This window comes from Streptomyces sp. NPDC048349 (assembly GCF_040651925.1).
GTDB lineage: Bacteria > Actinomycetota > Actinomycetes > Streptomycetales > Streptomycetaceae > Streptomyces.
In genome coordinates this window covers 1-55,736 of the sequence record NZ_JBEZLA010000037.1, presented here as the reverse complement: position 1 = coordinate 55,736, position 55,736 = coordinate 1, and the positions used below count along the sequence as shown (strand labels likewise).

The 55,736-nt window shown below is 73.9% G+C and carries 50 protein-coding genes (1 of these 50 running past the window's edge); 21 read left to right on the top strand and 29 right to left on the bottom strand.

Annotation, left to right across the window (positions count from 1 at the left end):
• Positions 1-614, top strand: the 3' portion of a protein-coding gene (locus tag AB0D44_RS20915; protein ID WP_362592995.1) for a glutamate ABC transporter substrate-binding protein. It extends 199 nt beyond the left edge of the window; 614 of the gene's 813 nt are visible here — the last part of the coding sequence; its start codon lies beyond the left edge, outside the window; its stop codon occupies positions 612-614.
• 88 nt (positions 615-702) lie between these two features.
• Here the strand turns inward: AB0D44_RS20915 and AB0D44_RS20910 are convergent, their stop codons facing one another.
• Positions 703-1,269, bottom strand: a complete 567-nt coding sequence (locus AB0D44_RS20910) for a DJ-1/PfpI family protein (protein ID WP_362592992.1) — start codon at positions 1,267-1,269, stop codon at positions 703-705.
• A 216-nt stretch (positions 1,270-1,485) separates the two neighbouring features.
• Here AB0D44_RS20910 and AB0D44_RS20905 point away from each other — a divergent pair, with 216 nt between their 5' ends.
• Complete coding sequence (locus AB0D44_RS20905) at positions 1,486-2,328, top strand: endonuclease (protein ID WP_362592989.1); 843 nt, start codon at positions 1,486-1,488, stop codon at positions 2,326-2,328.
• Between the two features lie 27 nt (positions 2,329-2,355).
• Here the strand turns inward: AB0D44_RS20905 and AB0D44_RS20900 are convergent, their stop codons facing one another.
• Positions 2,356-3,420 (bottom strand): alkene reductase, encoded by a 1,065-nt coding sequence (locus tag AB0D44_RS20900; RefSeq protein ID WP_362592987.1) that lies wholly within the window; start codon positions 3,418-3,420, stop codon positions 2,356-2,358.
• A gap of 134 nt (positions 3,421-3,554) precedes the next feature.
• Between AB0D44_RS20900 and AB0D44_RS20895 the strand changes: the two genes are divergently transcribed.
• On the top strand, positions 3,555-4,076 hold the full coding sequence (locus AB0D44_RS20895) for a MarR family winged helix-turn-helix transcriptional regulator (RefSeq protein WP_362592984.1): 522 nt from the start codon (positions 3,555-3,557) through the stop codon (positions 4,074-4,076).
• Here AB0D44_RS20895 and AB0D44_RS20890 read toward each other — a convergent pair.
• Both AB0D44_RS20890 and AB0D44_RS20885 read right to left on the bottom strand, forming a co-directional pair.
• Complete coding sequence (locus tag AB0D44_RS20890) at positions 4,073-5,695, bottom strand: glycoside hydrolase family 20 protein (RefSeq protein WP_362592981.1); 1,623 nt, start codon at positions 5,693-5,695, stop codon at positions 4,073-4,075. The genes AB0D44_RS20895 and AB0D44_RS20890 overlap by 4 nt on opposite strands.
• A gap of 181 nt (positions 5,696-5,876) precedes the next feature.
• Positions 5,877-7,115, bottom strand: coding sequence for an MFS transporter (locus AB0D44_RS20885; protein ID WP_362592978.1), 1,239 nt, complete (start codon positions 7,113-7,115; stop codon positions 5,877-5,879).
• Positions 7,116-7,313: 198 nt separating this feature from the next.
• Between AB0D44_RS20885 and AB0D44_RS20880 the strand changes: the two genes are divergently transcribed.
• Complete coding sequence (locus AB0D44_RS20880) at positions 7,314-7,766, top strand: MarR family transcriptional regulator (protein WP_362592975.1); 453 nt, start codon at positions 7,314-7,316, stop codon at positions 7,764-7,766.
• On the opposite strand, the gene AB0D44_RS20875 is transcribed toward AB0D44_RS20880, so the two are convergent.
• From AB0D44_RS20875 to AB0D44_RS20860, 4 genes are read right to left on the bottom strand one after another with little or no spacing between them, the layout of a single operon-like run.
• Positions 7,767-8,258 (bottom strand): hypothetical protein, encoded by a 492-nt coding sequence (locus tag AB0D44_RS20875; protein ID WP_362592973.1) that lies wholly within the window; start codon positions 8,256-8,258, stop codon positions 7,767-7,769.
• Complete coding sequence (locus AB0D44_RS20870; RefSeq protein ID WP_362592971.1) at positions 8,255-8,923, bottom strand: SigE family RNA polymerase sigma factor; 669 nt, start codon at positions 8,921-8,923, stop codon at positions 8,255-8,257. The genes AB0D44_RS20875 and AB0D44_RS20870 overlap by 4 nt, the downstream gene beginning before the upstream one ends.
• A gap of 8 nt (positions 8,924-8,931) precedes the next feature.
• The gene (locus tag AB0D44_RS20865; RefSeq protein WP_362592968.1) at positions 8,932-9,369 is read right to left on the bottom strand and encodes an LAETG motif-containing sortase-dependent surface protein; all 438 of its coding nucleotides are present in this window, start codon (positions 9,367-9,369) and stop codon (positions 8,932-8,934) included.
• 46 nt (positions 9,370-9,415) lie between these two features.
• Positions 9,416-10,906 carry a PLP-dependent aminotransferase family protein gene (locus AB0D44_RS20860; protein ID WP_362592965.1) on the bottom strand — a complete coding sequence of 497 codons (1,491 nt, stop codon included), beginning with the start codon at positions 10,904-10,906 and terminating at the stop codon, positions 9,416-9,418.
• A gap of 29 nt (positions 10,907-10,935) precedes the next feature.
• Here AB0D44_RS20860 and AB0D44_RS20855 point away from each other — a divergent pair, with 29 nt between their 5' ends.
• Positions 10,936-11,934: a DMT family transporter gene (locus AB0D44_RS20855; protein ID WP_362592963.1), complete on the top strand. Its 999-nt coding sequence runs from the start codon at positions 10,936-10,938 to the stop codon at positions 11,932-11,934.
• Between the two features lie 47 nt (positions 11,935-11,981).
• Positions 11,982-12,857, top strand: coding sequence for an AraC family transcriptional regulator (locus AB0D44_RS20850; RefSeq protein WP_362592960.1), 876 nt, complete (start codon positions 11,982-11,984; stop codon positions 12,855-12,857).
• On the opposite strand, the gene AB0D44_RS20845 is transcribed toward AB0D44_RS20850, so the two are convergent.
• The 6 genes from AB0D44_RS20845 to AB0D44_RS20820 all read right to left on the bottom strand — a co-directional run bounded on the left by AB0D44_RS20845 (position 12,835) and on the right by AB0D44_RS20820 (position 22,058).
• On the bottom strand, positions 12,835-16,299 hold the full coding sequence (locus tag AB0D44_RS20845; RefSeq protein WP_362592957.1) for an endo-alpha-N-acetylgalactosaminidase family protein: 3,465 nt from the start codon (positions 16,297-16,299) through the stop codon (positions 12,835-12,837). The genes AB0D44_RS20850 and AB0D44_RS20845 overlap by 23 nt on opposite strands.
• Before the next feature lie 160 nt (positions 16,300-16,459).
• Positions 16,460-16,834, bottom strand: a complete 375-nt coding sequence (locus tag AB0D44_RS20840) for a YbjQ family protein (protein ID WP_362592954.1) — start codon at positions 16,832-16,834, stop codon at positions 16,460-16,462.
• 51 nt (positions 16,835-16,885) lie between these two features.
• Complete coding sequence (locus tag AB0D44_RS20835; protein WP_362592951.1) at positions 16,886-17,623, bottom strand: response regulator transcription factor; 738 nt, start codon at positions 17,621-17,623, stop codon at positions 16,886-16,888.
• The gene (locus tag AB0D44_RS20830; protein ID WP_362592948.1) at positions 17,598-18,824 is read right to left on the bottom strand and encodes a sensor histidine kinase; all 1,227 of its coding nucleotides are present in this window, start codon (positions 18,822-18,824) and stop codon (positions 17,598-17,600) included. The genes AB0D44_RS20835 and AB0D44_RS20830 overlap by 26 nt, the downstream gene beginning before the upstream one ends.
• Positions 18,825-19,044: 220 nt before the next feature.
• Complete coding sequence (locus tag AB0D44_RS20825; protein WP_362592945.1) at positions 19,045-21,240, bottom strand: bifunctional serine/threonine-protein kinase/ABC transporter substrate-binding protein; 2,196 nt, start codon at positions 21,238-21,240, stop codon at positions 19,045-19,047.
• On the bottom strand, positions 21,240-22,058 hold the full coding sequence (locus tag AB0D44_RS20820; RefSeq protein ID WP_362592942.1) for a hypothetical protein: 819 nt from the start codon (positions 22,056-22,058) through the stop codon (positions 21,240-21,242). The genes AB0D44_RS20825 and AB0D44_RS20820 overlap by 1 nt, the downstream gene beginning before the upstream one ends.
• Positions 22,059-22,339: 281 nt before the next feature.
• Here AB0D44_RS20820 and AB0D44_RS20815 point away from each other — a divergent pair, with 281 nt between their 5' ends.
• The gene (locus AB0D44_RS20815; protein WP_362592939.1) at positions 22,340-22,792 is read left to right on the top strand and encodes an SH3 domain-containing protein; all 453 of its coding nucleotides are present in this window, start codon (positions 22,340-22,342) and stop codon (positions 22,790-22,792) included.
• Positions 22,793-22,806: 14 nt separating this feature from the next.
• Here AB0D44_RS20815 and AB0D44_RS20810 read toward each other — a convergent pair whose 3' ends face one another.
• The 4 genes from AB0D44_RS20810 to AB0D44_RS20795 form a co-directional block, all read right to left on the bottom strand.
• Entirely contained in the window at positions 22,807-23,175 is a 369-nt protein-coding gene (locus AB0D44_RS20810; protein WP_362593050.1) for an NTP pyrophosphohydrolase, read from the bottom strand.
• Positions 23,168-25,474: an AAA family ATPase gene (locus tag AB0D44_RS20805; protein ID WP_362592936.1), complete on the bottom strand. Its 2,307-nt coding sequence runs from the start codon at positions 25,472-25,474 to the stop codon at positions 23,168-23,170. Before AB0D44_RS20805 ends, AB0D44_RS20810 begins: the two co-directional genes overlap by 8 nt.
• 394 nt (positions 25,475-25,868) lie before the next feature.
• A complete protein-coding gene (locus AB0D44_RS20800) occupies positions 25,869-26,303 on the bottom strand; it encodes a VOC family protein (protein ID WP_362592933.1) in 435 nt (144 codons plus the stop codon).
• Positions 26,304-26,352: 49 nt separating this feature from the next.
• Complete coding sequence (locus AB0D44_RS20795) at positions 26,353-27,306, bottom strand: hypothetical protein (RefSeq protein WP_362592930.1); 954 nt, start codon at positions 27,304-27,306, stop codon at positions 26,353-26,355.
• A gap of 322 nt (positions 27,307-27,628) precedes the next feature.
• Here AB0D44_RS20795 and AB0D44_RS20790 point away from each other — a divergent pair, with 322 nt between their 5' ends.
• Both AB0D44_RS20790 and AB0D44_RS20785 read left to right on the top strand, forming a co-directional pair.
• Positions 27,629-28,081: a DoxX family protein gene (locus AB0D44_RS20790; protein WP_362592927.1), complete on the top strand. Its 453-nt coding sequence runs from the start codon at positions 27,629-27,631 to the stop codon at positions 28,079-28,081.
• A gap of 43 nt (positions 28,082-28,124) precedes the next feature.
• Positions 28,125-28,700 carry a YdeI/OmpD-associated family protein gene (locus tag AB0D44_RS20785; protein WP_362592924.1) on the top strand — a complete coding sequence of 192 codons (576 nt, stop codon included), beginning with the start codon at positions 28,125-28,127 and terminating at the stop codon, positions 28,698-28,700.
• A gap of 206 nt (positions 28,701-28,906) precedes the next feature.
• On the opposite strand, the gene AB0D44_RS20780 is transcribed toward AB0D44_RS20785, so the two are convergent.
• On the bottom strand, positions 28,907-29,305 hold the full coding sequence (locus AB0D44_RS20780) for a DUF5997 family protein (protein ID WP_362592921.1): 399 nt from the start codon (positions 29,303-29,305) through the stop codon (positions 28,907-28,909).
• Between the two features lie 58 nt (positions 29,306-29,363).
• On the opposite strand from AB0D44_RS20780, the gene AB0D44_RS20775 reads away from it, so the two are divergent.
• The 4 genes from AB0D44_RS20775 to AB0D44_RS20760 all read left to right on the top strand — a co-directional run bounded on the left by AB0D44_RS20775 (position 29,364) and on the right by AB0D44_RS20760 (position 33,370).
• A complete protein-coding gene (locus tag AB0D44_RS20775; protein WP_362592918.1) occupies positions 29,364-30,149 on the top strand; it encodes a LysR substrate-binding domain-containing protein in 786 nt (261 codons plus the stop codon).
• Positions 30,150-30,241: 92 nt separating this feature from the next.
• The gene (locus AB0D44_RS20770) at positions 30,242-31,342 is read left to right on the top strand and encodes a PP2C family protein-serine/threonine phosphatase (protein ID WP_362592916.1); all 1,101 of its coding nucleotides are present in this window, start codon (positions 30,242-30,244) and stop codon (positions 31,340-31,342) included.
• Positions 31,343-31,366: 24 nt separating this feature from the next.
• A complete protein-coding gene (locus AB0D44_RS20765) occupies positions 31,367-31,738 on the top strand; it encodes a VOC family protein (RefSeq protein WP_362592913.1) in 372 nt (123 codons plus the stop codon).
• A gap of 138 nt (positions 31,739-31,876) precedes the next feature.
• Positions 31,877-33,370, top strand: a complete 1,494-nt coding sequence (locus AB0D44_RS20760) for a cellulose binding domain-containing protein (protein ID WP_362592910.1) — start codon at positions 31,877-31,879, stop codon at positions 33,368-33,370.
• 60 nt (positions 33,371-33,430) lie between these two features.
• Here the strand turns inward: AB0D44_RS20760 and AB0D44_RS20755 are convergent, their stop codons facing one another.
• Together AB0D44_RS20755 and AB0D44_RS20750 are read right to left on the bottom strand one after the other, a co-directional pair.
• Positions 33,431-34,084 carry a hypothetical protein gene (locus AB0D44_RS20755; RefSeq protein ID WP_362592906.1) on the bottom strand — a complete coding sequence of 218 codons (654 nt, stop codon included), beginning with the start codon at positions 34,082-34,084 and terminating at the stop codon, positions 33,431-33,433.
• A 102-nt stretch (positions 34,085-34,186) separates the two neighbouring features.
• Complete coding sequence (locus tag AB0D44_RS20750; RefSeq protein ID WP_362592903.1) at positions 34,187-36,265, bottom strand: SpoIIE family protein phosphatase; 2,079 nt, start codon at positions 36,263-36,265, stop codon at positions 34,187-34,189.
• Positions 36,266-36,456: 191 nt separating this feature from the next.
• Here AB0D44_RS20750 and AB0D44_RS20745 point away from each other — a divergent pair, with 191 nt between their 5' ends.
• Together AB0D44_RS20745 and AB0D44_RS20740 are read left to right on the top strand one after the other, a co-directional pair.
• Positions 36,457-37,665 carry a serine hydrolase domain-containing protein gene (locus AB0D44_RS20745; RefSeq protein WP_362592900.1) on the top strand — a complete coding sequence of 403 codons (1,209 nt, stop codon included), beginning with the start codon at positions 36,457-36,459 and terminating at the stop codon, positions 37,663-37,665.
• 114 nt (positions 37,666-37,779) lie between these two features.
• Positions 37,780-39,417, top strand: coding sequence for an AMP-binding protein (locus AB0D44_RS20740; protein WP_362592897.1), 1,638 nt, complete (start codon positions 37,780-37,782; stop codon positions 39,415-39,417).
• 24 nt (positions 39,418-39,441) lie between these two features.
• On the opposite strand, the gene AB0D44_RS20735 is transcribed toward AB0D44_RS20740, so the two are convergent.
• Positions 39,442-40,077 (bottom strand): DUF305 domain-containing protein, encoded by a 636-nt coding sequence (locus AB0D44_RS20735; RefSeq protein WP_362592894.1) that lies wholly within the window; start codon positions 40,075-40,077, stop codon positions 39,442-39,444.
• A gap of 72 nt (positions 40,078-40,149) precedes the next feature.
• Positions 40,150-40,554: a DUF6153 family protein gene (locus AB0D44_RS20730; RefSeq protein WP_362592891.1), complete on the bottom strand. Its 405-nt coding sequence runs from the start codon at positions 40,552-40,554 to the stop codon at positions 40,150-40,152.
• 172 nt (positions 40,555-40,726) lie between these two features.
• On the opposite strand from AB0D44_RS20730, the gene AB0D44_RS20725 reads away from it, so the two are divergent.
• The 4 genes from AB0D44_RS20725 to AB0D44_RS20710 all read left to right on the top strand — a co-directional run bounded on the left by AB0D44_RS20725 (position 40,727) and on the right by AB0D44_RS20710 (position 44,540).
• Positions 40,727-41,134, top strand: a complete 408-nt coding sequence (locus AB0D44_RS20725) for a hypothetical protein (protein ID WP_362592889.1) — start codon at positions 40,727-40,729, stop codon at positions 41,132-41,134.
• Positions 41,135-41,191: 57 nt separating this feature from the next.
• Positions 41,192-42,295 (top strand): PLP-dependent cysteine synthase family protein, encoded by a 1,104-nt coding sequence (locus tag AB0D44_RS20720; protein ID WP_362592886.1) that lies wholly within the window; start codon positions 41,192-41,194, stop codon positions 42,293-42,295.
• Positions 42,292-43,596 carry an MFS transporter gene (locus AB0D44_RS20715; RefSeq protein WP_362592883.1) on the top strand — a complete coding sequence of 435 codons (1,305 nt, stop codon included), beginning with the start codon at positions 42,292-42,294 and terminating at the stop codon, positions 43,594-43,596. The genes AB0D44_RS20720 and AB0D44_RS20715 overlap by 4 nt, the downstream gene beginning before the upstream one ends.
• Positions 43,597-43,796: 200 nt before the next feature.
• Positions 43,797-44,540, top strand: coding sequence for a carbonic anhydrase (locus tag AB0D44_RS20710; protein ID WP_362592880.1), 744 nt, complete (start codon positions 43,797-43,799; stop codon positions 44,538-44,540).
• A 5-nt stretch (positions 44,541-44,545) separates the two neighbouring features.
• Here the strand turns inward: AB0D44_RS20710 and AB0D44_RS20705 are convergent, their stop codons facing one another.
• On the bottom strand, positions 44,546-45,670 hold the full coding sequence (locus AB0D44_RS20705) for a glutamate--cysteine ligase (protein ID WP_362592878.1): 1,125 nt from the start codon (positions 45,668-45,670) through the stop codon (positions 44,546-44,548).
• Between the two features lie 243 nt (positions 45,671-45,913).
• On the opposite strand from AB0D44_RS20705, the gene AB0D44_RS20700 reads away from it, so the two are divergent.
• Positions 45,914-46,711 (top strand): hypothetical protein, encoded by a 798-nt coding sequence (locus AB0D44_RS20700; protein ID WP_362592875.1) that lies wholly within the window; start codon positions 45,914-45,916, stop codon positions 46,709-46,711.
• A gap of 70 nt (positions 46,712-46,781) precedes the next feature.
• Here AB0D44_RS20700 and AB0D44_RS20695 read toward each other — a convergent pair whose 3' ends face one another.
• Genes AB0D44_RS20695 through AB0D44_RS20675 form a run of 5 tightly spaced genes read right to left on the bottom strand, consistent with a single transcriptional unit; the run spans position 46,782 to position 53,948 of the window.
• A complete protein-coding gene (locus AB0D44_RS20695; protein WP_362592872.1) occupies positions 46,782-48,167 on the bottom strand; it encodes a SidA/IucD/PvdA family monooxygenase in 1,386 nt (461 codons plus the stop codon).
• Complete coding sequence (locus tag AB0D44_RS20690) at positions 48,164-48,781, bottom strand: GNAT family N-acetyltransferase (protein WP_362592869.1); 618 nt, start codon at positions 48,779-48,781, stop codon at positions 48,164-48,166. Before AB0D44_RS20690 ends, AB0D44_RS20695 begins: the two co-directional genes overlap by 4 nt.
• Complete coding sequence (locus AB0D44_RS20685; RefSeq protein ID WP_362592866.1) at positions 48,778-50,586, bottom strand: IucA/IucC family protein; 1,809 nt, start codon at positions 50,584-50,586, stop codon at positions 48,778-48,780. Before AB0D44_RS20685 ends, AB0D44_RS20690 begins: the two co-directional genes overlap by 4 nt.
• Positions 50,583-52,124 (bottom strand): pyridoxal-dependent decarboxylase, encoded by a 1,542-nt coding sequence (locus AB0D44_RS20680; RefSeq protein WP_362592863.1) that lies wholly within the window; start codon positions 52,122-52,124, stop codon positions 50,583-50,585. The genes AB0D44_RS20685 and AB0D44_RS20680 overlap by 4 nt, the downstream gene beginning before the upstream one ends.
• Positions 52,125-52,136: 12 nt before the next feature.
• Positions 52,137-53,948, bottom strand: a complete 1,812-nt coding sequence (locus tag AB0D44_RS20675; RefSeq protein WP_362592861.1) for an IucA/IucC family siderophore biosynthesis protein — start codon at positions 53,946-53,948, stop codon at positions 52,137-52,139.
• 195 nt (positions 53,949-54,143) lie between these two features.
• Here AB0D44_RS20675 and AB0D44_RS20670 point away from each other — a divergent pair.
• Positions 54,144-55,736: MFS transporter (locus AB0D44_RS20670; protein WP_362592858.1), on the top strand; the 1,593-nt coding region annotated here is incomplete at its 3' end.

Here is a 55,736-nt window from a genome sequence, read left to right as displayed (position 1 = left end):
TCGGCTACGGCCCGGACCGGATCGAGTTCAAGCAGGTCTACAGCAACGACCGCGAGCTGCTGCTCCAGTACAACGAGGTGGAGTTCGTCGCCGCGAGCTACTCCATCAACGAGAAGCGCAAGGAGAAGGTCGACTTCGCCGGGCCCTACTTCGTGGCCCACCAGGACATCCTGGTCCGCGCCTCCGACACCTCCATCACCAAGCCGGAGGACCTCAACAACAAGCGGCTCTGCTCGGTCTCCGGCTCCACCTCGGCGCAGAACATCCGGCAGGGACTCGCCCCCAAGGCGAGCGTGCTGGAGCTGCCCGGGTACTCCGAGTGCCTCGTCGCCCTCCAGGACAACATCGTCGACGCCATGACCACGGACAACTCCATCCTGGCCGGGTACGCGGCCAGGAAGGGCAACGAGGGCAAGTTCCGGCTGACGGGGCAGAGCCTCAGCACCGAGAACTACGGCATCGGCGTCAAGAAGGGCGACAAGGAACTCCAGAGCAAGATCAACGCCGCACTGAGGAAGATGATCGAGGACGGCTCCTGGGAAGCGGCCGTGAAGAAGAACTTCGGTCCGGACTACAAGTACGAGCCGGCCCCGCCGGTCACCGCGGGCAGCTGAGGTTCGTCGAGGCGGTGGCCGGGTCCGACCGGCCGGCGCCGAAGCGGGCGCAGACGACGCAGGGCCGGACCGGAGACCGATGTCCCGGTCAGACCACCGGGGCCTTGCCGCGCAGCACCGTCAGGAACTCCCGCATCCAGCGGGAGTGGTCGGGCCAGGCGCGGGCCGACACCAGGGTGCCGTCGACCACGGTCTCGGAGTCCTCGAACGCGGCCCCCGCCGCTTTCATGTCCAGTTCCAGGGCCGGGTACGCCGTCACCCGGCGGCCCGCCAGACCCCCGGCCGCGGCCGTGATCAGCGGGCCGTGGCAGATCTGGGCGATCGGCTTGTCCGCCTCGGCAAAGGCGGCCAGGATCCGCCGCACCTCGGGGTCGTTGCGCAGGTACTCCGGCGCCCGGCCGCCCGGGACGACCAGCGCCTCGTAGTCCTCGGTGACCACGTCGGCGAAGGCCAGGTCGGCCGGCCAGGTGTAACCGGGCTTCTCGGTGTAGGTGTCGAAGCCGTCCTCGAAGTCGTGGACCACGAAGCGCAGCTTCTTCACCGAAGGCGCCGCGATGTGGACCTCGTACCCCTCCTCGCGCAGGCGCTGGTAGGGGTAGAGGACCTCCAGCGACTCCGCCGCGTCGCCGGTCACGATGAGGATCTTCACTGCCATGGGCTGCTCCCGGAAGGGCTGTTCACGGTCGGACGGCCCCCGCGGGGCCACCGCTTACCCTGCCCGCGGCGCACGGACCGCACACACCGTGGTGCACGCTCCCGACACATGGTTTTTACCTGTTGGGCACATGACAATGTGAGCCTCGCTCTGCCACCTGACACCCCGCCAATTCCCCGGGCGGGGACGGTGCGTGTGGAGAGGTACCCCCACGTGATGAGAATCTCGCGCCTGACTCCCTGGGCTGCCTGCCTTGCGGCGGCCGCCCTGTTCGCCGTACCGGCCGCCGCCTCCGCCGGTCAGCAGCGGACGGCGGAAGCCGCGTCCGCCTCGGCCTCGGCCTCGGCCTCGGTCTCGGTCTCGGCCTCGGTCTCGGCCGACGACTACTACGCCGCAGCCGCGGGCAAGACCGGAGCGGCCCTGAAGTCCGCCTTGCACGACATCGTCAAGAACCAGTCTAAGGTCACCTACGACGGCGTGTGGAACGCCCTGAAGGTGACCGACCAGGACCCGGCGAACCCGAACAACGTCATCCTCGTCTACTCCGGCCGCTCACAGTCGAAGTCCACCAACGGCGGCGGGGCCAACGACTGGAACCGCGAGCACGTCTGGGCCAAGAGCCACGGCGACTTCGGCACCGCCACCGGCCCCGGCACCGACCTGCACCACCTGCGCCCCGAGGACGTCACCGTCAACAGCACCCGGGGCAACAAGGACTTCGACAACGGCGGCAGCCCGGTCGGCGAGGCCCCCGGCAGCCTCACCGACGCCGACTCCTTCGAGCCGCGCGACGCGGTCAAGGGCGACGTCGCCCGGATGCTGCTCTACATGGCCGTGCGCTACGACGGCGGCGACGGCTTCGCGGACCTGGAGATGAACGACCGGGTGAACAACGGCACCGCGCCCGCCCACGGCCGGATCAGCGTGCTCAAGCAGTGGCACCAGATGGACCCGCCGGACGCCTTCGAACAGCGCCGCAACCAGGTCATATTCGATGTCTACCAGCACAACCGCAACCCGTTCATCGACCACCCGGAGTGGGTCGCCTCCATCTGGTGACCCACGCCCCGGCCTCGGGCCCGGCCCTTACAGGGCCGGGTAGTCCGTGTACCCCCGGGCGTCTCCGCCGAAGAAGGTGGAGGGGTCCGGGGTGTTGTACGGGCCCTCGGTGCGCAGCCGCGCCGGGAGGTCGGGGTTGGCCAGGAAGAGGGCGCCGAAGGCGAGCAGGTCGGCGGTGCCGTCCTCGACGAGCGCGAGGGCCCGGTGGTCGGTGGGGCCCTCGGTCGCCGGGTTCAGGACGAGCGGGCCCGAGAACTGCTTGCGCAGGGCCACAGTGGTCTCCCGGGCCTCGGGGCCGTGCTCCAGGACGTGCAGGTAGGCCAGCCCGAGCCCGTCGATCTCCTTGACCAGCGCTTCGTAGACGGGCTGCGGGTCGGGCTCGGAGATGCTGTTGTACGGGTTTCCGGGCGAGATGCGCAGCCCGGTGCGCTCGGCGCCGATGGCGGCGGCGACCGCCTTGACCACCTCGACGGCGAAGCGGATGCGGTTCTCCACGGAGCCGCCCCACTCGTCGGTGCGCAGGTTCGAGCCCGGGGCCAGGAACTGGTGGATCAGGTAGCCGTTGGCCCCGTGCAGTTCCACCCCGTCGAAGCCGGCCTCCACGGCGTTGCGGGCGGCCTCGGCGTAGTCGGCGATGGTGGCCCGCACCTCGGCGCCGGTCAGCTCGCGCGGGGTGACGAAGTCCTTGGGGCCCTCGGCGGTGAAGACCTGCCCCTCGGGGGTGACCGCGGAGGGCGCCACGGGAACCAGGCCCTCGGGCAGCAGCGTCGGGTGGCCGATCCGGCCGGAGTGCATGATCTGCGCGAAGATCCTGCCGCCCGCGGAGTGCACCGAGTCCGTGACCTCGCGCCAGGCCTCGACCTGCTCGGCGGTGTGCAGGCCGGGGGTGAAGGGGTAGCCCTGCCCGACGGCGGAGGGCTGGATCCCCTCGCTGATGATCAGACCGGCGGAGGCGCGCTGGGTGTAGTACTCGGCGACCAGGCTGGTCGCGGTCCCGCCCTCCCCGGCCCGGCTCCGGGTCATGGGCGCCAGGGCGATCCGGTTCGGGAGGACGGTGCCGGCGATGCGGACGGGGTCGAATGCGCTGGTCATGCTCTACCTCACAGGATTAATTGGTCGGCCAACGATTGGCTGCGAGATGCAGCGTACCCCATTACTTGGCCGACCAAGGTAAAATCTGTACGGCGGGTAGGATTCCAGCCCGAGACGAAAAGAGGACCGCCGCCATGACCGCGCAAGCAGCCGGGGAACCGCGTACCGAACCCGCCTGTCCGGCGGCACCGGGCGCCGTGCTGGACGGGCCGGTCAGTCACGCCATCAGCCGCGTGGCCCGGCTCCACCGGATCGCCGCGGGCCGAGCCCTACGGGATCTGGGACTGCATCCGGGACAGGAGTTCCTGATGATGCACTTGTGGGACAACGGGGCCGTGCGCCAGTCCGAGCTGATCAAAACGGTGGGCCTGGACCCGTCCACCGTGACCAAGATGCTCCAGCGCCTCGAACAGTCCGGCCACGTCCGGCGCCGCCCCGACCCGGCCGACCGCCGCGCCTCCCTGGTCGAGGCCACGGACACCAGCTGCGGACTGCTCGTCGAGGTGCGCCGGGCCTGGGGCGACCTGGAGCGCCAGACCCTGGGCGGCCTGGACGAAACCGAGTGCGCCGAACTGACCCGCCTGCTGGGCAAGGTGGAGGCCGCCCTCTGCGCGGAGCTCACCCGCAGCGGTGGGGACTGCGACACCGCCTGTTAGGACGGCGGGTCCAGGCGGTCGGCGAGGCTCTGGAACCCGGTCCACGGCAGGGCGGGGGTGCGGGCGTCCCAGACCTTCTGGGAGAGCGCGGCCAGCGGCAGCCGGATGCCCGCCGCCACCTGGGCCTGGGTCTGGGCTCCGGACAGGTCGCACCAGACGGCGAGCCGGGCGCCCAGGATCTGGTCCGCGTACCGGGCGGGGACGGCCGCCGTGCCGCGCAGGACCAGGGGGGTCCACTGCTCGTATATGCGCCGGCCGGTCGGATAGGTGAACTGGTTCGGCTCGCCCAGCACGTAGTACAGGTACTCGTCGTTGAGGTTGACCACCTTGCGGCCCTCGCGCAGGTACTCGAGCGGCGGCCGGGCGCCGATCTCCTTGCCGGTCCAGTACTCGACCTGCAGGTCGTCGGCCGCCTTCGCGATCCCGCCGGTGAAGAACCCGTCGTTCCACGCCTTCAGCGCCTTGCCCGACGGGCGCACGGTGTCCGCACGGTCGTCGAGCCAGCCCGTTGCCAGGTCCTGCACCCGGGCCGTCGGCCCGTACCGCTGCCGTGCCGCCGTCGCGAGCTGCGGGAAGGAGGCCTCGGGGTCGCGGACCACCAGCGCCTGGTACTCGTCGGCGCCCAGGTGCCAGGCCCCGCCGGGGAACAGCGGCAGGTATTCGCGGAGCAGTTCGTCGATGAGCTTCGCGGCCGCCGGATCGGATATGTCCACCGCGCCCTGGACCGCCCTGCCCTGTGTGTCGCGCAGTTGCAGGCCGGGGTGGGCGCGCAGCACCGCGCCGAGGTGTCCGGGCGAATCGATCTCCGGGACGACGGTGATGTGCAGGCGGGCGGCCAGCGCCGTGATGCCGCGTACCTGCGCCTTGGTGAGGTGCGGGGTGGAGACGATCTCGGGATGGGTGTCGGACTCGATGCGGAAGGCCTGGTCGTCGGAGAAGTGCAGGCCGAGCTGGTTGAGTTTGAGGTCGGCCATCTCGCGCAGCCGGTCCTCGATCCAGTCGGGGGTGAAGTGCTTGCGCGCTATGTCGAGGTTGAGGCCGCGCTGCGGCTCTGCCGGGCCGTCGCGCACGGTTCCCTCGGGGGCCGAACCGGCGGCGCGCACGGACTGCTTGAGGGTACGGGTGCCGTAGAAGACGCCGGCCTCGTCGGGGCCGGTGATGCGCACCCGGCCGTCCTTCACCTCGAGGGTGTACGACTCGGGGCTGCCCGAGCCCTTGGCGCCGAGGGACAGGTGCACGTCTCCGGGGCCCGGATCCGCCGATTCGGCGTATCCCATGCGCAGTTCGCCGGCGAGCAGCCTCCCCTCGTCGGACAGGGCGGCCCGGTCGCCCGGCGCGACGACCACGCGGGCCCCGGCGGCGGGCTTCCAGCCGGGCCCGCGGGCGGGCACGTGCTCCCGTACGGCCGGGATGGTGCGCGGGGCGGTCGACAGGGCGTAGGAGGGGGTCGGCGACGGGGCGGCCGCGGGGGGCTGCGGGGAGGGGGCCGCCGGCCCGGCCGGGGTGCTCGCGCCGGAGGTCGGTGCGGCCGGGGCGTCCGGGGCCCGGGGCCCGCCGGAGGCGGCCGTGCAGCCCGGGACGGCCAGGGTGACCAGTGCGGCGACCGTGGCCGTCGCCATGACGTGGCCTCTCACGTGGAACCTCGGATCTCGCATCGTGCGCCCGTATCCCCGTACCCCACCAACCTGGCACGGGGGACACGGGCGCGCGACCCGGCGCCCTCGGACCAGGGCGCCGAGCACGGCGTCGGCGGTGCGGGTGGTGCTGGACCTGGGGATTCCTCCTGGCTGGGGACGGGGATCAGCGGGTGGCGGGCACGGCGGCGGCCGCCTCGCCGGTCGCCCCGGTGGCCGCGGTGGCGACCACCCGGCCGCCCCGGGCCGCGCGTCCCGCCGCACGGCGCTCGAGGGCCCCGGAGACGAGGGCGAGCACCAGGGCGGAGGCGGCGAGCGCCGCACCGACCCAGTTCGGGGCGGTCCAGCCGAGGCCGGCGGCGATCACGAGGCCGCCGAGCCAGGCGGCGAGCGCGTTGCCCAGGTTGAAAGCGCCGATGTTGACGGCGGAGGCGAGGGTCGGGGCGCCCGCGGCCTGGTCGAGGACCCGCTTCTGGAGCGGCGGCACCGTCGCGAAGCCGAGGGCGCCGATGAGCACGACGGTGACGGCGGCGCCCGCCTTGGAGTGGGCGGTGAGGGTGAAGACGGCCAGGGTGACGGCGAGCGCGCCCAGGGAGACGTACAGCATGGGCATGAGTGCACGGTCGGCGTAGCGGCCGCCGACGAGGTTGCCCGCGACCATGCCGAGGCCGAAGAGGACGAGGAGCCAGGTCACGGAGGAGTCGGCGAAGCCCGCGACGTTCGTCATCATCGGGGTGATGTAGGTGATCGCGGCGAAGACGCCGCCGAAGCCGAGCACGGTCATCGCCATCGCGAGCAGTACCTGGACGTTGCGGAAGGCGGCCAGCTCGCTGCGGATCCGTACGCCGCCTTCGGGGCGGGGCAGGTCGGGTACCAGGCGGGCGATGCCGAGCAGGCCGAGGACGCCGAGTCCGGCCACGACGAGGAAGGTGACGCGCCAGCCGAGGGTCTGGCCGACGAGGGTGCCGAGCGGGACGCCCACCACGTTGGCCACCGTGAGGCCGGTGAACATCATCGCGATCGCTCCCGCCTTCTTCTCGGGGGCGACGAGTCCGGCGGCGACGACGGCTCCGATGCCGAAGAAGGCGCCGTGGGCGAGCGAGGCGACGACGCGGCCGGCGAGCATGACCCCGAAGGCGGGGGCGAGTGCCGAGAGGACGTTCCCCGCGATGAACAGGCCCATCAGCAGCATCAGCATCCGCTTGCGGGGGACGCGCGTGCCGAGGACGGTCATCAGCGGCGCGCCGAGGACCACGCCGAGGGCGTAGCCGGTCACCAGGAAGCCGGCGGTGGGGATCGAGACGCCGTAGTCGCCGGCGACCTCGGGCAGGAGGCCCATGATCACGAACTCGGTGGTGCCGATCCCGAAGGCCCCGATGGCGAGGGCGAGGAGGGCGAGAGGCATGAGGGAGGTGTCCTTCAGCGGGAGAGGGGGGTGCTGCGGCGGCGGGCGACTGCCCGGGGGCGAATACGTTGCTGTCGCCGCTTACATGCGTCCACATTAATTGCATACGCGGGATACTTGCAAGCGCGGGCTTTGCACGCGTGGCCTATCCTGAGGGGTGACGCGCAACGCGCGGTATCCGCTTCGAAGGAGGGGCCCATGACGGCCACGGACGGCGCGCTCACCGCCCTCTCCCAGGGCTGGTGCGCCCTCTCCCTGCTGCACGGGCGGATCGAGTCGCACATCGAGCGCGCGCTGCAGGCCGGACACGGCCTGAGCGTGCGCGAGTTCTCCCTGCTCGACGTCCTCAGCCGCCAGCACAACGGCCCGGGCGGGCACCTGCGCATGCACCAGGTCGCCGACTCCGTGCTGCTGAGCCAGAGCGCCACGACCCGCCTGGTGAGCCGGCTGGAGGACCGCGGGCTGCTGAGCCGCTACCTCTGCGACACCGACCGGCGCGGCATCTACACCGACGTCAGCGAGGCGGGCCTGGCCCTGCTGGCCGCCGCCCGGCCGACGAACGACACCGCACTGCGCGAGGCGCTGGACGAGGCCGCGCGCAACCCGCAGCTGGCCCCGCTCGTCGCGGTCGTGGAGAACACGCAGGGCTGACTAGGGCCGGGAAGGGCTCGGTGAGACCGAGGCCGGGGCCGAGCGGGGGCTCGTGGGCACGGTCGCCGACGGGGTGGCGGACTTCGAAGGCGCGAGCGGGGCCCCCGTCCGGGTCGGCGCCGCGGAGGGCGAGGCGCTCGGGTCCGGGCCCGGCACGGAACCCGGCCGCGGGGTGTCGGACGGCGTCGGTGTCGGTGTCGGGGAAGGCGTCGGCGAAGGCGTCGGCGTGCCGATCTCGGGCGGTGCGGCGGGCGGCGCCGGGCGGACGGGGGCGGAGTCCGGGGCCAGTACGACGTAGCCCAGCACGGCCGCGGCCGCTGCGGCCAGACCGGCCAGGGGCAGCCGGAGCCCGCGCAGCCGCAGCACGGAGAAGCCGCGTACGCGCGGTCGCGGCGGGTCGGCGGGCCGCAGCTCACGGACGGTGACCGCGGCCGCACGGGCCTCCAGCGCCGCCCGCAGCCTGCCCTCGACGGGGCGTTCTCCGTACGTCATACCCGTCCCTCCAAAATCCGTTCCAGTGCGTCCAGGGCCCTGCTGGCGTTCGACTTCACCGCTCCCCGGCTGATCCCGAGCGTGCTCGCGATCTCCGCCTCGCTGAGGTCTGCCCAGTACCGCAGCACCAGCACCTGGCGGCGGCGCGGGGTCAGCCGGCCGAGCGCGGCGAGCACTTCGCGGTGCGCCTCGTCCAGGACCACGTGCGCCTCCGCCGACGGTACGTCGGCCGGTGCCGGCGGGGTCCAGGCCCGGGCGGTCCGCCGTCGGCGCAGCACCGAGCGCGAGGTGTTGACCACGGCGGTGCGCAGGTATCCGAGGGCGTTGTCCACCTCGCCGATGTGCTCGCCGTGGCGCCGGTAGAGCGCCGTGAAGGCGTCCTGCACCACGTCCTCGGCGGTGGCCAGGTCGTCGACGAGGAGCACCGCGAGCCGGACCATGCGCAGCCGGTGCGCGTGGTAGAGCGCGGTGACCGTGGGCGGGGCCTCTCCCGGGCCGCCGCCCGGGACGGTGCCGTGGCCGTACGGTCCCGCGTACGAGCCCCCGTACGGCCGGGGCTCCGCCGCCGGGGCGGAGCGGTCGCGGCGCAGCAACGGCCACAGGCCCCGCCACGCCCGGGCGGAGCCGGGCGTGAAGGGGCCGACGGGTGGTGCGAGGTGGAGCACGGGGATCCTCAGCCGTTGGCGCGGCGCCGCACGCTGTACAGGGTCCCGGCGCCGGCGGCGATGAGGACGGCGGCTCCGGCCCCCAGTGCGGCGGTGGTCGCGGAAGAGCCAGTATCGGCGAGTTCGGACCCCGCGGGCGAAACCGAGGGCTGCGGGGCGCCGCTCGGGGCCGCACTCGGTACCGCGCTCGGAGCGGTGGCCGGGGCGGCGCTGGGGGCGGCGCTCGGCCGGGCGCTGCCGGGCACGCTGACGGACGGGCTCGGCGGCACACTGGGGGCGGCCGTCTTCGGCGCGGCACTCGGCGACGCGCTCGACGCGGGGGCGGGAGCGGACGAGGCGGAGCTCCCCGCTGCGGACGCCGGCCCGGCGAGGGCGAGGACCGCCCCGGCTGCGGCCGCGGTGACGGCCGCCCGGCGGAGGGTGCGGGGGACGCGCTTCAGGTTCATCACGGTGGTTCTCCACGGTCGGGTCGAGGGCGCGGAACCGCACCCTTCACCCCCGCACGACGCGCGACTCCCGGCGAGGTTGCCGCCGGTCCGGAAGAATTTTCCGCAGGGCCGCGCCCAGCGCGGCGATCCCCTCCTCGATCTCGCCGGCCGAGCCCGCGGCGTAGCCCAGGATCAGGCCCGGCGGGCCGGGGGCGAGCCGGTGCCACGACAGCGGGTGGGTCTTGACGCCGAGCTCCAGGGCGGCGGAGGCGAGGGCGGTGTCCTCGAAGCCGGCGCCGTCGAAGGTGACCATCAGGTGCAGGCCCGCGGCCGCGCCGTGCACCCGGGCTCCGGGCAGCCGGTCGGCCACGGCACGGAGCATGGCGTCGCGGCGGCGGCGGTGGCGGCGCCGGACGAAGCGCAGGTGCCGTTCCAGCTCGCCCGAGTCCATCAGCCGGGCGAGGACCAGCTGGGCGAGGACGGGATTGCCGAGGTCGGCGTACCGCTTGGCGGTGGTCACGGCCCCGCTCAGGCGCGGCGGGACCAGCAGCCAGCCGAGGCGCAGGGCCGGGGCCAGCAGCTTGGAGACGCTGCCGGCGTAGCAGACGCCTTCCGGCAGCAGGGCGCGCAGGGCGGGGACGGGGGCGCGGTCGTAGCGGTGCTCGGCGTCGTAGTCGTCCTCGATGACCAGTCCCCCGGCGGCCGCCCAGCCGAGCAGGTCCCGGCGGCGCTCTCCGTCGAGCACGACCCCGGTCGGGAACTGGTGCGCCGGGGTGAGCAGGACGGCCCCGGCGCCGCTCGCCCGGAGCGCGGCCACGTCCAGCCCGAGCCCGTCCACCGGTACGGGAACCGTCTCCAGCCGCCCGTACTCCAGTTGCTGCCGGGCCCCGAGCGAGCCGGGGTCCTCCACTGCCACGCGGCGCACCCCGTCCTCCCGCAGGACCTGTGCCAGCAGCCCCAGGGCCTGGGCGACTCCCGCGACAACGACCACCTCGTCGGGGTCGGCGCGGATCCCCCGGTTGCGGGCCAGCCAGCCGACGACCGCCGCGCGCAGGGCGGGTGCGCCCTGCGGGTCGCCGTAGCCGAAGTCGGCCGGGGTGAGGTCGGCGAGCACGCGGCGCTCGGCCTGGAGCCAGGCGGTGCGGGGAAAGGCGGTCAGGTCGGGGACGCCCGGCGAGAGGTCGATGCGGCAGGGCACGGCCCGCAGGGCGTCGACGAGGCCGCCGCGGGCGGGCGCGGCGGCCGGTCCGCCCGCCGGGGGCGGGGCGGCGACGACGACCGTGCCGCCCCGGCCGCGGCCGGACACCTGGCCGCTCTCCGCGAGCCGCTGGTACGCCTCGGTGACCAGCCCCCGGGAGACGTGGAGTTCGGCGGCGAGCACGCGGCTGGCCGGGAGCCGGCTGCCGACGGGCAGGGTGCCGTCGGCGATGGCGGCGCGCAGCCGGCTCGCCAGCCAGTCGGTGCGGCCGCCGGGCGGGGCTTGGCCGATGTCGAGCTGGAGGAAGTCCGATCCGCTTATGGACCCCTGGTTCGCGTCGTCATTGGACCTGCTCACCGGACCATTGTGCCGCGAGGCTGGACGGCATGAAGAGCATGAAAGACATCCGGGCCGTGGAGCCCGGGACGGGGGCCGGAGCCGTGCGGCGGGCGGCAGCGGGGAGCCCGGGGGGCTCCCCCTCCGTCGCCTTCCGGGACCTGGCGCCCGGTGTCGTCGGGATGGCGCTGGTGGGCAGCAGCGTCACCGTGTCCCGCACCCTCGTCGACGTTCCGCTGTTCGCCGTGCAGGCCGTCCGCTACGCGGCCGCGGCCCTGCTGCTGCTCGCCCTGGCCCGGGTCGCCCGGGTGCCGCTGCTGCGACCGCGCGGCCGTGAGTGGCTGTGGCTGGCCGGGGTCGCCGCGACCGGGCTGGTGCTGTTCAACGTGGCCGTCGTGCGCGGGGTCGCGCACGCCGAACCGGCCGTGATCGCCGTCGCGGTGGCCTCCGTACCGATACTGCTGGGGCTGATCGGGCCGTTCCTGGAGGGCAGGCGGCCCAGTCGCCAGGTGCTGCTGGCGGCGCCCGTCGTGGTGGCCGGGGCCGTCCTGGTGGAGGGCACGGGCCGGACGGACGCCGCCGGGGTGGCCTGGGCGGCGCTCGCGCTGGGCTGCGAGGCCGGGTTCACGCTGCTCGCCGTGCCGGTTCTGCGCAGGCACGGCCCGTGGGGGGTGTCCGTGCACGCGGTGTGGATGGGTGCGGTGATGCTGGCGGGGCTCGCGCTGTGCTTCGAGCACCCCGCCCGCCTGCTGGAGCTGGGCCCGGGCCCGTGGGCGGCCGCCGCGTACCTCGCCGTCCTGGTGACGGCGGTGGCCTTCGTGCTCTGGTACCGGACGGTCGCCGCCGTGGGCTCCGGCCGGGCCGGACTGCTGACGGGGATCGCGCCGCTCGCCGCGGCGGGCACCGGGGTCCTCACGGGCGGCGGGGTGCCGGGCCCGGCGGTGTGGCTGGGGCTGGTGGTGGTCATCGCGGGGCTGGCGGCAGGTCTTCGGCCGCCGCGCCGCCCGGCCGCGGCACCGCTCCCGCCCCGTCGGGCCGCGTCCCCTTGAGCCGCGTCCCCTTGAGGGCGCCGGGCCTTGTGGATCACAATCCGCAGATGGCGACGGCCCCGTACAGCAGTACCCCGTACAGCAGTTGGATGCGGTACTTCTCCCCCACCGCCAACCACCGCAGACTCGGCCTGGTCTGTCTGGGGGTGGGAGTGCAGCAGGGCGAACTGCCGGTCGTGGGACCGCGGTTCCTCGACCACCACGTCGCCGTGGTGGTCACGCGCGGCCGGGGCTGGTTCAGCCACGGGGGCCGCCCGCCGCAGCCGGTCACCGCGCCCGCGCTGCTGTGGCTGGTCCCAGGGGTGCAGCACCACTACGGGCCCGATCCGCGGACCGGCTGGGACGAGTGCTTCGTCGACTTCACGGGCAGCAGCGTCGAGGCGTACACCGACCTCGGCTACGTGACGCCGGACCGGCCGCTGGTGCCGCTGAGCGCGACGGCCGGGGTGCAGCACGTGGTCGACTCGATCGTGCGGGCCGCCCGGCGCGGCGGCCCGCTGCTGGAGGTGGAGGCGGCGGCCGCGGTCCACGGGCTGCTGGTGGCGCTGCGCTACGCCCGCGCCGAGGTGTCCCGGCACGGGGACGCCGTGATGGACACCCTGGCGCGGGACGCCCTGCTGCCGATATCGGTGGCCGAGCACGCCGCCCGGCTCGGGATGCCGCTGCCCCAGCTGCGCCGGGCGGTTCGGCGCAGTACCGGGGAGGGGGTCAAGGAGTACCTCCTGGGGATCAGGCTGAGCCGGGCCAAGGAGTTGCTCGCCGGCACCGACCTGCCGGTCGCCGGGGTCGCCCGGCGGGTCGGTTACGAGGACCCGTCCTACTTCAGCCGGCTGTTCAGCCGCCGGGTGGGCATGGCGCCCGTGCGGTTCCGGGCGCAGCAGTCGACCGGCAGGACGCCCCTTACGGCACGTAGCCGACGGTGAGTTCCGCGACCGAGGTCCAGGGGTTGTCCGCCACCTCCCTCGTCGCCCGCAGCTTCACGTAGCGCGCGGTGCGGGGTGTGAGCGCGACGTCCTGTTGCGAGGCCGTGTCGGCGAAGGTGCCGGAGGCCGCCACCGTGCCCCAGGTGACGCCGTCGGTGGAGGTGAACACCTGGTAGTCGGCGATCCGTCCGTTGCTCTGTGTCTGCCGGGGCAGGTAGTGCAGGGCGCAGACGTCGTAGGAGGCGCCGAGGTCGAGGGTGATCTCGTGCGGCAGGGGCGCGGTGGCGGCGTACCACTGGGTGTGCCAGATGGTGGCGGCGTCGCCGTCCAGGACGTTGCGGGCGCTGCCGTTCTCGCCGGCGGTCTCCTCGCTGTCGACGGACTTCACGCTCATCTGGCTCTGTGGTACGAGGAGTTCGCCTCCGCCGACCGGGCCGAGGTCGTCGACGGCCAGGTCGTCGAGGATCAGGTCGGCCTCGTTGTGGGAGTTCTCGGGGGTGACCTTGCGTACGCCGATCCAGGCGTCGGCCCCGGCGGTGAAGGTCTTGGTGAAGGTGGTGGGGGTACGGGCCTGGTTCAGGGCGGTGGCGGTCTCGGTGGCGCCCGATCCGGTGAGGAACTGGTAGTCGCCGCTGAAGCCGCTCTCGTAGGCGAAGCTCACCTTGTAGGAGCGGCCCGGAGTGAAGCGCAGGGTTTGCGGGAGGGTGCGGTAGACGAGACCGGTCCGCTCCTCGTGCGACTTGAGGGAGTTCTGGCCGTTGATCACGTCGTCGACCAGCTTCCCGCTCCACCCGGCCTGGGTGTACGGGGCGTTGCGCTGGGCGATGTGGGTGCGCGGGTCGGTGGCCGAGCCGCCCGCGCCGCCGAAGGCGAAGGGGCCCCAGCCGGCGTCGGCGTTCTCGAAGTCCTCGGTGAACCAGTGGCCGGCGAGGGGGGTGCGGGCGGAGCGGACCACGCGGACGTCGTCCAGGTGGACGGTGCCCGCTCCGGCGGCGGCGGACAGGGTGAGGGTGGCGGCGGACTGGCCGGCGGGGACGTCGAAGAGCACCTTCATGCGCTGCATCCGGGTGCCGTTCTTCTCGCTGCCGCCGAGGTTGTTCGTCAGGGGCGAGGAGTCGGCGTACACGGAGGCGGCGGCGCCGCCGGCGGGGGCCGCGGTGAGCGTGGCGGCCCGGCCGGTGGGGGTCGAGACCCAGACCGAGGCGGCGTAGGTGCCGGGGGCGAGGCCGGTGAGCTGCTGGGAGACGGCCGGGGCGGTGCCCGGGGCGAAGGTGAGCTCGCTCTGGCCCTGGGCGTTGCGGGTGACGGCGGCGCCGGTCCCGGTGACGGTCCAGGCGTTCAGGTTGCCCGAGTAGAACGAGGGGTCCTTGACCGGGGTGCCCTCGCCCCACGTGGGGTCGGCCTGGGCGGGCGGCGCGCCGTTGGTGACCACGTAGGCGGTGCGGGCGGCGGCGCCGATGGTGACCTGGCCGCCCGCGCCCACCGCAAGGCTGCCCACCAACTGCCGCCCCGTGTCGGTGAGCTTGTACAGCTCGGGGGCGCTCCATCCGGCGGGCAGGGTCCAGGTGGTGGATCCCGCCTTGTCGTTCCAGTGGTAGAGCTTGCCGTCACGGGGCAGCAAGTAGGCGTCCCCGGACAGGACGGTGCGGCCGGCCGTGGTGATCCGGCGCTTGTTGCCCGCGGTGGAGACGGTGGTGCCGTTCGCCAGGGTGACCGTGTCGGCGGTCCACTTCACGATCGGTGATTCCTGGAGGTACTTGGTCGGCAGGTTGACGGCGAAGGTGGTGTTCAGGAAGGAGGTGAAGTCCTTCTTGCCCTGCCAGCCCTCGTACGCGGTGACCTCGGCGCCGCCGAGCAGCGGGTTGCGGGCGATCCAGTCGTCCTTGGCGTGGTTGGCGATGAACCGGGCGATGGTGGAATTGATGCCCTTCAGGTCGCTGCCGCCGTAGTTGACGTCGGTGGCCCAGTGGTGCCAGAGGGACTGTTCGGTGAGGGTGTGGGGGAACTCGGTGGTCAGCTGGAGGCCCAGTGAGGCGATCTCGCGCTGGAGCCTGCGCGAGACGTAGCCGTCGCCGTACCAGACGTCCACGTAGAGGAAGTCGAGGCCCGGCGCGGCTGTCTTGAGGTCCTGGAGCCGCTTCAGCCGCTGCCCGGACTGGCCGTCCTTGCGGGTGTCCACGTAGTACGACTGGTCGAGCCAGTCCCAGCCGAGCCCGCCGCTCTGGTGGGCCGGGTCGAAGGTGGCCGAGACCGGGTACTCCTCGGTGGCGTTGACGTGCACGCCGAAGTCCGCGTTGTATGCCTGGCCCGCGGTGGTGAGGGTGTTCAGGTCGACGGCGCCGCCGAGTTTGGAGCCGATGTTCTTGTAGTCCATGTGTGCGGAGTCGTGGCCCTCGGAGGCATAGCCCTTGAGGAGGACGAACTGGCCGAGCCCGTCGGTGGCGAGGCCGACCCGCTTGGTCTCGTCGAGGGTCTGGGTGAAGGGGTGGGTGGCCTGGGAGGCGAAGTTGAACGGGATCCGCTGCACGACGCGGTCGGCGGTGTCCTGCCAGCCGGTGGGCGGAGTCCAGATGTCGCGGTACGCGACGGCGGCGTCCTGCCAGTCGACGGCGGCGTCCGCGTTGCGGTCCGCCGTGATCGCGACGCGCACGTACGGCAGGGGCTCGGTGTCGGTGTCGGCGGCGCCCGCGGCCCGGTGCAGCCAGGCTCCGCTCCACAGGCCCGCGCGGCGGTAGCCGCCCTTGTCGGTGACCCGCTTGGATATCCGGCCGTTCTCCCGTGCGGTGCCGCCCGAGGGCGTGTCGTAGAGGGAGTTCGAGTCGAGGGCGGCCGCCAGCTTCCCGGTGTGGGCCAGGCCGTACATCACGGTGGTCGCGGCGGGGTCGACGGGGGTGGTGGCGGTGACGGCGGTGAAGGTGTCGCCGGTGCCCGTGGTGGCGGTGTGCATGTTCGCGGTGGCCAGGGCGGCGCCCGGCTGGTCGCTGCGGACACTGACGAGGGTGTGGTCGGGGATCGCGAGGGTGCGCACGCGCAGGGCGGCGGTGTCCTCGATCGCGGTGACCTTGAACTCCACGACCGAACCGGCCACCGAGAGACGGGATCTGACGGTCACCCCGGAGAAGACGAGTGCGTAGTCCACGCCCGCGGCGGAGGGGGTCGAGGTCACGGTGGGGGTGTAGCTCGTCCCGTTGACGAGGAGGGTGCTCAGCACGTCCTCGTTGCCGTGCAGGACGTCGCCGGTGGCCCGGCGGGTGTAGCTGATGACGCGGGGGAAACCGCTGTCCACGCTGACGGACAGCTCGGGCGAGGTGATGGTCACGGGTGCGCCCGCCGCGGCCCGCGCGGCAGCGGCGGGTGCGGCGGGTGCGGCGGGTGCGGCCGCGACCAGGGTGGCGACCAGGCCGGCCAGCGCGGCTGCGGCCGGCCAGAGGGGGGTGCGCATCGGACCTCCGGGAGTCGGCGCTTCCTTGGCGGAAGACCGCTCGCTCGGGTCCGAGCGGTCCGCTCACTGACCTGACAGCTTGCGGACCGCGAACGGGCAGGCCCATGGACAAAGCGGAGCGCTGCCTTGGACTTACCTGCCCGGGGAGGTGGGGGCGGGGTTACGCGGAGGCCGGGACCAGGATGACGGCGGTGCCGTAGGCGCACACCTCGGTCCCGGTGGTGGCGGCGTCCGTCACGTCGAAGCGCATCATGAGGATGGCGTTCGCGCCCCGGGCCTTGGCCTGCTCGATGAGCCGGTCCATGGCCTGGTTGCGCGTCTCCACCAGGGTCTTGGTCAGCCCCCTCAGCTCTCCGCCGACCATCGACTTCAGGCCCGCCCCGATCTGGCTGCCCAGGTGGCGGGAGCGCACGGTGAGACCGAAGACCTCCCCGATGACCCGCTCCACCCGGTAGCCGGGGACGTCGTTGGTGGTCACGACGAGCACACCGGTCTGCTCGGCCCCGGGGCCTCCGCCGTAGTCTTCGATACCCATGGCACCCACTGTCGCCCGGCCCGCGGCCGCCCGCATCCGGAGCGGCCGCGATCAGGGCATTCGGGCAGCCAGGCCGAACTCGTGGGCCACGACCACCGCCTGGGCCCTGCTGGACAGCCCCAGCTTGCTCATGCACCGGTGTACGTGGGTCTTGACGGTGGCGGCGCTCAGGACCAGCCGCTCGGCGATGTCGGCGTTGGGCAGGCCGGCACCGACCAGGCCGAGCACCTCGCGCTCGCGCGGGGTCAGCGCGTCCAGCCCCGGGTGCGGGGGCCGGACGACCGGGGCGGCGTACGTGTCGATCAGTCCGCGCAGGGCCCGGGGGCTGAACAGCATCTCCCCGGCGTGCACGGTGGCGATGGCGGCGAGCAGCCGGTCGGGCGGGGTGTCCTTGAGGAGGAACCCGGACGCGCCGACCCGCAGGGCGCGGAAGACGTACTCGTCGGAATCGAAGGTGGTGAGCACGAGCACCTTGGGCCCGCCGCCCGGACCGTCCGGGCCTACCGCACCGTCCGGGCCGCCCTGGCTGTCCGGGCCGCCCTGGCCGTCGGCGCCGCCCCGGCCGTCCCCGCGCGCGGCCACGATCCGCTCGGTGGCGGCGATCCCGTCCGTGCCGGGCATCCGGATGTCCATGAGGACGACGTCGGGCCGGGTCTCGGCGGCGAGCCGGACCGCCTCCTCGCCGTCCGCCGCCTCGCCCACCACCTCGAAGCCGGGAGCGGCGGTGAGCAGCGCGGTCAGCCCGGACCGGATCAGGAACTGGTCATCGACGACGAGTACGGACGGCATCGGCGTCTTCCCCTCCCGGTCGGGGCACGGGGATCCGGAGGCTGACCTCGAAGCCGCCCTCGGGGGTAGGTCCCGCGGTCACCGTGCCGTGGTAGATCGTCGCCCGCTCGCGCATACCGATCAACCCCTGACCGGCTGTTCTTCCCGCGGCGGCCGCTACGTGGACCGGCAGGCGCCCCCGGCCGTCGTCGCCGACGCGTACCCGGACCTCGTCCGCACCGTAGTCGACCCGGACGGTGGTACGGGCCCCGGGCGCGTGCTTGATCACGTTGGTCAGGGCCTCCTGGACCACGCGGTAGGCGCACAGGTCGATCCCGGGCGGCAGGTCGTACGCCGTCCCCGTGACCCGTACGCGGACGGGCACCCCGGCCTCGCCGACCCGTGCGACCAGCTCGTCGAGCCGCCCGAGCCCCGCCACCCGGCCGTGGCGCTCCTCCGGCGCCTGTCCCGGTCCTTCCTCGCGGAGCACCAGCAGCATCCGGCGCATCTCGGCCAGGGCCTCGCGGGCGCTGTCCCCCACCGTGTCCAGGGCCTTGCGGGCGGTCGGGAGGTCGGAGGAGAGCACGTAGGAGGCGAGCCCGTTCTGGACGGAGATCACCGAGACGTGGTGCGCGATCACGTCGTGGAGTTCGCGGGCGATCCGGATGCGCTCCTCCACGACGGCGCGGCGCGCCTTCTCCTCCTGCTCCAGGCGCAGTTGTCGGGTGAGCGCGCGCAGCCTGCGGGATCCGTCCCCGGCGACCCAGCAGACGACGGTGGCCACGGTGACGAAGGCCATGCTCATCGGTACGACGCCCGGTTCGGCGAGCCGGGTGCCCCACAGGAGCACGGCGAGCGACCCGACGGCGGCCTTGGCGGACACCCTGCGGGGGCACCAGGAGGCCGCCGTGTAGAGGGCGGTGAGCACCCCGCACGCGGCGACCACGTGGTAGTAGCCGAGGGTGAAGTAGACGCCGACCCAGAGCCCGGTGTTCAGCAGGATCGCCACCGGGTAGCGGCGGCGCAGGACCAGCGGCAGGTAGATCACGGCGAGCAGGGCGTAGGCGAGCGCGTCGGTGTCGCGCCAGTAGCCGTGCGGGTCGGGCCAGTTGTGGAGCAGTGTGGACGACATCCACATCGAGCCGGCGGCCCATACGATCTCGCCGACGGCCGGAAGCACGGCGCGGATCCGTGCCCACGCCGGATGTGCGGACAGCTGCACGTCATCCCCCTTGTGTACACCCATGGTTGTACAGGGTCACCACCCCCGGGGGTAGGCGGGATTCAACCCGTGGACGGTCGCCGCGGGCGGCTGCCCTCCGTAGATTCACCAGGGCCGGTTCACCGGCCGGCACGGCCTCTCCCCCCGGGGCCTCCGCAGCTCGGCCGTGCCCGTTCGGGGGCGGGCACGGCCGCGCCTGCCTGCGCGGGCCTCGCTGGGGTCAGGCGGGCCAGGCGGTGGAGCGGGTCCCGAGGAGGCGGAAGCGGCCCGAGGCGACCTCGTAGAAGAACAGGCCGTCGCCCGTGTAGGTGCCGTTGGCCCGCTCGAAGGCGTAGGCCTTGGAGACGCCCTGGTGGGTGGTGCCGCGCAGGGTGGGCAGCAGGTCGCCGCGGCCCACCTGGGGGCGGGCCAGGTCCTTCGCACACCGGGCCAGGAGGTGCACCGCGTCGTAGGCCTCGGCCGCGTAGAGCGGGGCGGGGGCGCCGTGGCGGGCACGGAAGGCGGTGTCGAAGGCGCGGGCCGCCGGGGGCGCCGGGGCGGCGGCGGGGTCGACGGCGGTGGAGACCAGCAGCCAGCCCTCGGCGCCCGCGCCCGCTTCCTGCAGGAAGCGGGGGTCGTGGACGGCCTGGGTGGCGAGGACCCGGCCGCGGTATCCGGCGGCCGCCAGGGCCACCGCGAGGCGGGCCGCGCCGGTGGGACCGCCGCCGTAGAGCACGGCGCCGGCGGCAGTGCGAACGGCCTCGCGCGCGAGGTCCGTGTGGTCGGCGTCGGCGGCCACCGTCGCCGGGGTCATCGGCCGCTTCCCCGCGCGCAGGGCTTCGCTGAGGAAGCGGGTGGTCTGCCAGCCGTACGGAGTGCCGTCGTCCACGACCACGGTGGTGCCGCGCTCGCGCGCGGTCAGGTACTCGACGACCGGCCTCATCTGGTAGGCGTCGTTGGGCCGCAGGCAGGTGTAGACGCGGTTCAGGTGGGTGGTGTCGCCGTCGTTGACGGTCAGGACGGGCAGGCCCGCCTGGTCGTAGCGGGTGAGGACGGCCGTGACGGCCGCCGTGGCGGTGGCGGCGAGGACGGCGACGACGGAGGTGTCGGCGGCGAACCGGGCCGCGGCGGCCGCGGCCGGGCCGGCCGCGCCCCGGTCGTCGGCCTCGGTGAGGCGGAGGGCGAAGGGCTGGTCCTTGCGGGACGAGAGCTCCTCGACGGCCAGCAGGGCTCCGTCCCGCTGGGCCCTGCCCACGGCCTGGCCGGGGCCGCTCAGGTCGGCCTGGAGACCGATGGACAGCGTGGGGCGGACCGGGCCGGGCCCCTCGTCCCTGCTCCAGGTCTTCTCCCGCAGCAGCCAGGCGGTGGTGCCGCCGCCCGTGAGGAGGGTGGCGGCCGTCGCGGCGAGCAGGGTCCGGCGGCGCGGCCGCGGTGCCCGGGGGGCGGGAGGGGCGCCTGCGGGCGCGTCCGGCCCCCCGGGCGGGGCGGCCGGGGCCGGCGGGGCTGCGGCGGCGGGCGGGACGGCGGGGGCGGGCGGCGCCGTGGCCCGGGTCGGCTCGATGTCGGGCAACCGGAGCATCTGCGCGGAGCGTTCGGCGATCAGCTGGAGCAGCCCGCCGGGCAGCCAGGGCCCCGGAGCGTCCTGGGCCAGCGCGTCCCGCAGCTGCGCGGCCGTGGGCCGGTCGCCCGGCGCCTTGGCCAGGCACGCCGTGACGGCGGGCAGCAGCCCCGGCGGGACGCCCGCGGTGTCGGCGGTGTCGTGCACGGTCCTGAACAGCATGGCCTCGACCGGCCCGGAGCCGAAGGGCCGCCGCCCGGTGGCCGCGTACGCGAGCACGCACCCCAGCGAGAAGACGTCGCTCGGCGGTCCGACACGGCCGCCCTGGGCCTGCTCGGGCGAGAGGAAGCCCGGCGAGCCGATCACCACGTCGGTGGCGGTGAGCACGGTGTCGTCCAGGGCCCGCGCGATCCCGAAGTCGATCAGCCGGGGTCCGTCGGTGGCGAGCAGTACGTTCGCGGGCTTCACGTCGCGGTGGACCAGTCCGGCCCCGTGCACGGCGACCAGCGCCTCGGCCAGCCGCGCCCCGAGGAAGCGGACGCTGTCCGGCGGGAGTCCGCCGGCCCGGGCGACGGCGTCGCCGAGCGGCGGCCCCGGGACGAACTCGGTCGCCAGCCAGGGCGCGGCGGCCTCCGTGTCGGCGTCCACGACCGGAACGGCCCAGCGGCTGTGGACCCGGCGGGCGACGGCCACCTCTCGGCGGAACCGCACCCGGAAGGCGGGGTCGTCGGCGTACTCGGCCCGGACGAGCTTGACCGCGGCCAGCGCCCCGCCGGCGGAGCGGCCGAGCAGGACCACCCCCATCCCGCCCGCGCCGAGCCGGCCGAGGATGCGGTAGCCGCCGACCCGGGCGGGGTCGGTGGGGTGCAGCGGCCGCATCAGGGGGCCAGCTCCAGCTCGATGCGGTACAGGGCCTTGGCCGCACCCTCGGCGGCCACCGGCAGCAGGTCCCTGATCTCGTACCCCTGGGCGCCCTTGACGGAGAGCGCCATCACCACCGGGCCGATGCGGGACTTGGTCCACACGTAGGGTTGGCGGCCCCCCGACTCCGGCGAGCTGAACCCCCCGGCCTCGAACAGCGAGGCGTCGGCGTTCAGCACGGACTCCTTCGGCTGGTGCATGGACATCAGGCCGTGCAGTGCCTGCCCGTCGCCCAGGTCCTGGTCGGGGCAGCGGAAGCTCTGCTGGACCGTGTCCTGCATGTCGCGGTCCGCGGCCGCCGCGTCCCGGTGCACGGTGAGGGTGAGCGAGCCCAGCACCCGGCCCCTGCCCTCCTTGGCCGGTACGTCGATCTTCCGCGTGTAGCTGTCCAGTACGTCGGCCGGCAGCTCGGAGCGCGACCAGGAGCACGCGGCGGACAGCACCGGCCAACTGCCGCCGCTCTCGTACGGATCGTGCGCCACCATGCCCGCCGACCAGGACTCCGGGTCCAGGGCGGCGGCCCGCGTCAGGCGCCGTGCCTGCTCGGGGGTGTGCGGGACGCGGGCCGGGGCGGGGGTGAAGGTGTACGCCGTCGGCAGCGTGCCGGGAGCGGTTGAGCCCGAGGGCGAGGGCGCCGCGGCCGAGGCAGCCGGTGATCCCGTCGGTCCGGGCCGCCCCGCGTCCGCGCCCTTCCCGTCCGGCCAGCATCCGGTCAGGGCCAGCAGCCCCGCCAGAGTCCCGCCCCATGCCCCTGCCATCGCCCGCCTACGCCACATGACGCCCCCCTGCTTTCGCGCTGGATCCAACAGCCTGAGTATGAACGGCAGTTGAACCGGCCGCCGCGTCAATGCGCCGCTCGCGGCCCGTCCGGAAGCGCAGGGGCTTACTCCGTCCGGCGGCCCGGCGGGGGCGCAGATTGGGCATATCGGGCTAAAGCGCGGTGAGCCACTCCTGCGAACCTCTCCGCCGTCGCCATAGTCGTCCCTGGCGACCGCCAGGTTGCCCCCTCGCGCCGCGCGCCGCGGCCGGGCGGACGTCTTCGTAGAGGAGCCGGCTCATGCTGAAGCCCACCAGGACCATCCTCGCTCTCGCCGCCGGAAGCCTGGTGCTCGGCCTGGTCGGGGCCGGGGCGGCGGTCGCGGACGAGCAACCGAGCGCCAGCAAGGCGTCGCAGCAGGGCACGGCCGAAGCCCGGCGGTACGCGATCGGCAAGGTCGTCTCGAAGGGCCCGCTGAAGGTCCGCAGCAAGCCGAACACCGACGCGCGGATCGTCGGCCAGGTGTACCCGCACCGCACGGTCGAGATCGAGTGCAAGAAGTACGGCGAGTCGGTCGACGGCAACGCCCTGTGGTACCGCCTGCACCACGAGGACGACGACCACGGCTCCGACGAGAACGGCTCCGAGGAGAACGGCGGCTGGCCGGGCAGCGACAGGGCCGCCTACGGCCACAACCACTGGGTCGCCGCCCGCTACGTCCAGAACCTCACCTCGGTGCGCTACTGCCACTGACCCGCACGGGCCGGTCAGCGGTCCGGGCGTACGGTGCGCGGCCCCACGCAGCCCACCCCGTACGCCCGGACCCGCTCGCGCAGTTCGCGGTCGGCCGTGACCACCACACAGCCGCGGTCCGCATGGGCCGCGGCCAGTTCCACGATCAGGTCGTCACCGCTCCCCGGCGCCGGGGCCACCCGAACGCCGGGAACGGACTCAACGCCCCGGGCGGCGCCCTCGACGACGAGGATGATCTCCTCGTCGCCGCCCCGCGCCGCCAGCCGGTCCCGCAGCCGCTCGGCCGCGCCCCGGCGGTCCCGCCACCAGCCGTCCGGTACCGAGCCGACGACGTTCGCGCCGTCCACGATCAGCACGCGCCCCATCGCAGACGCCTCAGAAATCGCCGTAGTTGACCTGCCAGGTGGGCAGGCCCATCCGGCGCCAGACCGCGACCACCCGGTCCCGGTCGTCGAGCGAGACCCGTACCGCGTACCGGTCCCGGACGTGCGCGTCGAAGAGCTCCGCCTTCACCACGTCGTCGCGGCGCGTGTCGCCGGCCGCGCGCATCCACAGCTCGTCGTACGGGACCCGGTGCCGCCGCAGCCAGGACTCGGTCTGCGGGCGGTGCTCCTCGCTGCGCCCCGACAGCAGCACGATCACGTCGCCGTCGGCCCGCCGGAAGGCGTCCAGGGCGCGGCGCACCGGCTCGTTGAGCAGGTCGAGCTCGCAGCGCGTGAAGTCGTACGGGCCGCGGTCGCCGGTCAGCGCGAGCGTTCCGTCGATGTCGCACATCACCGCGGCGGGCAGGGCCGGGTCGGCGACGTACTCCCGGACCGGCGGTACCGCCACGTCCGCGGACGTGCCGTTCAGCCACTCCGCCGTCAGCCGCCAGCCGCCCTTGCGGGCCTTGCGGTGCTTGTCGGCGAGGATGCGGATGATCTCCTCACCGACCGGGTTCTCCCGGGCCGCGTCACGGCGCAGGCACTCCTCCAGCGGGACGTCGGTGAAGTCGTGCACGACGAAGGTGGCGAGGCCGCCGACCGCCGCCTTGAGCCGCTTGGGGATGTGCTTGGTCAGGTGGGTGTTGTCGACGACCACGTCGAAACCGCCGTCGACGGCCGCGCGGACCGCCGCGTCCTGCACGGCCAGTGCGGTCTGCTCGTGCGCGTGCGACCGGCCCCGCCCGGGGTCCGGCAGGTCGAGCATGCGCCGCAGGTCGTCCAGGTTGACCCGGCGCATCCGGCCGTCGGACTGCGCCTGGAGGGCGCGGGCCGCCGTGGTCTTGCCGGAGGCCGGCAGACCCGTCATGAGGTGCACGACGGGCAGCGGGGGCTCCTGCGCCGCGGCGGGTGCCGGGACGCCCGGGGCCGCCTTCGGCGCCGGTACGGAAGCGGGTGCGGGCACCGAAGCGGGCGCGGGCGCGGGCGCGGGCACGGAAGCGGGCGCGGGCACCGAAGCGGGCGCGGGCGCGCGCTTCTGCTCGGACACGGTGTGGTTCTCCTCGTCGGTGATGTAGGGGTCGGCGGTCTCCGGCCGGACCTGGCGCCACGTGGTGAGTTCGGTCGGCCGGCCGTCGAGCCGCATGAACATCGCGGGGCGCACGGTACGGTCGTCCAGCTCCTGGACGGCGCGGGCGAAGGCTCCCCGGTCGCCCGCCAGGTGCGCGAGTCCGGCGTAGGCCTCGTCGATGGCCCGCTCGTGGCGCGCGGCCTCGGCCTCCAGGCGGTCGATCACCTCGCGGACCCAGGTGTCGAACTCGTCGGGCACCTGCTCCAGCAGCGCGTCGAGCGGCTTGCCGCCGGAGGCCTCGATGTCGGCGACCGTGCAGTTGAGGCCCTGGGCGAGCTGCTTGGCGGGCAGGCCGGTGAACCGCTGGATGCCGTGGCTGCGCCAGATGTCCCGCTCGGTGACGCCGGTGAGCACCTTGTGCAGCCGTACGTACTCGGACAGCTTGGCCTTGGCGCGCACGCCCGAGGCGAAGCGCAGCACGAAGCCCTCCGCGTCCATGCCGGTCGCCGCTGCGCCGCCGGGCAGGGTGCTGGACTCGGTCAGCGCGATCAGCTGGTCGAGGGGCATCGCGGGCCAGAGCGTGACGACGGAGCCGATCCCCTCCCAGTGGGGCGCGGCCTCGGCGAGCGGGACCTCGGTGCCGTCCGCGCCGAACGCGGCGAGGAGGACGAGGTCGCGCCGGCCGCCGTAGTCGACGACGATGCGGTTCTGCGGGTACAGGATCTCGGCGAGGTAGGTGGTTCCGGGGCGCAGCGCCGAGGTGTCCCGGGAGTCGAGGAGGCGCTGGGCCCAGGTGGCCTGGGCGCTGGTGAAGGAACCCTTGGAGGCGACCCGCCAGCGGTCCGCGTAGTGGAAGACCACGGCGAGGCTGCCGTCGACCTTCTCGTACACCTCGAACGGCTCGTCCGGCAGGGCGGGCGCGTAGGGCCGGCCCGCCTCGTGCTCGCCGACGTTGAAGAACTTCGGCAGCGGCAGGGCGACGATCGCGCCGGTGGTGTCGTCGGCGACGAGCCCCCGGCAGCGCGTGGTCACCTCGTTCCAGACGCGCTCGTACTGGGCCGTCCGCGTGTAGGTGTAGATGGACAGCGGCAGCTCGGGGTGCGCCTTGCGGGTGACGTACCCGGCGTCGATCGAGTCCGCCAGCGCCTGTGCGGGCAGCAGGTCATGGAGAGTCAGGCGGTCCTGGCTCATGGGTTCCTCCCGGTTTGAGATGGCTGATTCTCGCCTGCGGGAGGGTCTGCCCGGTAGTCAATTATGCCTGGTCGCGGAGGGCGCCGAGGCGGTTGATGTCCTTCGGGCGCAGGATGCGGCCGGTGACTTCGGTGCCGCGCCGTCGCAGGCGGCGCGGCGCCGGGCGAGGCGACGGCGATCACGGCGCTGCCCGTCGCCCCGCCGGTGATGGCGAGGTCCGGCGCGATCCGGCGGACGAGCGGGACGAGGGAGCGGCGACCGCGTACAGCGTGCGGTGGAGCCGGGTCTTGGAGGGCACGGCGCGCACCGGCTGGACGATGACCGGGCGGAACGTGTGGGCGCGGAAGGGCAGTTCGGCAGGCCGTTCTCCGTCTCGCCCTCCCGGTGGCCTGCGTCAGTGGCTGATGCAGAGCTCGTTGCCCTGCGGGTCGGCGAGCGTGGTCCACGTGGAGGGGCCTTCGTGTCCTTCGTGGAGGAAGGTCGCGCCCTTGGCGAGCAGCCGTTCGACCACGGCCTTCGGGTCGTCGGACCCGGTGCGGACGTCGAGGTGGACGCGGTTCTTGACGGTCTTGGGCTCGGGGACCAGCTGGAAGAGGATCCGGGGGGCGCGCTCCAGGCCTTCGGGGTGGCGGATCCCGGCGCCCGTCTTCCACACGAGGGTGCCCCGGTGGGTGGTGGTGTCGTCCTCGGTCGCCTGGCCCGCGGCGATCACGCCGCGGATGAAGGCCTCGTCGCTCGGTTCCACGTCCCAGCCGAGGGCGTCGGCCCACCAGTCCGCGAGCGGGTGCGGGTCTGGGGAGTCGATGGTCACCTGGAACGTGTAGGCCATGCCGGGACCCTACTGAGTGCGGAACGCCGGCGCCACGGCAACGGCCGCGTCAGGGACGGCGGCGGTGGGCGGTCCAGCGGGTGGCGAGGAACGCGGCGCAGGTCAGCAGACACGCTCCCACGGCGATCCAGAGCAGGACCTCGCCCAGCGGACGCAGCCACGGCAGTCCGGCCGGTTGCGCCGCGGAGAGGCAGGCGGTGGCCGTCATGCCGAGCGGAAAGACGGTGGCCCAGCGCCGGATGTCGTAGTGCGGGCGGGGGTGGCGCAGTTCGGCGCCGAGGAGGACGGCGTACCAGAGCAGGGAGAGGGCGAGCGCGGTCAGCGTGGCGGTCCGCAGGGCCGTGTGCGCGGCACCGGTCCATACGGGTGATGCCGTGAGCTTGGAGCCGGCGAGGGCACAGATCGAGAGCGCGCCGCCCGCCACCCAGTGGTCGCCCGCGCCGCCGATGACCTCGCGGAGGTCGAAGCGGACCAGGGCCGCCCCGTAGAGGAGCAGTCCGAGGCAGAAGGCGGCCAGTGCCGCCCGGGCCAGCCAGTCGTGGTGGCCCACGTCGGCCAGCACCGCCGCGAGGACGGCGAGCCCTTCGGTGGCGACGCAGCCGAGGAACGCGACCCCCGGCATGCGCCGCCGCCAGTGCCTTAGGACACCCACGAGCAGCCCGGGCCACAGCGCAGCGGCCAGGGCCAGCAGGGCGGCGGCCGCGCTCTGCCATCCCAGCGCGCAGAGGCGGGTGCCGAGCACGGTGGTGGCGGCGACCGCCGTGAGCGCGGCGGGGGTGTCGGCCTCGGCCCGGAACCGTCCGCGGTCCCCCAGCAGGCGGGCCGTGAAGTCGGCGGCGAGAACCAGCCAGAGCGCGCCGGCCAGGGCCAGCGCCACGAGCGAGAGCACCTCGTGGCCGGTCAGGTGCAGGGCGACGGAGAGGATTCCGGCGGCCATGACGGCGGCTCCCGCCGCCGGCGGGAGACCCGCCCACCAGGCGCTACCGGGAAGGGGACTCACCACTCCAGCGGACCCCAGCGCTCCGCGGGCCGCCAGCGGGCGGACTCCCACGGGACCACCACGGGACTGCCACAGGACTCCGGCTGGACCCGGCGGACTGCTGCGGAACTCCTGCGGGACGGCGGTGAGCCGCCTGCGCGCGCCGTCGGCGTCGTGCCGCGGCCGCGCGGTAGCGTCGCCACCGCTCGGCCGGTGGCCGGAACTCGATCTTGCCAGGCCTGTTTAGGCATACCTAACCTATGCCACGCCCGGTGTGCATCCCCCCTCGCGCACACCACACCGGCCACCACTTCGGCACCCGTCCCCACCGAAGGAGCCCCCCACCATGACCTCCCTTCTCGACAGAGGCCGCCCGTACGCCGTCGCCCTGTTCCGGATCGTCACGGGACTGCTGTTCGCCTCGCACGGCGCCGCTTCCCTCTTCGGCGTCCTCGGCGGCGCCCACGGCGGCGGCACCGTCCCGGTCGGCGCCTGGCCCGGCTGGTACGCCGCGGTCATCCAGCTCGTCGGCGGCGTCCTGGTCCTCGTGGGCCTCGGCACCAGGGCGGCCGCGTTCGTCGCCTCCGGCTCGATGGCGTACGCGTACTTCAGCGTCCACCAGCCCGGCGCCCTGTGGCCGTTGCAGAACGGCGGAGAGCCTTCCGTCCTGTTCTGCTGGGCCTTCCTGCTGCTGGTGTTCACCGGTCCGGGCGCACTCGCGGTGGACGGGCTGTTCGCCTCCCGGCCCACGGCGGTGCGCAGCCGCGACGGGCGCAGCCCCGAGGCCGCGACCGCCTGAGGAAGCCCTGTGCGAGATCACCGGCGGCCTATAGCGTGGGCCCATGGACGAGCTCGACGGAGTGCAGATCATCGCCTTCCCGGACGCCCGTGCGTTCGAGGACTGGCTGGCCGCCCACCACACGCGCCACGAGGGCGTGTGGATCAAGGTGGCGAAGAAGAAGTCCGGCATCCCGTCGGTGACCGATGACGAGCTCGTCGACATCGGCCTGTGCTACGGCTGGATCTCCGGGCAGCGGCGGGCCCTCGACGCGACCCACTACCTGCAGAAGTACGTGCCGCGCCGGCCCCGGAGCCTGTGGTCGCAGGTGAACGTGGACAAGGTCGCCGTGCTGACCGCCACCGGGCGGATGCGCGAACCGGGACTGGCCGAGGTGCGCAGGGCCCAGGCGGACGGACGGTGGGCCGGGGCCTACGCGTCGCAGAAGACCGCGGCGGTCCCCGACGACCTGGCGGCCGCGCTCGACGCGAACCCCGCGGCCCGCACCGCGTTCGAGGCCCTCGACAGGACGGGCCGCTACCTGGTGGCGCTGCCGCTGCTCCAGGCACTGACCCCGGAGATCCGGCAGGTCCGGCTCGACCGGGCGGTGCACATGCTGGCGACCGGCGAGAGCGCGTAGAAGAAGCGCCTGGACGAAGCGCCCGGAAGAGACGCGAAGAAGCGCGGAGAAGAAGCGCGGAGAAGAAGCGCGGAGAAGTAGCGCGGAGCAGACGGGCGCACCGCAGAGGCAAGGCAGAACAGCAAGGCAGAACAGAAGTCGGTCGGAAGGCATCGGGCCCGGCTCCTCCAGGGGAGCCGGGCCCGGTGAGCGGGATCGGACGCGGGTCAGGAACCGGCGTTCTTCGCCGCCTTCTCGGCCTGCTTCTCCTTGATCCGCACCGCTTCCTTGCGGACCTCGGCCTGGGTGGCGCGCTCGCGCTGGAGCCACTCGGGAGATTCCTGCTTCAGGGCTTCGATCTGCTCCGTGGTGAGCGGCTCGGTGACCCCGCCGCGGGCGAGACCGGCGATGGAGACGCCCAGCTTCGCCGCCACCACGGGGCGGGGGTGCGGGCCGTTGCGCCGCAGCTCCACCAGCCATGCGGGCGGGTCGGACTGGAGGGCGTTCAGCTCGGTGCGCGAGACGGCACCCTCCCGGAACTCTGCGGGGGTGGCCTCGAGGTACACACCCAGCTTCTTGGCCGCGGTCGCGGGCTTCATCGTCTGGGCGCTCTGGTGGGACGTCATGGTGTCAAGAGTATCGAGCGTGTGCGCTACCTCCGACCACGACCGGTAACCTTGCGGGGTGACAGGCTCGGAAGTACCCCATGTGTTCCGGCTCGCTTATGTCCCCGGGGTGACACCCACCAAGTGGATCCGGATCTGGAACGAGCGACTGCCCGACGTCCCGCTGACCCTGGTCCCGGTGTCCCCCGCCGAGGCGTTCGGCGCGCTGCGCGACGGAGCCGCGGACGCCGGTTTCGTACGGCTTCCGGTGGACCGGGACGACCTCAGCGCCATCCCGCTCTACACCGAGACCACGGTCGTCGTGATCCCCAAGGACCACCTGGTGGCGGCGGTCGAGGAGGTCTCCACGGCGGACCTGGCCGAGGAGATCGTGCTGCACCCCCTCGACGACACCCTCGACTGGGAGCGGCTGCCGGGGCAGCCCGCGATCGAGCGCCCCGCGACGACCGGTGACGCGATCGAGCTGGTGGCCGCGGGGGTCGGCGTCCTCGTCGTGCCGCAGTCGCTCGCGCGCCTGCACCACCGCAAGGACCTCACCTACCGGCCGGTCACGGACGCCCCCGAGTCGCGGGTGGCCCTGTCGTGGCCGCAGGAGGAGACCACCGACCTGGTCGAGCAGTTCATCGGGATCGTCCGAGGGCGGACCGTGAACAGCACCCGGGGCCGCCCGGCCGTCGCCGCGCAGCCGAAGGCCACCGCGAAGGCGAAGGCCAAGGCCAAGCGTCCGGAATCGGGCGGCGGCACCCCGCGCAAGGCCGCACCCGGCAAGTCGGCCGGCCGCGGTCCCCAGGGCGGCAAGGGCGCGAAGGGCGGCAAGGGGGGAAAGCCCCGCCGGCGCTCGTAGCCGGACGGAGTCGGGCCCCAGGAGCGCAGAAGCGGAGCCCGCGACGGCCGGGGCTGAGGGACTGCGATCCCTTCGCGGTGTATGCAGGGACGATGGATCTCCGGCCGCCGCTCGCGTCCCGCCCCCGGTCCCGGCAGGTGCGCCACGCACAGCTGGCGGTTCCGTTCGCGCTGATCGCCCTGGTCACGGTGGTGGACGTACTCGCGCCGCCCGATGTCCACCTCGGCCCCTTCCTCGTCGCCGCACCGGCCCTGACCGCCTCGTTCGCCGGGCCCAGGATGACGGGGTTCGTCGGCGTGCTGGCCGTCCTGGCCCAGGCGGTGGTGGCGGCGGTGCGCACCACGCTCACCGATCTGAACCACACCTTCCAGATCTGCGCACTGATCATGATCTCGGTGTTCGTGACCCTCTTCGCCCACCTGCGCGAGGTCCGCGAGCGGGAGCTGGTCCAGCTGAGGTCGGTGGCCGAGACCGCCCAGCAGGTGGTGCTGCGGCCGCTGCGCGACCGGATGGGGCCGCTGGGCGTGGCCTCGCTGTATCTGGCCGCCGCGGCCGAGGCCCGGATCGGCGGCGACCTGTACGCGGCCGCCCGCACCGCCACGGCGACCCGGCTGATCATCGGGGACGTCCGCGGCAAGGGGCTGGAGGCGGTCGGGGACGCCGCGCTCGTCCTCGGCGCCTTCCGGGCCGCCGCTCACCAGGAGGCCGCTCTGCCCGGGCTGGTGGCCTACCTGGAGGCTGCGGTCTCCCCCGACCTCGACGAGTCCGGGGACCGGGGCGAGAGCTTCGTCACCGCGGCCGTCCTGGAGATCCCCGACGACGAACCGGTCCTGCACCTCGTCAGCTGCGGCCACCCGCCGCCGCTCCTGCTGCGCAGCGGCCGGGCGATCGCCCTGGACGTGGACCATTCCTCGCCGCCCCTGGGGCTGGCCGCTCTGGCGGAATCGTCCGTCACCGCACAGACGTTCGCCTTCGAGGCGGGCGACGTCCTGCTCCTCTACACGGACGGGGTCCTGGAGGCGCGCGACGCGGCGGGGACGTTCTACCCCCTCGCGCAGCGCGCCGCCGCCTGGTCGGGCACCCGCCCACGGGCCCTGCTGGACCGGCTGTGCGCCGACCTGCTGTCCCACGCGGCCGGCAGCACGCTCGGGGACGACGCCGCGATGGTGGCGATCGAAAGGCTCCCGCGCTGAGGACGTGTTTGCCAGAATCCGATCATGCTGAGCATCGGAACGATCGTGATGGGCGCCGCGGACGTACGCAGGGCGGCGGACTTCTGGGGCCGGGCGCTGGGGTACGTCCCGCGCGACGGCGAGGTGGCGGACGGCTGGACCGTCCTGGTCCCGGCCGACGGCACCGGGCCGGGCCTGGCCCTCGGCCGCAGCGTGTCGCCCGTACAGGAACACCCGCGGGTCCACCTCGACCTGTACGCCGCCGACGCGGCGGAACAGGAGGCGGAGGTGGCCCGCCTGGTGTCCCTGGGGGCCCGGCACGTCGCCTGGGACTCCTACCCCGAGGACCCCGATTTCGTGGTCCTGGCCGACCCGGAGGGCAACCGCTTCTGCGTCATCGACACCAGCCACGGCTGAGACTTAACACCTGCCGATCGCTCCCTTAAGCGGAGCCTAAGGCTCTACAGCGCCGCCCCCAAACGAACGAATGTCCGTTTCGAGGCGGCTAGCGTGCTGCCGCACCCAACTCCCCAGTAACACGAAGGCAGGCACGCGATGAGCAGGACAGTCGGTCACCGGCGCAGGGCGAGTCGTACGGCGAAGGTCACGGGCGCGGTCGTTGCCGCGGCGGTGATCGGGGGCGCGGCCTTCGCGTTCACCGGAACCGCGCAGGCCGGCTCCGTGGGAGCCGTCTACACGAAGTCCAGTTCCTGGAGCGGCGGTTACACGGGCCAGTACGTCATCACGAACGCCACCGGGCAGAGCCGGTCGGACTGGACGCTCCAGTTCGACCTGCCGGCCGGTGTGCGGATCGACTCTCTGTGGAACGCAGTCCACACGGTCGACGGGCAGCGCGTGACGGTGAAGCCCGCGAGCTGGAACCGCCGGATGGCGGCGGGGGCCTCCGTCACCGTCGGGTTCGTGACGAGCGGACCGGGCACGCCCGGCGACCCCACCGGCTGCCGCATCAACGGGCTCAAGTGCTCGGTGGACCAGGGCGCCACGGCCGGCCCGAGCGGCCGCCCCACCGCCCGTCCCACCTCCGCGACGCCGACGGCGGCGCCCACCTCGACGGCCACCGCCGCCCCGACCGCGAGCTCCGGCCGGCCGACCCGGACCACGTCGCCCGCCCCCACCGGGACCGTCCCGGCCACCCCGGGCGCGCGGTTCGCCCCGTACGTGGACACGTCCCTGTACCCCGCGTACGACCTGGTCGACACCGCGTCCAGGACCGGGGTGAAGGAGTTCCACCTCGCCTTCATCACCTCCGGCGGCGGCTGCGCGCCGCTGTGGGGCGGGGTGACGGACCTCGCGAGCGACAAGGTCGCCGCGCAGATAGGCGCCCTGCGGTCCAGAGGCGGTGACGTCCGGGTGTCGTTCGGCGGGGCGGCCGGGCACGAACTGGCGCTGAACTGCGCCACCGTGGACGAGCTGGCCGCCGCCTACGGGAAGGTCGTCGACCAGTACCGGCTCACCAAGGTCGACTTCGACATCGAGGGCGCGGCCCTGCCGGACACTGCGGCCAACACGCGCCGGGCCCAGGCGATCGCCCGGCTGCAGGCGTCGCACCCGGGCCTGGACGTGGCGTTCACCCTGCCCGTGATGCCCGAGGGGCTGACCCAGCCGGGCGTGGCGCTGCTGGCCGACGCGAAGAAGAACGGCGTGCGGATCGGCGCCGTCAACATCATGGCGATGGACTACGGGCCCGCGTACAGCGGGGACATGGGGCAGTACGCCATCCAGGCCGCGACGGCCACGCAGGCCCAGCTCAAGGGCGTGCTCGGGCTCTCCGACGCGGCGGCCTGGAAGGCGGTCGCCGTCACGCCGATGATCGGCGTCAACGACGTCGTCAGCGAGGTCTTCACCGTCGCGGACGCCTCCCAGCTGGTGGACTTCGCGGCGTCGAAGGGGATCGGCCGGCTGGCGATGTGGTCCTCGGCGCGCGACCGGCAGTGCGCGGCCGGAGCCGTCAACCACGCGGACGCCACGTGCAGTTCCATCCTCCAGGAGCCGCTGGCCTTCACCAAGGCGTTCGCCGCGTTCAAGTAGCCCGCCGCCCCCGGCGTCCGGGCGTGCGGGACACGTCCGGACGGCGGGGCCGCGCAGGCGCTACGCGAGGATGCCGGCGCGCGCGGCGAGGGCGAGCGCCACCTCGAGCCGCGGCGCCGGCGCGCCCACGCCGCGGGCCGGGGCCAGCAGCGCCGCCACGGCGGCCTCGTCGGCCTTGCGTTCCCGCGCCGCCCGGGCGAACCGCTCGACCGCTTCGGCCAGGGTCCGCCGCTGCTGCCCGTACGGGACGTCCCGCGCGTCCACGGCCAGTTCGAGGAACTCCTCGTGCGAGCCGGCCCACGGCGCGGCGCCGTCCAGGCCGTCCTCGGGCAGGCCGTCCGGGTACGCGATGCGGTGCCAGGCGCCGTCCTGCCACCAGTAGACGAAGCCGAGGAGGTTGCCGGCGGCGTCCTCGCGCAGCAGGTCCCACGGCAGCCAGTCGGGGCCGCCCGCGAGGAAGTCGACCTGCCGGTCGTCGACGTGGGTGTGGCTGCCGTCCGGGTCCTGGCCGCAGAACACCGCGCGCGCCCCGTCGTCCAGCACGGTCAGGCGCCACCAGCCGCCCGCGCCGGTGGAGTGGCACCACACGCCGTCGTCGTCGACGGCGAACTCGGTGCGGTCGCTGCAGGCGGCGTCGAGCACGGCCAGGGTCACCGCCCTGGCCCAGAGCAGCTCGGGGCGGTCCAGGTCTTCGGGCCGGCTCGGCGTGTGCATCGTGTGGGTCCCCTCCCGTACGGCCCGGCTGTGCGCCGGTCCCGCGCTCCGTCCTGCGCTCCGTCCTGCGTGCCGGACAAGATTCGCACAGCTGCCACGCCCTCAGCAGCCCGGTGCCCGGCTGACCTGGGCCAGGACCAGGACCGTGTCGTCGGCCGGGGGGCCGGGGAGCAGGTTCGCCAGGATGCGGTCGGCCGCCTCCTCCATCGTGCCCCGCGCCTGCCGCAGCTGGTCGCGCAGCGCCTCCATGCCGGCGTCGATGTCCCGGCCCCTGGCCTCGATGAGGCCGTCGGTGTAGAGGGCCAGCGTGGCACCTTGCGGAAGGTCCAGTTCCGTCGTGGCGAACGGGAACCCGCCCACGCCCAGCGGCACCCCGGGCGCGTCCGTCACCGCCTCGACCGTGCCGTCCGGGAGGCGGACCAGGAGCGGCGGGTGGCCCGCGTTGGCCAGGCGGGCGCGCCCGGTCGCGGGGTCGTAGAGCAGGTAGAGGCAGGTGGCGAGTTCGATCCCGGCCTCCCGCGCGCAGGCGTCGAGTTCGGCGAGCAGCGCACCGGGGTCCGCGTGGTGCCGGGCCAGTGCCTTGGCCGTGATGCGCAGCCTGCCCATCGACGCCGCCGCCCGCACCCCGTGCCCCATCACGTCGCCGACGACGAGGGCCACCCGGTCGGCGGGCAGGCTGATCACGTCGTACCAGTCGCCGCCCACCTCGGTGACGGGTCCGGCGGGCAGGTACCGGTGGGCGACGCGCACGTACGGGCCGGCGCCGGTGGCGCCGGGGAGCAGGGCCCGCTGAAGGGTGAGCGCGATGTCCCGCACCCGGCCGTAGAGGCGTGCGTTGTCCAGGCAGAGCGCCGCGCGGGAGGCCAGCTCACCGGCCAGCCCCAGGTCCTCCTCGGTGAAGGCCGGGCGGGCCGCCGCCCTGCCGAACATGGTGATGCCCTGGACCGTTCCCCTGGCGATGAGCGGGGCGATGAGGATGTCCGACAGCCCGCTGGCGAGCAGCAGCCGGGCGCGCTCCTGGTGGACGACGGTGCGGGTCGTGAACTCCTCGTTGACGGGGACGGACAGGGGGCGTCCCGTACGGAGCATGGCGTGGATGCTGGAGCCCGGCGGGTAGGTGACGTGCTCCAGCCCGCCGACGAGTTCGTCCGCGGGCGGGGGCAGGACGGTCCCGGCGGCGATGCGGCGGGTGACCAGCGGGAGGTCCGGGTCGAACACCTCGGGGTCCTCGGGCGCCCGGTCGACGAGTTCCACGACGGCGCCGTCGCAGAACTCGGGGACCACGGTCTCGACCAGTTCCCGCGCGGTGACGCGCAGGTCGAGGGTGGTGCCGATGCGGGCCCCGGCCCGGTCCAGCAGGGCGAGCCGCCTGCGGGCCGCCGTGGCCTCCAGGATGGCGTGTTCGCGGTCGGTCACGTCCACCAGCAGCCCGCCCACACCCGGGCGGGTGTCACCGGCGCCGCTGAGCGCGAACAGGCTCACGGACCGGACCTGGTCGCGGTCGGGGCGGCCCGGTGTGCGCAGGCCCACCAGGGCGCCGACCACGGGGCGCCCTCCCCGGGCCACGCCCCGCAGCCTGCGCTCGTACTCGCCCCCGTCGGAGGTGAGCATGACCTCGGTCATGCGGCGTCCGAGGTGGTCCGCGATGGACATGCCGTCCATGTCGGCCAGTGCCTGGTTGAGGTGGACGTACCGCAGGTGCGCGTCGAGCATGACCAGGCCGATGGGGCAGGTCTCGAAGAGGGCGTCGAGGAAGGCCAGGTTCGTCTTGACCCGGTCGAGGTCCTCGCCCCTGCTGGCCAGACCCATGATCACCGAGCTGCCGCCGGGGCCGGTGACGGGGAAGACCCGGAAACCGCAGTCGAAGACCGTCCCGTCGCGGTGTGCGGCGGGCATGCGGACCCGCCAGTAGCCGAGCGTGCGGCCGCGCTCGACCAGCTGCGCGGCGGCCGTGGGGCGGCCCGGCGGCGGGGCGGGGAACAGGATGTCGGCCGGTCCGCGGAGCACGGCTGCGGCGGGGTGTCCGAAGAGGTCCTCGGCGCCGGGACCCCAGTAGCGGATGCCGCCCTCGTCGTCGAGGCCGAAGACCGCCACGGTCACGTGCTCCAGCAGCGTGCCGGGCTCCGACCTCAGGAGGCCAGGGGACTGCTCGCGCTCGCCCCCCGGCGGATCCGTCGGCACCAGACGCCCCCTTTCGGGCTTCCCGGCCTCCCGGCCTCACGGCCTCCCGTCAATTCTGCCCCCACCCCGTCCCCCGGACCCACTCGCGCCCGTTGATCGCTCGGGCGCGTACGTCCGCCGCCGGCCGCACCTGCGCCGCCGGCCGCGCGTCCGCTGTCCGCTGTCCGCTGTCCACCGAGTCGAGGAACGACATGCTCCTGTCCCTGAACCGACGGCTGGCCGTCGGTGCCGCCCTGCTGGCCGTGCTGGCCGGCGCGGCGCCGGCCACTGCCGCCCACGCCGCCGAGGCGCCCGCCGACCTCCAGGCCCTGGTCCGGGCCCTGCGCCAGACGACCGATGCCGGAGCGCCCGGCGCCCTGGCGCGGATCACCGGCCCCGGCGGGGTCCAGTCCCGGGCGGTGGGGGTGCGCGACCGGGCCACGGGCGCGGCCATGGACACCCGCTCCCGCTTCCGCATCGGCAGCGTCACCAAGACGTTCTCCGCCGTGGTGCTGCTGCAGCTCGTGGCCGAGGGCAGGCTCCGGCTGGACGCCCCGGTCAACCACTACCTGCCGGGACTGCTGCCCGACGACCGGATCACCGTGCGCCACCTGCTGAGCCACCGCAGCGGGCTGGCCGACTACACGGACGCCATGTTCGCGCGGACCGTGCCCGGTTTCGAGGCCGTGCGCACGAAGGTGTTCGGCTACCGGGAGCTGGTGGGCCTCTCCCTGAAGGAACCGAGGACGACCCGACCGGGCGCGGCGTACTCGTACTCGAACACCAACTTCGTGGTCGTCGGCATGCTCGTCGAGAAGGTCACCGGGCATGCGGTGGGCGAGGAGTACGAGCGCCGGATCATCAGGCCGCTGGGCCTGCGCAACACCTCGTACGTGCACCCCCGGACCCGGATCGACGGGCGGCACGCACGCGGCTACCTCCACCCCGACGAGGAGGGCGCGCCGCTGGTCGACTCCACCGAGCAGACCGTGTCCTGGGCGCAGTCCGCCGGGGCGGTGATCTCCGACCCGGCCGATCTGAACGCCTTCACCTCCGCACTGCTCGGCGGCAGGCTGCTGGCGCCGCGGATGCTGGACGCCATGCTGGAGATGACCCCGACGGACGCCGCCCGCACCCGCTTCTACGGGCTGGGCCTGCGCCGCTACGACCTGTCGTGCGGCACGTCGGTGTACGGCCACACGGGCACCGTGCAGGGCTACTACACGTACGCGTTCGCGACCCGTGACGGCCGCCGCAGTCTCACCGCCATGGCGAACACCTCGAACCGGGGCGCCGCGAACACGGCGCTGGGCGGGACGCTGGAAGCCGCCTTCTGCGGCAAGCAGTCCAGGTCGGCCACCGCGCGCGGCTTCGCCGTCGCTCCGGCCGAGGTGGATCTGCCGGAGCACCACGCGCGCTGAGCCGCGCCCGCCGTGCCCCGTCCGGGGGGTAGCCCCCGGACGGGGCGCCGTGGATCATGACAGGACGCCGGCCCGCCGGCCGCGCGCCCCTGCCCCCGAGCCCAGGAGATACGTGTGTCCTCCGCGTCGAGTTATGCGTCCGGTGCCTGCGACGTGCCGCTGCTGGGCGACACCATCGGAGAGAACCTGGACCGCACCGTGCGGCGGTTCCCGGGGCACGACGCCCTCATCGACCGGGCCTCCGGGCGCCGTTGGACGTACGCCGAGCTGGCGGCCGACGTCGACGCCCTCGCGCTCGGGCTGCTCGGCCTCGGCATCGCCAAGGGCGACCGGGTCGGGATCTGGGCACCGAACCGTGCCGAGTGGACGCTGGTGCAGTACGCCACCGCCAGGATCGGTGCGGTCCTCGTCACCGTGAACCCGGCCTACCGCTCGCACGAACTCGAGTACGTGCTGCGGCAGTCCGGGATCCGGCTGCTGGTCGCGGCGGAGCGCTTCAAGACCTCCGACTACGCGGCCATGATCGCGCAGGTGCGGCCGCGCTGCCCGGAGCTGGAGTTCACGATCCTGCTGGAAGGACCCGAGTGGGCCGCCCTGCTGGAGCGCGGCCGGCAGGGCGACCCGGCCGACCTGGCCCGGGCTCAGGCGGCGCTCAGTGCGGACGACCCGATCAACATCCAGTACACCTCGGGCACGACGGGCTTCCCCAAAGGGGCGACCCTTTCGCACCACAACATCCTCAACAACGCCTTCTTCGTCGGCGAGTTGTGCCACTACACCGAACGGGACCGGGTCTGCATCCCGGTGCCGTTCTACCACTGTTTCGGCATGGTGATGGGCAACCTGGCGTGCACCAGCCACGGTGCGGCCATGGTGATCCCCGCGCCGTCGTTCGACCCCGCGGCCACGCTCGCCGCGGTCGAGGCGGAGTCGTGCACCTCGCTCTACGGGGTCCCCACCATGTTCATCGCCGAACTGGCCGACCCCGGCTTCGACGGCTACGACCTGTCCAGCCTGCGGACGGGGATCATGGCGGGCTCGCCCTGCCCGGTCGAGGTGATGAAGGAGGTCATCGAGCGGATGGGCATGGCCGAGGTGTCCATCTGCTACGGGATGACGGAGACCTCGCCGGTGTCGACGCAGACCCGCGCGGACGACTCCGTCGAACGCAGGGTGTCGACCGTGGGCCGCGTCGGACCGCACCTGGAGGTGAAGGTGGTCGATCCGCAGTCCGGCCGGACGGTGCCCCGCGGAGAGCCGGGCGAGCTGTGCACCCGGGGCTACTCGGTGATGCTCGGCTACTGGGGCGAGCCGGAGCGGACCGCCGAGGCCGTCGACGCGGCGCGCTGGATGCACACGGGCGACCTGGCGGTCATGGACGGCGAGGGCTATCTGAGCATCACCGGCCGCATCAAGGACATGGTGATCCGCGGCGGCGAGAACCTCTACCCGCGCGAGATCGAGGAGTTCCTCCACACGCACCCCGACATCCTGGACGTCCAGGTCATCGGCGTGCCCGACCCGAAGTACGGGGAGGAGCTGATGGCGTGGGTGCGGATGCGGGAGGGCGCAGAACCCCTGACCGCCGCGGACGTGCGCGCCTTCTGCGAGGGCCGGCTCGCCCATTTCAAGATCCCGCGCTACGTGCACGTCGTGGAGGAGTTCCCGATGACGGTCACCGGGAAGATCCGCAAGATCGAGATGCGCGAGGCGGCGGCCCGCCTGCTGGACCCTTCGTCCGACAGGCCGTGAGGGCCGCCGCGCCCGCTCGGTGGATCAGTCCTTGCCGAGGAGCCCGTTCATGGTCGCGATCTCGGCGCTCTGGGAGCTGATGATGGCCTCGGCCATCGTCTTGGCCTCGGGGAAGGCGCCTTGCGCGCGCTCCGTCCTCGCCATCGCGACGGCCCCTTCGTGGTGCTTGATCATGAGTTCCATGAAGGCGGTGTCGAACGCCGTGCCGGAGGCGTTCCCCAGCTTCTCCATCTCGTCGGCGGTCATCATCCCGCCGCCGTCCCCGTGACCGGCGTGGCCGGCGGCGCCCGCGGGGGGCACCTGCTCGCCCCAGGAGGTCAGCCACCCGGACAGGGTCTTGATCTCCGGGTCCTGGGCCTTCTTGATCGCCTCGGCGAGCTCCTTCACCTCCGCGGATGCGGCCCGGGAGGGAGCGAGGTCAGCCATCTCCACGGCCTGGCGGTGATGGGGGATCATCCCCTGGGCGAAGGCGACGTCGGCGGCGTTGTGCTGCCCCTGCGTGGCGGGGGACGAGGCCGACGGGGACGCGGACGGGGCGGCGTGGCCGCCGTGCGCGGCGCCGCCGTCGTCGGCCGCGCCGCAGGCGGCGAGGACGAACGAGGCCGTCACGGCGACGGCGACGGCGGAGCTGCGGCGGATCGGGGAACGGTTCTTGCTCATGGTGGAACGACTCCTTGAGGTGTGAGGACAGGGCGGAGCGCGGCCCCCGGGAGGGGTGCCGTGCGGGCCGCTCTACACGCGCAGGAGTTGCAGTTCCGCGAGGTCCGGCGGGGCGCGCCCGCTCTCGGCCGGCGCCGTGGCGCGGGTGGCGAAGACCGCGGGCGCACAGGCGCCCGGGAGGGCGGCCGCGAGCGCGGGCGGCGCGTAGGGGGTGGTGGTCCCGGTCGCGGCGCAGGTGGCGTCCGCGTGGTGCACATGGCCCTGGCCGTCGGCGCCGTGCGCGCAGTCCCCATCCGTCCGGGAGTGGCCGGAGCCGTGCCCGGCCGGGGCGACCGCGTGCGCCCGTTCGGGCGGGACGGGCGTCGTCCCGGTCCCCAGCCCGTGCATGGCCAGGACACCGGCCAGGACGGCGAGCACCAGCAGCAGGCGGCCGGGCCCGGTGGGGCGGCGGCGCGACGGCTGCGGGACGGGGATCATGCGGTCATCCTACGGTCCCGCCCCGCCCGCGCCCCGGCGGGAGTACTCCGACGGCGCGTCCGCGCCGCGGGCGAGGGAGCCTCGGCACCGCAACCGGCGCCGCACGAGGGGGCTCGCGACAATGTCCGGATCAACTCCGTCCATTTCGGTGGGGGAACGCTACGATCACAGCGTGATCACAGGCGGCCCGCGACGCACCTCGCGCGTCGGCCTGTTCGCCGGGATCCTGAGCGCGCTGCTGTTCGCGGTGCTGCACTGCTCCTTCCACCTTTCCGGCGACGGGCCCGCGCCGTCCGCCGCCGCCCCCGTCGGCGCGGCGGCAGCGGGGACCGCCGCTCAGCCGGCCCATCCGGCCCATCCGGCCTATCCGGAGCACCACGCCGACTGCCTCTCCCCCGGCCTGGCCCCGCAAGCCCAGAAGGAGCCCCGCCACCCGGCGGACGCGGAGCCCGCGCTCCCCCTCACCCCTGTCGCCGATCCCTCGTCGGCGGGCCCGGCCGGGCCCCTCGGCGCCCGGGCCGCACCGGCGGCCCGGACCGGACGCTCCACGCTGACCAGCGTGTGCAGATGGCGCATCTAGACCGCTCCCGTCCCGCACGAGCGACGTCCTGACGCATCATCGAGCGAGAGCGGACCAATGGATTCCTCCCTCACCAACGTGACACCCCCTGCCCGCACCACCCTGTCCGGGCTGGTCGGCAACACTCCCCTGCTGCGCGTGTCGGAGCCGCTGGCCCCGGCCGGAAGCGGCTTCTGGGCGAAGCTGGAGGGCTTCAACCCCGGCGGCATCAAGGACCGCCCCGGCCTGCACATGGTCGAGCGGGCCCGCGCCCGGGGCGAACTGAAGCCCGGCGCCCGGATCATCGAGTCCACCAGCGGCACCCTGGGCCTGGGCCTCGCCCTGGCCGGCATGGTCTACGGACACCCCGTCACCCTGGTCACCGACCCGGGTCTGGAAAGGTCGATGACCCGGCTGCTGACCGCCTACGGGGCCCAGGTCAACGTCGTCGCCGAACCGCACCCCACCGGCGGCTGGCAGCAGGCCCGGCGGGACCGCGTCAGCCGGCTCATGGCGCGGCACCCCGGTTCGTGGTGCCCCGACCAGTACAACAACCCCGACAACACCACCGCCTACACGCCGCTGGCCCTGGAACTGGCCACCGAGCTGGGCCACATCGACGTCCTGGTGTGCAGCGTCGGCACCGGCGGGCACTCCGCCGGGATCTCCCGCGTGCTGCGCCGGCTCTACCCCGGACTCTCCCTGGTCGGGGTGGACACCGTGGGCTCCACCATCTTCGGCCAGCCGGCCCGCACCCGGCTGATGCGCGGGCTCGGTTCGAGCATCTACCCCCGCAACGTCGCCTACGACCAGTTCTCCGAGGTGCACTGGGTCGCCCCGGCCGAGGCCGTGTGGGCCTGCCGCCGGCTCGCGACCTCCCACTACGCCACCGGCGGGTGGAGCGTCGGAGCGGTCGCCCTGGTGGCCGGGTGGCTGTCGCGCACCCTGCCCGAGGGCACCAGGATCGCCGCCGTCTTCCCCGACGGGCCGCAGCGCTACCTCAGCACGGTGTACGACGACGACTACTGCGCGGCCCACGGCCTGCTCGACGGCCCTCCCGCCGCCGAGCCCGATGTCATCGGCCGGCTGGACGAGAAGGAGGTCACCCAGTGGACGCGCTGCGCCTGCGTCGTCGACCCGCTCACCCTCGGCGGGGCCGGGGCGAAGGAGCCGACCCCGTGAAGGCGACCCTCGCACAGGTCCGTTCGTACGAGCGCAGCGTCCAGCTGCTGATGGTCAACCAGTTCACCATCAACCTCGGCTTCTACATGCTCATGCCCTACCTGGCCGCGCACCTGGCCGGGCCGCTGGGACTCGCCGGGTGGACGATCGGGCTGATCCTCGGCGTGCGCAACTTCAGCCAGCAGGGCATGTTCCTCATCGGGGGGACGCTGGCCGACCGCCTCGGGTACAAACCGATGATCATCGCCGGGCTCGGACTGCGGGTCGTCGGCTTCGCGACCCTCGGCCTGGTCGGCTCCGTGCCCGCGCTCATCGCCGCCTCCGCGGCGACGGGGCTCGCCGGGGCGCTGTTCAACCCGGCCACCCGGGCGTACCTCGCCGCGGACTCGGGTGAACGCCGGGTCGAGGCCTTCGCCCTGTTCAACGTCTTCTACCAGGCCGGCATCCTGCTGGGTCCGCTGGTCGGCATGGTGCTGACGGGGGTGGGCTTCCGCCTCACCTGCCTGGTCGCGGCCGCCGTCTTCGCGGTGCTCGGCATCGTACAGATCCGCGCGCTGCCGGCCCGCCGGGGCGATGACGCCCCCGACCGGGGGGCGGGCCCGCGCGCGAGGGTGTTCGCCCAGTGGCGCGGCATCCTGGCCAACCGGCCGTTCCTGCTGTTCTCCGGAGCCATGATCGGCTCCTACGTCATGGCCTTCCAGGTCTACCTGGCGCTGCCGCTGGACGTCCGGCGGCTGGAGGGCGGGGGCGCCTCCGGGACGGCCGCGGTGGCCCTGCTGTTCGCCGTGTCCGGGCTGAGCACCGTCCTGTTCCAGACCCGGGTCACCGCCTGGTGCAAGGCCCGCACGGAACCGGGGCGGGCCCTGTCGCTGGGGCTGCTGGTCATGGCCTCGGCCTTCCTGCCCCTGGCAGCGGCCGCGGCGCTGCCCGTGCCGCAGGGCGGCGTCGGGCGGTGGCTGCTGGCGGCGGTCCCCGCCGCGCTGTCGGCGCTGCTGCTGGCCCTGGGCACGATGATCGCCTACCCCTTCGAGATGGACACCATCGTGCGCCTCTGCGGTGATCGACTGGTGGCCACGCACTACGGGCTGTACAACACGGTCTGCGGTGTCGGCACGGCCCTCGGCAACCTGCTCACCGGTGCGGTCCTGGACGCGGCCCGGGCCGCGGGGTTCCCCGCGCTCCCCTGGCTGGGACTCGTCGCGCTGGGCCTGGGCTGCGCGGCCGCCCTGCACGCGCTGCACCGCTCCGGCCGCCTCGATCCCGCCACGCCTGGGGCACCCGCGGGAGCCACGGCCGTCTGAGGGCCCACCGGCCGGTACGTCCGTACGGTGCGTCCGTACGGTGCGGGGGCGCGGCCACGCCCGGCCGTCCGCCCCCGCACCGCGTCCACTGCCCGCATGCCGAGACCTTTCCGATCCCATCCGGCCTGCTCCCATGCGGATCACGCCATTGCGCCCGACGATTCAACTTCACTACGCACAAGCCGGGTTACGGTCCCGCCATGAATTCGAACACGCGGAGACCCGCGGCCTCCCCGCCCAGCCGCCGCACCCTCCTGCGCTCCGCCGTGGCGGGCACCGCGGCCGCCGGAGCGGGCCTGGCCCTCGGCCCGGCGTTCCCCGCCTCCGCCGCCACCGCGGAGGCGGAGGGCACGGACGGCCCGCTCACTCCCGCCCAGGCCCTGCGCCGGCTGGCGGCCGGGAACGAGCGATGGCGCAGGCAACTGCAGCAGCACCCGCACGAGTCCGCCGCGGTGCGCCGCCGGCTGACGCAGGGGCAGAACCCCTTCGCGGTCGTGCTCGGCTGCGTCGATTCCCGGGTCCCTCCGGAGCTCGTGTTCGACCAGGGCCTCGGCGACCTCCTGACCGTCCGGTCCGCCGGAGAGGTGCTCGACGAGGCCGTGCTGGGCAGCGTCGCCTACGGGGTCCTGGAGCTGCACATACCGCTGGTCCTCGTCCTGGCCCACCAGTCGTGCGGGGCCGTCGCCGCGGCGGTCCACGCCGACGAGACCGGTGAGCCGCTCCCCGCCCACATCCAGTACCTGGCCGACCAGATACGCCCCTCCATCGACCACCGACAGCACGGCCAGGCCCGTATCGACGCCACCGTCAACGCGCACGTGCGCGCGGTCCGCGCCCGCCTGGCGGCCGAGCCGGACCTCGCCGGGAAGGTCTCCTCCGGCGAACTGGCCGTGGTGGCCGCCCGCTACGAGCTCACCGACCAGCGGGTCCGCACGCTCGGCTAGGCCGTCTAGGGGTGTTTCGCCATCACGTGGCGCAGGTCCGGCGCGGTGGCGGCCGCCAGGTGGTCCACGACCGCGTGCCGGCTGCCCGTGCGCTCGTACACCGCGCGCTGGCGCTCCGCGCCGGTGCCCCGCCTGCGCAGCTCGCCGAGGAGCCGCTCGGCCTCGGCGAGATCGCCCGCCGCCGCCAGGCCGGGCTCGGCGCGGCGCAGGAGCGCCGAGGTCAGGATGTGGGCGGGCACGAGGTCGCCGGTGAGCGGGTCGATCCCCTCGCCGTGGTGGCCGTAGCGGGCCGCGAAGTGGTGGGCCGCCCGCAGCCGCGTCGCCGGGACGCAGGGCGGCGGGCTGCCGTCCGCCTCGATCTCGGCCGTCAGTGTCGTGCACAGGCCCCTGATCAGCAGGGCCAGCAGCACGGTGGTGTCCACGTCGGCGTTGACGTCCGCGATCCGGATCTCGAGGGTGGGCACGTGCTCGGACGGGCGGGCGAACCAGTAGATCATCCCCCGGTCGAGGATGACGCCCGAGCGCACCAGGGCGTCCGCAGTGGTTTCGTAGCGGGCCTTGTCCAGCAGCGGGGCGGGCCCCGCCGTCGGCCAGCGCCCGAACTCCACCGAGCGCCAGTCGGCGAAGCCGCTGTCCAGCCCCCCGGCGAACGGGGAGTTCACCGTGAGCGACTGGAGGGCCGGGAGGTAGGGCCGCAGGCGGTTGGCCAGGTCCAGGGCGCGGGGCTGGTCGAGGGTGCCGATGTGGACGTGGCAGCCGCACACCACCCCGAGCCTGCCGTCGACCACCGCGCGGTAGGCCTCGGCCATGCGCCGGTAGCGCGGGCCGTCGGTCACCGGCACGGCATGGGCCGGCGGGATCACGGCCGTCCCCGTACCCACCAGGAGGCATCCGGCCTCCGACGCGGCGCGGGCGGCGGTGTCCCGCAGGGCGGCGAGCTCGTCGCGCAGCTCGGTGCCCGTGCGGACGGGCTGGGTACAGACCTCGAGCTGGCAGGTGTAGAACTCGGCCTGGGCCTGGTCGCCGAGCCCGGCGAGCGACCTGAGCACCCGCGGGGCCCGCGGTACCGGTGCCCGTGTGCGGGCGTCCACGAGGAAGAACTCTTCCTCCACTCCCATGGTGAGCACCACGACCCGCCTCCCGTCGTCAGACGTGCGACCGGAGGGCACCCCCACCGCGAACCAGGCTCCGCGCCGTCGTCGCCCGGCCGCCGTCGTGGCGGGCGTCTGCCCCCTACAGTGTGCTCCATGCACGGCCGGGGGGCGCTACGGACCAGGTCGCGCGGGCGGTGGTCACCGTACGGTCACCAGCGGTCACGCAGGGGTCACCCCTGCCCGGAGGGGCCGTTCGGGGCTTGAAGTAGCGTTCGGTGGATGACCACACCGCCGCCCCACCAGGCCCCCGGCCCGTACGGGCCCCCGCAGTACCAGCAGCCGTACCAGCACCCGCAGCAGCCCCCTCCTGCCCACCCGCAGCAGTACCCGTACCCGTACCCGGGGCAGCAGCCGTTCCCTCCGCCGCGCAAGAACCGGACCGGCATGGTGGTCGGAGTCGTGGCGGCCTCGCTCGCCGGGCTCGGAATCCTCGCCTTCGCGGTGAGCCGGATCGCCGGGGCGGGGGCCCTGGCGAGCGGGTCCGGGTTCCCCGAGGCCGAGTACCGGCTCACCGTGCCGCAGACCCTGCTGAAGGGCGAGTACGAGCTGGACCAGGACCTGTCGCAGACCGAGGGCGCGGCAGCGCTCAAGGGCGCCTACGATCCGAAGATCCGCAACCCCGAGCCGGTGGTCGGCCAGTACGGCGCCGCATCCCCGAAGGGGGCCGGCGCCCTCGTCTTCTCGGGGATGTACGGCCAGTTCAAGGACCCCGCGACGGCCCGCAAGAAGATGCTCTCCGGCGCCGCGGACGCCAAGGGCGCCACCCTGGCCGTCCCGCCGCGGGAGATCACGCCCGCCGGTTCCGGGATCACCGTCTCCTGTCAGGTGCTGACGATGACGCAGGAGGGCGTGAAGACCACCCTGCCGATGTGTGCCTGGGCGGACGAGAACACGGGCGCGTCGGTCGGCCTCGTCACGCCGGAGATCGCGCTGCAGGACCCGGCGGCCGTGGACCTGGCCACGTGCGCCGAGACCACCCTCCAGGTGCGGACGGAGACCCGGCAGCCGATCGGCTGAGCGGGTCCGCCCCGCAGACCGGACGGCCTGCGGGGCGGGGCCTGCGGGGCGGGGGCCCTGCGGGCGGGTGCTACGAGGTTCGCGGCGGGGCCCCGAAGCTCGTGAACGCGCTGCGCTTGGGCAGGCGGTAGGCCTCGCGGCCGGTGATCGCGTTGAGGATCGTGGCGTTGCGCACCGCGCCGATGTCCAGGTTCGGCGAGGAGACCCCGTGGCTGTGCGTCTCGGCGTTCGCGACGAACACGCGGCCGGTGATGCCGGCCTCGAGTTCGACCGAGTGGTCCAGGCGTACCCGGTGGCGGCCGCGGCCGTCGCGCAGCAGCAGGTCCTCGATCGGTTTCAGGAACACGGGCCGGCGGTTGCGGTAGCCGGTCGCGGCCACCACCAGGTCGGTGGTGTGCACGAAGGTCTGGCCGGTGTCGCGGTGCCGGCAGGACAGCGCCGCCCGTCCCGCGGCGTCCACGGCGGCGGACTCGACCGTCACGCCGAACCGCAGTTCCACTTCGGCCGGTCCGTGTTCCAGCTGGCGGCGGTAGAGCAGTTCGTGGATCTCCTCGAGGGTGTCGGTGGAGATCCCCTTGTAGAACTGCCACTGCTCGCGGGTCAGCCGGTCGCGCACCTCCTCGGGCAGGGAGTGGAAGTACTGCATGTACGCCGGAGTGGTCATCTCCAGCACCATCTTGGTGTAGTCCAGCGGGGCGAACGACGCGGTGCGCGTCAGCCAGCTCACCGCGGGCCCGCCGTCGAGGTTGCGGCCGAGCAGGTCGGCCGTGACCTCGGCCCCGGACTGGCCCGATCCGATCACGGTGACCTTCGCGGCGGCGTCCACGTCGGCTTCGCGGTACAGGTAGTCGGCGGTGTGCAGCAGCCTGGAGGGGGGCAGGGCCGCGAGGGCGTCAGGGACGTGCGGCGCTGTGCCGATGCCCAGGACGAGGTTGCGGGCGTGCATCCGCAGCGGCGTGCCGTCGCCGCGCACGGCGTGCACCGTGAAGTGTTCCCGGGCGGCGTCCCAGTGGACCTCCTCGACGCGGTGCGAGAAGCGCACCGAGGGGAGTTTCGCCGCGGCCCAGCGCAGGTAGTCCTCGTACTCGCGGCGGGAGGGGAAGAAGTTCTCGCGCACGGTGAAGGTGTAGAGCCGGTCCATGTCGTGGAGGTAGGTGAGGAACGACAGCGGATGGCCGGGCGCGACGAGGGTGACGAGGTCGGCGAGGAAGTTCACCTGCATCGAGGCGTCGCCGAACATCATCCCGCGGTGCCAGGTGAGTTCGGGCTGTTCCTCCAGGACGACGAGGTCGAGGCCGTCCACGGTGGAGGCGAGTGCGGCGAGTCCGAGGTTGAAGGGGCCGCAGCCGACGGCCACCACGTCGTGCTCGCTGACGGATGCGCCGAGGTCCCCGAGGGGCTTGCCGAGGGGCTTGCCGGGGGACTTGCCGAGGGGTTCGCTGACGGGTTCGCTCATCGGGGCAGGTCCTCCTCGCGGCGCGGGTGGATGAGCAGGGCGGCGGTCTTGTCCGGGAAGACGACCTCGCCGACGTGCCGGAATCCGGCGGCGGCGAACGCCGTGAGCGAGGCCGCGTTCGTCACGTCCGGCTCGGCGGCCACCCGGGTACACGCGGGGTCGGCGGCCAGCAGACCTTCGGCGAGCGCGCGCAGCAGGCGCCGGCCCAGGCCCTTGCCGGTGCGGCCCTGCTCGCCGATGGCGATGTGCAGGCCGAGGTCGTGGGGCAGGTGCCGGTAGTGGCCGGCGAGGCGGTCGCGCGTCACCCGGTAGACCTCGACGTAGGCGAGCGGCCGGCCCTCGAGTCCAATGAGGACGGGCAGGACGGCGTCACCGCGGAGGTGTCCGGAGATCTCCGCGGCCCAGCGCTCGCGGGGCCACGCCTGGTGCCAGAAGGCGTCGATGTGCGCGGACTGCATCCAGCCGTGCACGAGGTCCAGGTCGGCCCCTTCGGCGCGGGCGACGCGCGCCGACCAGGGGGCGGCCAGCTGCGGGAGCGGGGGGCCGGGGAGCGGGCCGGGCGGAGGGGCGGCGAGCCGGGCCGCTTCGTTGCGCGTCGGCTGCGCCGGGCTCATGGGGCGGCCTCCCGGAGGGGGTTGGGAGCTTCGAGGTAGACGGACTGGGCGTCGAGGGGGGCGAGGACCTCGTCGATGCCGTGCAGCCGGGTGAGCAGGTTGCCCTTGCAGGGCAGGGTGTCGGCTTCGATCCAGCGCCGGGCGAGCCGGTCGCCGTCGGGGCCGGCCGCGGCGAGGGCGGGCAGGGCGGCGCGCAGCCGGGCTACCAGTACGGCGAGCAGATCGCGCTCGTCCGCGAGGCCGTCGACGGCGAGCCGGCCGACCACGGACAGGGCCTGGTTGCGCAGCAGGTAGTAGGACAGCCGGTCGTCGACGAGGGCGTCGTCGACGACGGCCAGCGTGGAGGAGTCGGCGCCGAGCCGTCCCAGCAGTCCGGGGAGGTGGGAGGAGGCCAGGTAGTAGCCCTGGTTGTCGCGGAAGGTGCCGCCGGTGACCCGGCCGCGTTCGTCGAGCCGGACGAGGGTGTTCTGCTGGTGGGCTTCCAGGCCGATTCCGGTGGCGGCGTACAGGTGCAGCATGGGGACGAGTACCCGGTCGGTGTAGTCGGCCGTCCACTGCTCGGCGGCTCCGGCGCCGAGGCCCGCCACGAGGTCTCCGAGCGCGCTGCGGCCGAGTCCGGGGCGCGGGGCGACCAGGCCGACGAGGCAGCGCAGGTCGGCGATGCCGTGGGGCACTTCGCGTACGGCGACGTCGAGGCCGGTGACCTCGGGGCCCTGCGGGCGCCCGGGCTCGTCCACCGCGAGCCAGGCGGGGTCGCGGGTGATGGCGAAGCCGGGGTGGGCCCGGAAGGTGGTGTCCGCGTACCCGGCGTCGAGGAGGCGGTTGATCTCCAGGCCGCGGCGCAGTTCCGTACGGGTTGACTCGCGGCGGGAGTTGGTCAGCCGCAGGCCGAGCGAGAGCTTCAGCATCACGTCGGTGTCCGGCCGGTACACGGTGCGCAGGCTGGAGGTCGGCCACCACGCGGGGCCCAGCTCGCCGAGCGGTTCGAGCGCGCCGGAGTCGATCAGGGCGGCGATGCGCGGGCGGTGCAGCAGGTCGCGGGCCTGCCAGGGGTGCGCGGGAACGAGGACGCGGCCGTCGTGCAGCCGGCGTCCGGCGAGGTCGGCGAGGAGGGCGACGGTGTCCTGGCCGGCGAGGGACGGGGCCTTGTCCACGGCGTCGTGCGAGACCACCGCCTCGTCGGCGGCGAACCAGTGCAGCCGGAAGGAGCCGCGCAGTTCGGGCGAGAAGGCGGCCGCGTCGCGGTCCGAGATGCCGTCGCGGCTCTTGGGCGCGGGGTGGTTCAAGTGACCGAGGAGCAGGGCTTGTTCGGCGTCGAGGAAGCCGTCCACCGCGGCGGGGGGCTGCGGGTGCGTCCGCCGGTCGGCGATGAAGGCGGCGACGCGGCGTACGGACTCGGCGGTGCGCTCCACCAGGTCGGCGACCTCGCCCGGCGGAACCCCGCCGGGGCGGCTGCCACCGCGGACGGCGGCCTCGGTGGAGAGCAGCGCCACGGCGGTCACGGGGTCGGCGCTCGCGCCGAGCGGGCCGCCGGGCCCCTCCAGGCGGGCGGGGGCGAACCGGTGCAGTCCGGCCGGGGAGCGGTGGGTCACCTCGGTGACCAGGGCCAGTCCGGAGGCGGGGAGTTCGATCCGCAGCGGGCCGAGCGCTACCGGTGTGCCGGTCTCGAGCAGCCAGCAGCGCAACAGGGCCTCGATGTGGGCGTGTTCGGCGGCGGTCCGGGCGTCGGGCGCGTGCAGCGGGTCGCCGGGGGCGGGCTGGTCCGGGGCGGTTGCGGGGGCGGAAGCCGCGGCGGTGGTGCTCATGCGGCGCTCTCCTCTACGAGTCGTTCACAGGCGCGGCCGGCGTCGAGGACGAGGTCCACGAGGCCGTCGATGTCGTCCGGTGTGGCGGTCGGGTTGAGCAGGGTGAACTTCAGACACACCCGGGCCGGGGAGCCCGTCCCGGCGGTGCGGACCTCCGTGCGTCCGATGAGGGCGGTGCCCGCGTCCAGGAGCCGCCTGCGCAGGGCGCCGTTGAGCTGGTCGGCGGTGTCCGGATCGGCGCCCCGGTAGCGGAAGACCACGGTGGTCAGTGCGGCCGGGGAGACGAGTTCGAGCTCCGGTTCGGCGAGGATGCGGCGCTCGGCGTACCGGGCCAGGCCGTGGCAGGCGTCGACCATGCGGCCCAGTCCGGTGTGGCCGTACGCCAGCAGGGTGGCGGCGGCCTTCACGGCGTCGGGGCGCCGGGTGGTCTGCAGGCTGCGGCCGAGCAGGCCGTCGTATCCGGCTTCGGAGTCGTCGGCCGGGTTGAGGTAGGCGACCTCGCGGTCGAGCGCGGTGAAGGCGGTCGTGTCGGAGACCAGCAGGACACTGGTGGCGGCGGGCTGCCAGCCGATCTTGTGCAGGTCCAGGGTGACGGAGTCGGCCAGTTCCAGTCCGGCGAGCCGGCCGGCGAGCTGCTCGGAGAACAGGGCGCCGAATCCGTACGCGGCGTCCACGTGCATCCAGACGCCGTGCCCGGCGGCGATCTCGGCGATCTGCGGGAGCGGGTCGATGGAGCCGAAATCCGTGGTTCCGGCGGTGGCGACGACGGCGAGCGGGGTCCGGCCGGGGCCGAGCCGGTCCAGGGCGGCGGCCAGGGCCTCGGGCCGCATCCGCCACCGCTCGTCGGTGGGCACGAGGTGGACGGCCGACTCGCCGAGTCCCAGGGCGGCGCAGGCCCGTTGCACGGAGAAGTGGGCGAGTTCGGAGCAGAAGACGACCGGTCCGGTCAGGGCGGCCACCCCGTCCTGGCGGGCGTCGATTCCCCGGCGCAGGGCCGCGGCGTCCCGGGCCAGCAGCAGGCCGAGCAGGTTGGACAGCGAGCCGCCCGGGGTGAGGACGCCGTCGGCGCGCTCCCCCAGCCCGGCCAGGCGGGTCAGTACGCCGATGAGCCAGCGTTCGACGGCGATGGCCGCGGGGCCCGAATCATAGGTGTCCAGCGAGGCGTTGGTCACGCTCGCCAGGGTGTCCGCGGCGACGGCGACCGCCAGCGCGGGGGGCTGCAGGTGGGCGACGGCCCGCGGGTGCGACAGGTCGACGCCGTGTTCGACCAGCAGGGTGGCGAGCAGCTGGAGCGCTGCCTTGGGGCCGAGCCCCTCGGCGGGGAGGCGCGCCGGTCCCAGGGCCCGGGCGGCCGACGCGAGGACGGCGCCGGGGGCGCCGACGGGTAACGGCCCTGCCGGGCGGCGGGCGTTCAGGGCGGCGTCGAGGGCCTCGCCCAGAGCGGCGGAGACCTCGCCGAGTCCCTCGGGGGATCCGGCCAGCAGGGTGGGCGGGAAGGGCGGTGCCTCGGTGAGCGGTGCCTCGGTGAGCGGTGTCACGCCCTGGCCTCCTCAGGCTTCTGCCAGCGGGTTGGGGTGAGTGCCGTTCGGATACAGCGCGTGGCGCAGGGCGCGGTCGCCGTACCGGGTGACGACGATCCGGTCGCGGTTCAGGCCGTACCGGGGGATCTGGGGGGTGAGCAGGTCGTACTCGGCGAACCGTTCGGACAGTTCGGGGAAGCGGCGCTGGAAGTCGAGGATGGTCCGGCGGACCATGCGCCAGAACGTCTTCTCGGGTACGCCGAGCTGCTGCGCGCACAGCGGGGCCAGGTAGCGGAAGTGACCGACGAAGACCTGGTCGACCACGTGCTGGCGGATGATCGAGGGGTGTTTGCGGGGCAGGACGTGGTCGTGGCCGTCCGGCTCCGGTCCGCGTTCGGGCACGTCGGTGAAGGACACGCACACGTCGTCGACGAAGTCCTTGAGGTACAGGCGGGCCGGCACGTCGTCCTCGTCGTAGCCGATCAGGGTGTTCTGGCCGTGCGGGTTGAAGGTGACCCCGTACCGGTACAGCACGTGCACCAGCGGGACGAGCAGGGTGTCGAAGAGCCGGCGCAGCCATTCCTGCGGGTCGAGGCCGGAGGCCCGGACCAGTTCGGCCACGAAGGCGTCGCCGGCGTGGTCGACGTGGAGCAGCGAGGCGAAGGTGCGGACCCGCTCGCCGGGGTCCTTGCGGGCGGTGACGGACTCCCGCCAGATGCAGCCCAGGGTCTCCAGGTGCTGGTAGGGCGCGTCTTCCAGCGTGGAGAGGTAGGGGTGGCGGACGGTGACGGAGGCGACCTCGCCGAGGAAGACGGTGCGGCACTCCTCGGTCAGGAAGGCGTCGCGCTCCACCAGTCCGCGCAGCCACTGGGTGACGACGGGCGCGCCCATGGTGCAGTGCGGCGGTATGCCCCGCCATACCAGCGTGTTGAGGATCTTCAGCGGGAGTTTGACGTCGTGGCGGTCGGGGACGGTGACGTTGGCCATCGTGCGGATGGACTGCCCGGGCAGGTACGCGTCCGGGCTGTCACCCAGCGGGATGATGCGGCGCTGTGCGACGTCGGCCGCGTGCAGGATCTGGACGGCGTGGTCCCACTGCCAGGGGTGCACGGGCATCCACACGTAGCCCTGCGGGTCGACTCCGGCCGCGTGCAGCACCTGCGTGAAGCGGTTGCGGGTGGATTCGTCCAACTCGGCTGCCAGCAAGCTCTGTTCGGACAGGTCCGAGGTGCCGCGGAATTCGGCGAGGCCGCGGTGGACGGCCACCCACTGGAGCCTGAGCGGCTGGGCCGATTCGGGGGCGTACTGCCGCACGTCGGCGGCCGAGAAGCCGATGCGGCCCTTGTTGGCGACGAGCAGGTTGTGCCCCGTCATCCGGCATTCCAGCTCCGTGTGACCGAGGGCGCGGAGCTCGGCCACGGTCTCGCCGCCGTGGGTGATGCGCGCCGCATCGACGGCGAGGGTGGCGGACAGTTCGGTGAAGTACGTGGCGATCGTCGACGCGTCGCTGCCCAGCGTGGAAGCCGCTTCGAGGAGGAACCGCTGGGCGTCCCAAGCGGGTTCGGCCACCGAGTTGCCGAGCATTCCGGTGGCGGTGCGGGTGATCGACCGCGGGTCGACCCGCAGCCATCCGAAGGCTCCGGGTTCGGCGCGGAACGCGTAGGTCGTACCGCTGTCGAGGTCGACGCGGTAGCCGCCTCGTCCGGTTTCCGCCGCCTTGAGCATGTCCTCGAAGCACCACTCGCCCAACGCCTTGGCGAGAAGCCGCCGGTTGGCCTCCCGCCAGGCGGCGGGGGCCACTTCGGGGAGGGTGGGGACGGGATGGTCGGGGGGGATGGGCATCACACAGCTCCGTGGTCGCTGGATCGGCTCACCTGGGCAAGAGCGGCACAGGCACAGGTCAGATTAGGTAAGCCTCACCTAACCGACAAGGCCAGCTTCCAGCCACATCGTCGAGATGACGCGCCGTCAACAGAGCCTTAGGTTAGGCTAACCAAACCGTTATTCTTCCCGGATTCTTCTTCGAGGTGATCAGCGGTGCCCTCCTGCCCTCGTACGCCCCGATGGACTTTTGCCCTGGTCAGCGCGGGGGGCGTGGTGATGACCCTGGACGTGACCGTGGTCAACGTCGCCCTCTCGGACATCGCCCGGGACCTGGACACCGGCCTCGGCAGGGTGCAGTGGACGGTGTCCGCGTACTCGCTGGCCTTCGGCGCCCTGCTGCTCACCGCGGGGGCCCTGAGCGACCGCTTGGGGAGGCGCGCGGTGTTCACCGCCGGGATGGCGCTGTTCACCCTCGCCTCCGCGGGCTGCGGCCTGGCTCCCGACGCCGGCACCCTCATCGCCGCACGGGCGGCCCAAGGAGTCGGCGGCGCGCTGGTGTTCGCCCCGACGCTCGCCCTGCTGGCCGCCGCGTACGAGGGCGCCCGCCGCCAGGCCGCGATCGCGGCCTTCGCGGCGATCGCCTCCGCCGCCGGGGCCCTGGGGCCGGTGGTCGGCGGCGTCTTCGTCCAGGTGCTCGGCTGGCGGTGGATCTTCCTCGTCAACGTGCCGATCGGAGTGCTGGTCGTGGCCGGCGCCCTGGCCCGCATGCCGGAATCCGCTGCACCGGCACCAGCGCGCCGCCGCCTCGATCCCCTGGGCGCGGCACTCGGCGTCGCCGCCCTGCTGGCCCTGCACTATCCGCTCGTCACCGGGCCGGAGGCCGGCTGGACGGCCCCGCAGGTGCTGGGTTCCGCCGTCCTCGGCGTCCTGCTCTCGGCCGCCCTGGTGGCCAGTCAGCGGCGGGGCGGCGGCCTGATCGACATGGCACTGCTGCGGGTCCGCGCCTTCTCCGGGGCTGCCGTCCTGGGGTTCCTCGCCCGGATGTCGAGCCTGGGCGTCCTCGCGTTCACCACGCTGTGGCTGCAGAGCGCCCACGGGCTCTCGGCGCTCGGAGTCGGGCTGTACCTCCTTCCGCTGACGGGCAGTCTGCTGGTGGCCGGCCTGTTCGTCGCACGGCTGCAGCGGATGGTGACCCCCGACGTCCTGGTCGCCGCGGGCTTCGCCCTCCAGGGGCTGGGCCTGCTCGCCCTGGCCGCCGCCGCGGGGGCGCACGCCGGGCAGGCCGTCACGGTCGCCGGACTCGTGCTCCTCGGCGCGGGCGGCGCCGTCATCTTCCCGCCGCTGATGGGCGTGGCGGTGGGCGCGGTGCCCGCCGAGCGGGCCGGGATGGCCTCCGGGCTGACCAACTCCTGCTACCCGCTCGGCACCGCGGCGGGCGTCGCCGTGTTCGGGGCGCTGTTCTCCGCCCGGCTCGAGGCGGGGCTGGGGGCGGGGTTCGCAGCGGGACCGACGTCCGGCCCGCAGGGCCCCGTACCGGTACGGACGGCCGTGGAGACCGGCCGGTTCGAGCTCCTCGAACCGGCGTTGCGGCCCCTGGCCCGGTCGGCCTTCTCGGGCGCCTTCAGCACCGTCTGCCTGGCCTCGGCCCTGGTCTGCCTGCTGGGCGTGTTCGTCGCCCGCACCCTGCGGGCCGAGGCCCGAACCGTCGGGGGGGGCGGGGGGGGCCGCCCGGTGGGGGGGGGGCCGGGCGGGCGGGTGCACTCCAGCGAAATAGGTAGATCGGGGGGGGGGGGGGGAGTGTGGTAT

Bases quoted from the DNA above. Each gene is read 5' to 3' on its own strand.
- AB0D44_RS20735 (WP_362592894.1), bottom strand. From the start codon at position 40,077: ATGAGCAAGAACCGTTCCCCGATCCGCCGCAGCTCCGCCGTCGCCGTC.
- AB0D44_RS20875 (WP_362592973.1), bottom strand. From the start codon at position 8,258: ATGACGTACGGAGAACGCCCCGTCGAGGGCAGGCTGCGGGCGGCGCTG.
- AB0D44_RS20785 (WP_362592924.1), top strand. From the start codon at position 28,125: ATGGACGAGCTCGACGGAGTGCAGATCATCGCCTTCCCGGACGCCCGT.
- AB0D44_RS20855 (WP_362592963.1), top strand. From the start codon at position 10,936: ATGAAGAGCATGAAAGACATCCGGGCCGTGGAGCCCGGGACGGGGGCC.
- AB0D44_RS20905 (WP_362592989.1), top strand. From the start codon at position 1,486: ATGAGAATCTCGCGCCTGACTCCCTGGGCTGCCTGCCTTGCGGCGGCC.
- AB0D44_RS20845 (WP_362592957.1), bottom strand. From the start codon at position 16,299: ATGCGCACCCCCCTCTGGCCGGCCGCAGCCGCGCTGGCCGGCCTGGTC.
- AB0D44_RS20840 (WP_362592954.1), bottom strand. From the start codon at position 16,834: ATGGGTATCGAAGACTACGGCGGAGGCCCCGGGGCCGAGCAGACCGGT.
- AB0D44_RS20825 (WP_362592945.1), bottom strand. From the start codon at position 21,240: ATGCGGCCGCTGCACCCCACCGACCCCGCCCGGGTCGGCGGCTACCGC.
- AB0D44_RS20700 (WP_362592875.1), top strand. From the start codon at position 45,914: ATGACCACACCGCCGCCCCACCAGGCCCCCGGCCCGTACGGGCCCCCG.
- AB0D44_RS20890 (WP_362592981.1), bottom strand. From the start codon at position 5,695: ATGGCGACGGCCACGGTCGCCGCACTGGTCACCCTGGCCGTCCCGGGC.
- AB0D44_RS20880 (WP_362592975.1), top strand. From the start codon at position 7,314: ATGACGGCCACGGACGGCGCGCTCACCGCCCTCTCCCAGGGCTGGTGC.
- AB0D44_RS20755 (WP_362592906.1), bottom strand. From the start codon at position 34,084: ATGCACACGCCGAGCCGGCCCGAAGACCTGGACCGCCCCGAGCTGCTC.
- AB0D44_RS20675 (WP_362592861.1), bottom strand. From the start codon at position 53,948: ATGCCCATCCCCCCCGACCATCCCGTCCCCACCCTCCCCGAAGTGGCC.
- AB0D44_RS20730 (WP_362592891.1), bottom strand. From the start codon at position 40,554: ATGATCCCCGTCCCGCAGCCGTCGCGCCGCCGCCCCACCGGGCCCGGC.
- AB0D44_RS20710 (WP_362592880.1), top strand. From the start codon at position 43,797: ATGAATTCGAACACGCGGAGACCCGCGGCCTCCCCGCCCAGCCGCCGC.
- AB0D44_RS20760 (WP_362592910.1), top strand. From the start codon at position 31,877: ATGAGCAGGACAGTCGGTCACCGGCGCAGGGCGAGTCGTACGGCGAAG.
- AB0D44_RS20885 (WP_362592978.1), bottom strand. From the start codon at position 7,115: ATGCCTCTCGCCCTCCTCGCCCTCGCCATCGGGGCCTTCGGGATCGGC.
- AB0D44_RS20900 (WP_362592987.1), bottom strand. From the start codon at position 3,420: ATGACCAGCGCATTCGACCCCGTCCGCATCGCCGGCACCGTCCTCCCG.
- AB0D44_RS20770 (WP_362592916.1), top strand. From the start codon at position 30,242: ATGGATCTCCGGCCGCCGCTCGCGTCCCGCCCCCGGTCCCGGCAGGTG.
- AB0D44_RS20745 (WP_362592900.1), top strand. From the start codon at position 36,457: ATGCTCCTGTCCCTGAACCGACGGCTGGCCGTCGGTGCCGCCCTGCTG.
- AB0D44_RS20690 (WP_362592869.1), bottom strand. From the start codon at position 48,781: ATGAGCCCGGCGCAGCCGACGCGCAACGAAGCGGCCCGGCTCGCCGCC.
- AB0D44_RS20800 (WP_362592933.1), bottom strand. From the start codon at position 26,303: ATGGCCTACACGTTCCAGGTGACCATCGACTCCCCAGACCCGCACCCG.
- AB0D44_RS20835 (WP_362592951.1), bottom strand. From the start codon at position 17,623: ATGCCGTCCGTACTCGTCGTCGATGACCAGTTCCTGATCCGGTCCGGG.
- AB0D44_RS20765 (WP_362592913.1), top strand. From the start codon at position 31,367: ATGCTGAGCATCGGAACGATCGTGATGGGCGCCGCGGACGTACGCAGG.
- AB0D44_RS20695 (WP_362592872.1), bottom strand. From the start codon at position 48,167: ATGAGCGAACCCGTCAGCGAACCCCTCGGCAAGTCCCCCGGCAAGCCC.
- AB0D44_RS20850 (WP_362592960.1), top strand. From the start codon at position 11,982: ATGGCGACGGCCCCGTACAGCAGTACCCCGTACAGCAGTTGGATGCGG.
- AB0D44_RS20910 (WP_362592992.1), bottom strand. From the start codon at position 1,269: ATGGCAGTGAAGATCCTCATCGTGACCGGCGACGCGGCGGAGTCGCTG.
- AB0D44_RS20720 (WP_362592886.1), top strand. From the start codon at position 41,192: ATGGATTCCTCCCTCACCAACGTGACACCCCCTGCCCGCACCACCCTG.
- AB0D44_RS20805 (WP_362592936.1), bottom strand. From the start codon at position 25,474: ATGAGCCAGGACCGCCTGACTCTCCATGACCTGCTGCCCGCACAGGCG.
- AB0D44_RS20790 (WP_362592927.1), top strand. From the start codon at position 27,629: ATGACCTCCCTTCTCGACAGAGGCCGCCCGTACGCCGTCGCCCTGTTC.
- AB0D44_RS20820 (WP_362592942.1), bottom strand. From the start codon at position 22,058: ATGTGGCGTAGGCGGGCGATGGCAGGGGCATGGGGCGGGACTCTGGCG.
- AB0D44_RS20865 (WP_362592968.1), bottom strand. From the start codon at position 9,369: ATGAACCTGAAGCGCGTCCCCCGCACCCTCCGCCGGGCGGCCGTCACC.
- AB0D44_RS20815 (WP_362592939.1), top strand. From the start codon at position 22,340: ATGCTGAAGCCCACCAGGACCATCCTCGCTCTCGCCGCCGGAAGCCTG.
- AB0D44_RS20685 (WP_362592866.1), bottom strand. From the start codon at position 50,586: ATGAGCACCACCGCCGCGGCTTCCGCCCCCGCAACCGCCCCGGACCAG.
- AB0D44_RS20895 (WP_362592984.1), top strand. From the start codon at position 3,555: ATGACCGCGCAAGCAGCCGGGGAACCGCGTACCGAACCCGCCTGTCCG.
- AB0D44_RS20780 (WP_362592921.1), bottom strand. From the start codon at position 29,305: ATGACGTCCCACCAGAGCGCCCAGACGATGAAGCCCGCGACCGCGGCC.